The organism is Fictibacillus nanhaiensis (assembly GCF_023715445.1).
GTDB lineage: Bacteria > Bacillota > Bacilli > Bacillales > Fictibacillaceae > Fictibacillus > Fictibacillus nanhaiensis_D.
In genome coordinates this window covers 691,200-748,870 of the sequence record NZ_JAMBOD010000001.1, presented here as the reverse complement: position 1 = coordinate 748,870, position 57,671 = coordinate 691,200, and the positions used below count along the sequence as shown (strand labels likewise).

At 37.4% G+C, this 57,671-nt stretch carries 60 protein-coding genes, 1 pseudogene and 1 riboswitch (1 of these 62 only partly in view); of the genes and pseudogenes, 46 read left to right on the top strand and 15 right to left on the bottom strand.

What is annotated here, in order from left to right; all coding sequences use genetic code 11:
- Positions 1 to 317: 317 nt before the first annotated feature.
- The 3 genes from M3196_RS03965 to M3196_RS03955 all read left to right on the top strand — a co-directional run bounded on the left by M3196_RS03965 (position 318) and on the right by M3196_RS03955 (position 2,113).
- Positions 318 to 473, top strand: coding sequence for a hypothetical protein (locus M3196_RS03965; protein ID WP_251320936.1), 156 nt, complete (start codon positions 318 to 320; stop codon positions 471 to 473).
- A gap of 589 nt (positions 474 to 1,062) precedes the next feature.
- On the top strand, positions 1,063 to 1,404 hold the full coding sequence (locus tag M3196_RS03960; protein ID WP_338082925.1) for a DUF1761 domain-containing protein: 342 nt from the start codon (positions 1,063 to 1,065) through the stop codon (positions 1,402 to 1,404).
- Positions 1,405 to 1,771: 367 nt separating this feature from the next.
- Entirely contained in the window at positions 1,772 to 2,113 is a 342-nt protein-coding gene (locus M3196_RS03955) for an ArdC-like ssDNA-binding domain-containing protein (protein WP_251320934.1), read from the top strand.
- A 95-nt stretch (positions 2,114 to 2,208) separates the two neighbouring features.
- On the opposite strand, the gene M3196_RS03950 is transcribed toward M3196_RS03955, so the two are convergent.
- Genes M3196_RS03950 through M3196_RS03935 form a run of 4 tightly spaced genes read right to left on the bottom strand, consistent with a single transcriptional unit; the run spans position 2,209 to position 5,990 of the window.
- Positions 2,209 to 2,748, bottom strand: coding sequence for an RNA polymerase sigma factor (locus M3196_RS03950; RefSeq protein WP_251320933.1), 540 nt, complete (start codon positions 2,746 to 2,748; stop codon positions 2,209 to 2,211).
- Positions 2,749 to 2,766: 18 nt separating this feature from the next.
- Complete coding sequence (locus tag M3196_RS03945) at positions 2,767 to 4,734, bottom strand: DUF6449 domain-containing protein (protein ID WP_251320932.1); 1,968 nt, start codon at positions 4,732 to 4,734, stop codon at positions 2,767 to 2,769.
- Entirely contained in the window at positions 4,709 to 5,608 is a 900-nt protein-coding gene (locus tag M3196_RS03940) for an ABC transporter ATP-binding protein (protein ID WP_251320931.1), read from the bottom strand. Before M3196_RS03940 ends, M3196_RS03945 begins: the two co-directional genes overlap by 26 nt.
- Complete coding sequence (locus tag M3196_RS03935) at positions 5,601 to 5,990, bottom strand: GntR family transcriptional regulator (RefSeq protein ID WP_251320930.1); 390 nt, start codon at positions 5,988 to 5,990, stop codon at positions 5,601 to 5,603. Before M3196_RS03935 ends, M3196_RS03940 begins: the two co-directional genes overlap by 8 nt.
- Positions 5,991 to 6,893: 903 nt before the next feature.
- Between M3196_RS03935 and M3196_RS03930 the strand changes: the two genes are divergently transcribed.
- The 17 genes and pseudogenes from M3196_RS03930 (at position 6,894) to M3196_RS03850 (ending at position 22,167) form a co-directional block, all read left to right on the top strand.
- A complete protein-coding gene (locus M3196_RS03930; protein ID WP_251320929.1) occupies positions 6,894 to 8,402 on the top strand; it encodes a recombinase family protein in 1,509 nt (502 codons plus the stop codon).
- A gap of 740 nt (positions 8,403 to 9,142) precedes the next feature.
- Complete coding sequence (locus M3196_RS03925) at positions 9,143 to 10,477, top strand: spore germination protein (protein WP_251320928.1); 1,335 nt, start codon at positions 9,143 to 9,145, stop codon at positions 10,475 to 10,477.
- On the top strand, positions 10,470 to 11,546 hold the full coding sequence (locus M3196_RS03920; RefSeq protein WP_251320927.1) for a GerAB/ArcD/ProY family transporter: 1,077 nt from the start codon (positions 10,470 to 10,472) through the stop codon (positions 11,544 to 11,546). The genes M3196_RS03925 and M3196_RS03920 overlap by 8 nt, the downstream gene beginning before the upstream one ends.
- A complete protein-coding gene (locus tag M3196_RS03915) occupies positions 11,533 to 12,609 on the top strand; it encodes a Ger(x)C family spore germination protein (protein WP_251320926.1) in 1,077 nt (358 codons plus the stop codon). The genes M3196_RS03920 and M3196_RS03915 overlap by 14 nt, the downstream gene beginning before the upstream one ends.
- 498 nt (positions 12,610 to 13,107) lie before the next feature.
- A complete protein-coding gene (locus M3196_RS03910; RefSeq protein ID WP_276531233.1) occupies positions 13,108 to 13,350 on the top strand; it encodes a WGxxGxxG family protein in 243 nt (80 codons plus the stop codon).
- Between the two features lie 271 nt (positions 13,351 to 13,621).
- Positions 13,622 to 13,837, top strand: coding sequence for an alpha/beta-type small acid-soluble spore protein (locus tag M3196_RS03905; RefSeq protein WP_251320925.1), 216 nt, complete (start codon positions 13,622 to 13,624; stop codon positions 13,835 to 13,837).
- A gap of 273 nt (positions 13,838 to 14,110) precedes the next feature.
- Positions 14,111 to 14,320 (top strand): alpha/beta-type small acid-soluble spore protein, encoded by a 210-nt coding sequence (locus M3196_RS03900; RefSeq protein WP_251320924.1) that lies wholly within the window; start codon positions 14,111 to 14,113, stop codon positions 14,318 to 14,320.
- Positions 14,321 to 14,601: 281 nt separating this feature from the next.
- Entirely contained in the window at positions 14,602 to 14,820 is a 219-nt protein-coding gene (locus M3196_RS03895) for an alpha/beta-type small acid-soluble spore protein (protein ID WP_251320923.1), read from the top strand.
- A gap of 459 nt (positions 14,821 to 15,279) precedes the next feature.
- Positions 15,280 to 15,495, top strand: a complete 216-nt coding sequence (locus M3196_RS03890) for an alpha/beta-type small acid-soluble spore protein (protein WP_251320922.1) — start codon at positions 15,280 to 15,282, stop codon at positions 15,493 to 15,495.
- Positions 15,496 to 15,753: 258 nt separating this feature from the next.
- Positions 15,754 to 15,966, top strand: a complete 213-nt coding sequence (locus tag M3196_RS03885; protein WP_251320921.1) for an alpha/beta-type small acid-soluble spore protein — start codon at positions 15,754 to 15,756, stop codon at positions 15,964 to 15,966.
- Positions 15,967 to 16,383: 417 nt separating this feature from the next.
- Complete coding sequence (locus M3196_RS03880) at positions 16,384 to 16,527, top strand: hypothetical protein (protein ID WP_251320920.1); 144 nt, start codon at positions 16,384 to 16,386, stop codon at positions 16,525 to 16,527.
- A gap of 414 nt (positions 16,528 to 16,941) precedes the next feature.
- A complete protein-coding gene (locus M3196_RS03875; RefSeq protein WP_251320919.1) occupies positions 16,942 to 17,802 on the top strand; it encodes a manganese catalase family protein in 861 nt (286 codons plus the stop codon).
- Positions 17,803 to 18,324: 522 nt separating this feature from the next.
- The gene (locus M3196_RS03870) at positions 18,325 to 18,477 is read left to right on the top strand and encodes a hypothetical protein (protein ID WP_251320918.1); all 153 of its coding nucleotides are present in this window, start codon (positions 18,325 to 18,327) and stop codon (positions 18,475 to 18,477) included.
- A 47-nt stretch (positions 18,478 to 18,524) separates the two neighbouring features.
- Positions 18,525 to 18,908: pseudogene (locus M3196_RS03865) on the top strand (sigma-70 family RNA polymerase sigma factor); the annotation flags it as partial.
- A 558-nt stretch (positions 18,909 to 19,466) separates the two neighbouring features.
- The gene (locus M3196_RS03860; protein ID WP_251320917.1) at positions 19,467 to 19,733 is read left to right on the top strand and encodes a hypothetical protein; all 267 of its coding nucleotides are present in this window, start codon (positions 19,467 to 19,469) and stop codon (positions 19,731 to 19,733) included.
- 79 nt (positions 19,734 to 19,812) lie between these two features.
- The gene (locus M3196_RS03855) at positions 19,813 to 20,094 is read left to right on the top strand and encodes an alpha/beta-type small acid-soluble spore protein (RefSeq protein WP_251320916.1); all 282 of its coding nucleotides are present in this window, start codon (positions 19,813 to 19,815) and stop codon (positions 20,092 to 20,094) included.
- Positions 20,095 to 20,385: 291 nt separating this feature from the next.
- Positions 20,386 to 22,167, top strand: a complete 1,782-nt coding sequence (locus tag M3196_RS03850; protein WP_251320915.1) for a M3 family oligoendopeptidase — start codon at positions 20,386 to 20,388, stop codon at positions 22,165 to 22,167.
- A gap of 267 nt (positions 22,168 to 22,434) precedes the next feature.
- Here M3196_RS03850 and pssA read toward each other — a convergent pair whose 3' ends face one another.
- From pssA to M3196_RS03815, 7 genes are all read right to left on the bottom strand, one after another.
- Positions 22,435 to 22,980 carry a CDP-diacylglycerol--serine O-phosphatidyltransferase gene (gene pssA, locus M3196_RS03845; protein WP_251320914.1) on the bottom strand — a complete coding sequence of 182 codons (546 nt, stop codon included), beginning with the start codon at positions 22,978 to 22,980 and terminating at the stop codon, positions 22,435 to 22,437.
- 128 nt (positions 22,981 to 23,108) lie between these two features.
- Positions 23,109 to 23,462, bottom strand: coding sequence for a monovalent cation/H(+) antiporter subunit G (mnhG, locus tag M3196_RS03840; protein WP_338082924.1), 354 nt, complete (start codon positions 23,460 to 23,462; stop codon positions 23,109 to 23,111).
- On the bottom strand, positions 23,434 to 23,724 hold the full coding sequence (locus M3196_RS03835) for a Na(+)/H(+) antiporter subunit F1 (RefSeq protein ID WP_066291186.1): 291 nt from the start codon (positions 23,722 to 23,724) through the stop codon (positions 23,434 to 23,436). Before M3196_RS03835 ends, mnhG begins: the two co-directional genes overlap by 29 nt.
- Entirely contained in the window at positions 23,721 to 24,197 is a 477-nt protein-coding gene (locus M3196_RS03830) for a Na+/H+ antiporter subunit E (RefSeq protein WP_251320912.1), read from the bottom strand. The genes M3196_RS03835 and M3196_RS03830 overlap by 4 nt, the downstream gene beginning before the upstream one ends.
- A gap of 4 nt (positions 24,198 to 24,201) precedes the next feature.
- Positions 24,202 to 25,677 (bottom strand): Na+/H+ antiporter subunit D, encoded by a 1,476-nt coding sequence (locus M3196_RS03825; RefSeq protein ID WP_251320911.1) that lies wholly within the window; start codon positions 25,675 to 25,677, stop codon positions 24,202 to 24,204.
- A complete protein-coding gene (locus tag M3196_RS03820) occupies positions 25,670 to 26,008 on the bottom strand; it encodes a Na(+)/H(+) antiporter subunit C (protein ID WP_188401780.1) in 339 nt (112 codons plus the stop codon). Before M3196_RS03820 ends, M3196_RS03825 begins: the two co-directional genes overlap by 8 nt.
- Entirely contained in the window at positions 26,008 to 28,350 is a 2,343-nt protein-coding gene (locus tag M3196_RS03815; protein ID WP_251320910.1) for a Na+/H+ antiporter subunit A, read from the bottom strand. Before M3196_RS03815 ends, M3196_RS03820 begins: the two co-directional genes overlap by 1 nt.
- Positions 28,351 to 28,530: 180 nt before the next feature.
- On the opposite strand from M3196_RS03815, the gene M3196_RS03810 reads away from it, so the two are divergent.
- Positions 28,531 to 28,950, top strand: coding sequence for a hypothetical protein (locus tag M3196_RS03810; RefSeq protein WP_251320909.1), 420 nt, complete (start codon positions 28,531 to 28,533; stop codon positions 28,948 to 28,950).
- A gap of 22 nt (positions 28,951 to 28,972) precedes the next feature.
- Here the strand turns inward: M3196_RS03810 and M3196_RS03805 are convergent, their stop codons facing one another.
- Positions 28,973 to 29,116 carry a sporulation histidine kinase inhibitor Sda gene (locus M3196_RS03805; protein ID WP_066291173.1) on the bottom strand — a complete coding sequence of 48 codons (144 nt, stop codon included), beginning with the start codon at positions 29,114 to 29,116 and terminating at the stop codon, positions 28,973 to 28,975.
- Between the two features lie 408 nt (positions 29,117 to 29,524).
- Here M3196_RS03805 and M3196_RS03800 point away from each other — a divergent pair, with 408 nt between their 5' ends.
- From M3196_RS03800 to M3196_RS03740, 13 genes are all read left to right on the top strand, one after another.
- The gene (locus M3196_RS03800; RefSeq protein WP_251320908.1) at positions 29,525 to 30,040 is read left to right on the top strand and encodes a YqeG family HAD IIIA-type phosphatase; all 516 of its coding nucleotides are present in this window, start codon (positions 29,525 to 29,527) and stop codon (positions 30,038 to 30,040) included.
- Positions 30,037 to 31,140 (top strand): ribosome biogenesis GTPase YqeH, encoded by a 1,104-nt coding sequence (yqeH, locus tag M3196_RS03795; protein ID WP_251321720.1) that lies wholly within the window; start codon positions 30,037 to 30,039, stop codon positions 31,138 to 31,140. The genes M3196_RS03800 and yqeH overlap by 4 nt, the downstream gene beginning before the upstream one ends.
- A gap of 14 nt (positions 31,141 to 31,154) precedes the next feature.
- The gene (gene aroE, locus M3196_RS03790; protein WP_251320907.1) at positions 31,155 to 31,991 is read left to right on the top strand and encodes a shikimate dehydrogenase; all 837 of its coding nucleotides are present in this window, start codon (positions 31,155 to 31,157) and stop codon (positions 31,989 to 31,991) included.
- Positions 31,992 to 31,993: 2 nt separating this feature from the next.
- Positions 31,994 to 32,284 (top strand): ribosome assembly RNA-binding protein YhbY, encoded by a 291-nt coding sequence (yhbY, locus tag M3196_RS03785; protein WP_251320906.1) that lies wholly within the window; start codon positions 31,994 to 31,996, stop codon positions 32,282 to 32,284.
- A 12-nt stretch (positions 32,285 to 32,296) separates the two neighbouring features.
- Positions 32,297 to 32,890 carry a nicotinate-nucleotide adenylyltransferase gene (locus M3196_RS03780; protein ID WP_251320905.1) on the top strand — a complete coding sequence of 198 codons (594 nt, stop codon included), beginning with the start codon at positions 32,297 to 32,299 and terminating at the stop codon, positions 32,888 to 32,890.
- The gene (gene yqeK / locus M3196_RS03775; RefSeq protein ID WP_251320904.1) at positions 32,868 to 33,440 is read left to right on the top strand and encodes a bis(5'-nucleosyl)-tetraphosphatase (symmetrical) YqeK; all 573 of its coding nucleotides are present in this window, start codon (positions 32,868 to 32,870) and stop codon (positions 33,438 to 33,440) included. Before M3196_RS03780 ends, yqeK begins: the two co-directional genes overlap by 23 nt.
- Before the next feature lie 14 nt (positions 33,441 to 33,454).
- Positions 33,455 to 33,823, top strand: a complete 369-nt coding sequence (rsfS, locus tag M3196_RS03770) for a ribosome silencing factor (protein ID WP_251320903.1) — start codon at positions 33,455 to 33,457, stop codon at positions 33,821 to 33,823.
- Complete coding sequence (locus M3196_RS03765) at positions 33,823 to 34,563, top strand: class I SAM-dependent DNA methyltransferase (RefSeq protein ID WP_251320902.1); 741 nt, start codon at positions 33,823 to 33,825, stop codon at positions 34,561 to 34,563. The genes rsfS and M3196_RS03765 overlap by 1 nt, the downstream gene beginning before the upstream one ends.
- 110 nt (positions 34,564 to 34,673) lie before the next feature.
- Positions 34,674 to 36,041 carry a sigma-54 interaction domain-containing protein gene (locus tag M3196_RS03760; protein WP_251320901.1) on the top strand — a complete coding sequence of 456 codons (1,368 nt, stop codon included), beginning with the start codon at positions 34,674 to 34,676 and terminating at the stop codon, positions 36,039 to 36,041.
- A gap of 340 nt (positions 36,042 to 36,381) precedes the next feature.
- The gene (locus tag M3196_RS03755; RefSeq protein ID WP_251320900.1) at positions 36,382 to 37,776 is read left to right on the top strand and encodes a GntP family permease; all 1,395 of its coding nucleotides are present in this window, start codon (positions 36,382 to 36,384) and stop codon (positions 37,774 to 37,776) included.
- A gap of 28 nt (positions 37,777 to 37,804) precedes the next feature.
- Positions 37,805 to 38,590, top strand: a complete 786-nt coding sequence (locus M3196_RS03750; RefSeq protein ID WP_251320899.1) for a 3-hydroxybutyrate dehydrogenase — start codon at positions 37,805 to 37,807, stop codon at positions 38,588 to 38,590.
- A 69-nt stretch (positions 38,591 to 38,659) separates the two neighbouring features.
- A riboswitch (cobalamin riboswitch) is annotated at positions 38,660 to 38,862 on the top strand.
- Between the two features lie 124 nt (positions 38,863 to 38,986).
- Positions 38,987 to 41,212, top strand: a complete 2,226-nt coding sequence (locus tag M3196_RS03745; RefSeq protein WP_425310973.1) for a ribonucleoside-diphosphate reductase subunit alpha — start codon at positions 38,987 to 38,989, stop codon at positions 41,210 to 41,212.
- Entirely contained in the window at positions 41,202 to 42,251 is a 1,050-nt protein-coding gene (locus M3196_RS03740; RefSeq protein WP_251320898.1) for a ribonucleotide-diphosphate reductase subunit beta, read from the top strand. The genes M3196_RS03745 and M3196_RS03740 overlap by 11 nt, the downstream gene beginning before the upstream one ends.
- A 59-nt stretch (positions 42,252 to 42,310) precedes the next feature.
- On the opposite strand, the gene comER is transcribed toward M3196_RS03740, so the two are convergent.
- On the bottom strand, positions 42,311 to 43,147 hold the full coding sequence (comER, locus tag M3196_RS03735) for a late competence protein ComER (protein ID WP_251320897.1): 837 nt from the start codon (positions 43,145 to 43,147) through the stop codon (positions 42,311 to 42,313).
- Between the two features lie 99 nt (positions 43,148 to 43,246).
- Between comER and M3196_RS03730 the strand changes: the two genes are divergently transcribed.
- The 3 genes from M3196_RS03730 to M3196_RS03720 all read left to right on the top strand — a co-directional run bounded on the left by M3196_RS03730 (position 43,247) and on the right by M3196_RS03720 (position 46,678).
- Positions 43,247 to 43,864, top strand: coding sequence for a ComEA family DNA-binding protein (locus M3196_RS03730; protein ID WP_251320896.1), 618 nt, complete (start codon positions 43,247 to 43,249; stop codon positions 43,862 to 43,864).
- A gap of 67 nt (positions 43,865 to 43,931) precedes the next feature.
- Positions 43,932 to 44,387, top strand: a complete 456-nt coding sequence (locus M3196_RS03725; RefSeq protein WP_251320895.1) for a ComE operon protein 2 — start codon at positions 43,932 to 43,934, stop codon at positions 44,385 to 44,387.
- Between the two features lie 2 nt (positions 44,388 to 44,389).
- Positions 44,390 to 46,678, top strand: a complete 2,289-nt coding sequence (locus M3196_RS03720) for a DNA internalization-related competence protein ComEC/Rec2 (protein ID WP_251320894.1) — start codon at positions 44,390 to 44,392, stop codon at positions 46,676 to 46,678.
- Between the two features lie 39 nt (positions 46,679 to 46,717).
- Here M3196_RS03720 and M3196_RS03715 read toward each other — a convergent pair whose 3' ends face one another.
- A complete protein-coding gene (locus M3196_RS03715; RefSeq protein ID WP_077359116.1) occupies positions 46,718 to 46,849 on the bottom strand; it encodes a YqzM family protein in 132 nt (43 codons plus the stop codon).
- Positions 46,850 to 47,128: 279 nt separating this feature from the next.
- Here M3196_RS03715 and holA point away from each other — a divergent pair, with 279 nt between their 5' ends.
- Positions 47,129 to 48,169 carry a DNA polymerase III subunit delta gene (gene holA / locus M3196_RS03710; RefSeq protein WP_251320893.1) on the top strand — a complete coding sequence of 347 codons (1,041 nt, stop codon included), beginning with the start codon at positions 47,129 to 47,131 and terminating at the stop codon, positions 48,167 to 48,169.
- A gap of 159 nt (positions 48,170 to 48,328) precedes the next feature.
- Here the strand turns inward: holA and rpsT are convergent, their stop codons facing one another.
- Positions 48,329 to 48,595 (bottom strand): 30S ribosomal protein S20, encoded by a 267-nt coding sequence (gene rpsT, locus M3196_RS03705; RefSeq protein WP_066237684.1) that lies wholly within the window; start codon positions 48,593 to 48,595, stop codon positions 48,329 to 48,331.
- Between the two features lie 171 nt (positions 48,596 to 48,766).
- On the opposite strand from rpsT, the gene gpr reads away from it, so the two are divergent.
- From gpr to dnaJ, 8 genes are all read left to right on the top strand, one after another.
- Complete coding sequence (gene gpr / locus M3196_RS03700) at positions 48,767 to 49,876, top strand: GPR endopeptidase (RefSeq protein WP_251320892.1); 1,110 nt, start codon at positions 48,767 to 48,769, stop codon at positions 49,874 to 49,876.
- 73 nt (positions 49,877 to 49,949) lie between these two features.
- Positions 49,950 to 50,288, top strand: a complete 339-nt coding sequence (locus M3196_RS03695; protein WP_251320891.1) for a DUF3679 domain-containing protein — start codon at positions 49,950 to 49,952, stop codon at positions 50,286 to 50,288.
- Positions 50,289 to 50,452: 164 nt separating this feature from the next.
- Positions 50,453 to 52,288: a translation elongation factor 4 gene (lepA, locus tag M3196_RS03690; RefSeq protein WP_251320890.1), complete on the top strand. Its 1,836-nt coding sequence runs from the start codon at positions 50,453 to 50,455 to the stop codon at positions 52,286 to 52,288.
- A 72-nt stretch (positions 52,289 to 52,360) separates the two neighbouring features.
- The gene (hemW, locus tag M3196_RS03685; protein ID WP_251320889.1) at positions 52,361 to 53,506 is read left to right on the top strand and encodes a radical SAM family heme chaperone HemW; all 1,146 of its coding nucleotides are present in this window, start codon (positions 52,361 to 52,363) and stop codon (positions 53,504 to 53,506) included.
- An 80-nt stretch (positions 53,507 to 53,586) separates the two neighbouring features.
- Positions 53,587 to 54,612 carry a heat-inducible transcriptional repressor HrcA gene (hrcA, locus tag M3196_RS03680; protein ID WP_251320888.1) on the top strand — a complete coding sequence of 342 codons (1,026 nt, stop codon included), beginning with the start codon at positions 53,587 to 53,589 and terminating at the stop codon, positions 54,610 to 54,612.
- A 22-nt stretch (positions 54,613 to 54,634) separates the two neighbouring features.
- Positions 54,635 to 55,234 (top strand): nucleotide exchange factor GrpE, encoded by a 600-nt coding sequence (gene grpE / locus M3196_RS03675; protein ID WP_251320887.1) that lies wholly within the window; start codon positions 54,635 to 54,637, stop codon positions 55,232 to 55,234.
- Positions 55,235 to 55,264: 30 nt separating this feature from the next.
- The gene (gene dnaK, locus M3196_RS03670) at positions 55,265 to 57,094 is read left to right on the top strand and encodes a molecular chaperone DnaK (RefSeq protein WP_251320886.1); all 1,830 of its coding nucleotides are present in this window, start codon (positions 55,265 to 55,267) and stop codon (positions 57,092 to 57,094) included.
- 177 nt (positions 57,095 to 57,271) lie between these two features.
- Positions 57,272 to 57,671, top strand: partial view of a molecular chaperone DnaJ gene (gene dnaJ / locus M3196_RS03665; protein WP_251320885.1) — the 5' portion only. Its footprint extends 713 nt past the window's final position; only the first 400 of its 1,113 coding nucleotides appear in the window; it begins with the start codon at positions 57,272 to 57,274; its stop codon lies off the right edge, out of view.

The following is a 57,671-nucleotide window of genomic DNA, read 5'->3' as shown; positions in this document are numbered from 1 at the left end:
GTTCTTGCTTATCACACCAGAAAAGCTAAGCAATCTTCTAATTAAGACTGTTCAACGGGTATATTTCTTCAGAAAGAAGAAGTGCATTTTAAATTACTAAAGTACAGAGGAAACGAATGATTTCAACATTTATATTCAGTATTGCAACAGCACTCAGCATTATCAGGGTGCTGGTATTCAATATGTACAAGCACTTTCTAATTTATCTCATAAAATATTATAATCGAAGGTTTACCTTCGAGAACTAAAGGGGGTTTTAGTTATGAGTTGGAAGGAAAGTTCTTCGAGCAACCATTCTTGTGGTTGCCATAAGAAAGATGATTGTAAACATCATGATTGTGGCTGTCACAAAAAAGACGATCATAAACATCACAAGTGTGACTGCCATGAAAAAAGAAATAAGTGTGACAAATGTAGTTGGAATAAACATCGAAATGATAACGAATGGCGAAGACGTTGTAGAAACAGGTTAGAAAGAGTTCAAGTGGTTTCAGGAGCTAGAAACAGTGCTTCAGACAATAGTTCAGACAATGGGTCTGGCCATGGATTTGGAGATTGCAGTCATAAAAAGAGAAAGAAAAGATGATATATAAACGAACAAACACCTGTGAAATTTGAAAACAAAAAGGTGCCTAATTGGGTACCTTTTTTTATTTCAAATTAAAATTTGGAATTATCTGCTAATTTTGATTAGATAGTCCTACATCTTCTTATACAGCAAACGGGTGCTATTGCTGTATAAGGCGACGGCCATTACTCAAGAAAGAAAAGTGCAGGATATAGAAAGTAAAACTTTATTTGGTAAATTCATGAATATTCTTTTTCGCGGAATTATTAAACGGACATTGAAGAAACAAATGACTATATTAAAAGATAATGCGGAAAGATCATCCCGTTAAGATCGTCCATTCTTTACAATACACTTTCTTTTTCTTCACAATTCATAGTGTTGCAGTTATCAAAATTATTAGAACGGGTGGAAACGAATGGATTTAAATCAATCAATAGAATCTATTAATTACTTAGCAGTAATAGTCTCAGCACTCTCGGCATTTTTTATAGGTGGTCTATCTATGGTATTCTGTTATATGCGGAAAAGTCTGGATGGCGGAAAACGGCTTTGATGATAAAACTCTAAAAAATAACAATATGACGAAAATTTTTGGTGTTGCCTTTATATTATCCTTAATCATATCTTTTGTTTTGGTTTTGTTTTTAGGACCAGAGAGAGATGCTATGACGGGTGCTTCAGCAGGGTTCATGGCTGGACTTTTTTGGGTAGCGGCCGCAATGGGAATCACCTATTTGTTTGAACGAAAAACAATAAGACTGTTTATGATTAATGCCGGCTATCATGTCATCACATTTACAATAATGGGGTTAATCTTAGGCGGTTGGAGATAAAGAATAACTACAGAACATTGAATGCTTCTACTGTTAAAAGGAGTAATTTATAGAGGAGGGCAGCCCGTGCGGCTGCCTTTTTGTATTTCGCCCTTTGTCTTCCGAATCGTAAAACGGAAAAACCGGACTAACCTTGCAGCAGGAAGGACACCCGAACCTTACCTGCAGCAAGATAAGCCGTTTCGCCATACGTTCAAGGGGCAAAAAACTTTTCATTCGCTTTTGCTCACACCTAAAATTTTTTTTGCTGGGACCCTTGACCTCTGTCTATTCTCGTTTTCATCTCCATGTCAAAGGGGCGAAAATCCTTCCCTTAGGGAATAGGAATCCGCTTCGGAAGACAAAAATTGATGAGGAGGAGAAAGACATGAAAAAAAGTGTTTACGAGATGGTGACACAGAGGATCATCGAAGAGCTTGAAAAAGGCGTAGTACCATGGCAAAGGCATTGGATGAACGGTGGAGGCGTGAATTGGAAGACACAAAGACCATACCGGGGCATCAATGCCTTCTTACTTCCAGGTGGAGAGTATGCGACGTTCAAGCAGATCACCGAGGCAGGCGGAAAGGTGAAAAAAGGAGCAAAGTCCCATATCATTGTGTTTTGGACATGGCTGGAAAAAGAAAATGCTGAGAATGGAAAGAAAGAGAAGATACCTTATCTTCGGTCTACCGGGTGTTTGATATCGTGGGGCAAGTTGAGGGATTAGAGAGTAAGCGGAAAGACATCATCCTCGAACATGAACCGATCGATAAAGCAGCATCACTATGCTTTATTCTTAACAGCTTAAAATAAAACCCACTTCTATTTGAAGTGGGAATTCATCAATCCAGTTTTTATATTTTGTCTTGCTCTATACAACCTTGATTTTACAGCTGCACGTGATATGTTGAGCTTATGAGCAATCTCTTCTTCTTTTAGGCCATCCTGATACTTCAGGTTAAATATACTGCGTTCTTTTGGGTTTAAGTTCATTATCTCTTCAGAAATTTCCTGCTCATCGAACTGTGTTATCTCTTTTGCTCGATAGACTGCTTTTAGCCATTCATTCTCTATCTTGTTGAAGTCGTTGTAATCTGTAAGTGTTTCGTTCGTCTTCTTGTCTCTTCTCATAAAATCAATGGCTGTGTTTGAAGCAATCTTTGAAAGCCAAGGTCCAATCTTTGAAGAATCCATTATCGTATCCATCTTTTTAAAGGCTTTCATGAATGTCTCTTGAATGATATCTTCTGCCAAAAACACGTCTCTGCTGATCTTGATCGCGATCGCATAAACTCTCTTATAAAATTTTTGATAGATCGCCGTAAAATCCAACGGATCTAAATGATTGCTGATGGTCGACACGAATGATCTCCTCTCTGTTTACTCAAAGTGTTCCTTGATAAAACTTGGAACCAACTGTTCTGCGAACGTGTGTACCTCTGTATATGGATGATCTTTATAATAAAAGGCGATCAGGTATTCTCCTCTTTCTCCGTAGCTGAAATTACGCAATGCCTCTTCGAGGTTATCCTTTTCGGTGACCTTTATGGCTTTTCCCTCTTGGATCATCTCCTTGACCCATCCTTCATCAACCTCTTGCATCTGAGGATCTCTTTTGACCTCTACATCCTTAAACACAACGGCATATTCAATGTCATCTGGCGTAACTACCACATCCTTAAGCTTCTTTTTAGATTCCAGGAGGTCACTCAGCTCGTCGTACCCTGACTTAAAATCCAAGTTTATCCTCTTGTTATTATCTAGTGCCAATTCTACATAAGAGAGAGATGCGCGGTCTGTCGTCACTTCCTCGAAGGTCTCGTTTTGAATATCCTCTTTTAGAGCTTCTAAGATTTGTGAAATTTCCGTTGGATCAGAAACAGAGAGGTTCTTGGAAACAGGTCCAGATGCACTAAAGCGAATACGGTCCACTTTTGTTGGATCTACGGTTAAGAGGGGATAATTCGCTTCTTTATATTCGAGTGATTCATATACCGGCTTCAAGTAAGAAGCATATTGCTTCTTTGATGGTATTTTATATTCGCGGGTGAGCCTGCTTCCATCTTTAAGTTCATAGAGAATAAAGATCTGATCCTTTGCGCCGTTCGTCTCACTTTCTTGGATCAGCTGTTTATGAAGGGCATTCACCGCCCCTATGTTCTCGGGATCTGAATAAAGTTTCTTTTGATCGTTGATGAATACAGGGTCCTCTATTTCCTTGAAATCATAGTAGCCGTCACCAACATAAACACCCTTGATGTCCTGAACTTCTGGAACTCTTTTTTCGTAACCCGTAACATCGAACTGAAACAGGAAGAACAGGGCAGCAATTATCACAACATATACGGTATAGCCTTTTATCTTTGTAAACACCCTCCATGTTTTCTCTACGATCATCTGAGCGATCAAATATCCGATCAAGGATCCTACGATATAGCCAAAGACGATCCAGAATGAGCTCTTTTGTGTCTCACCAAAATATAGTCCTCCGAAAAGCATCATGCAGAAGGTGACACCATAGATAAACACTGGTTTTAACTGCGGAAACCCTACAGCTTGCGAAACCATCTCTGTCTTTCGAATCTTATAGATCTGTAGAGCTAGTACATAAAGAACCGCACTTAGGATCAGATAGATTACGAGTTCTGTAGATCCCATCTTGTCGTTGATCAATCGGTCCACTATCGTAATGGGTGAGTATTTCTGAAACTGACTATCTATATAATAATTATGCGGGAATCCTTTTAATAAAAAAGATAAGTTAAATGCCGTTAGAATACTTATTGCTAAAGGGAAGATCAATAATACGAATGAAAAGATACCTTGCATCGCTGAGATCCCAGTTAACATTCCTGCAAACACCGTCGTGAAGAATATGAAAACTGCTACGATAACTGTCGTCAACAACCATTCACGTAACTCTACCGAAGTAAAATAGTATTCTATGTTCATCGTACTGTGCATGATGAAGAGAATAAGACCAACTATTAAGATAGGGAGTACTAACAATATGATCCCCATGCTCACATAGTGGTTATAGATGCTAGAACGCTTAATCGGTAAGCTGTGCATAAAGTCTGAAGCGTTTTTCACATGCATATAACGGAATAAAAATATGGCGAGCAGGATAGGGATACCGAACATGAGAAAAACCTGAATCTCCAGCTGGATTGAGAATAGATTTAAATAAGTCTGATTGTAGCTTCCATCCGGTCTCGTGTAGTCCATCAGAATTCTTAAAGGTATGGCAAATACTAAGCCAAATAAGTAAACGATACCTACCCAGCCTGTGTTTCTTAAACTCTGAGCGACAATCTCTTTATTAAACCAAGATGTTCTTGATGGCATATCCCGCATCCCCCATTTCATAGATAAAGATCTCTTCAAGTGTTAATGGCAGCATGTCGAAAATATCAGGTTCAAACGTCTTAAAATGAGACATAATATCAGTATTGTTGCCTCTTACGATGCAAAGCAGAACACTGCCTCGTTCTTCTTTATATAAAACGTTAAGGTCCTCAAAAAGGTTGGATGGCACATCCTTTTTAAACGCTACCTGTACTTTGTGAACGTCTGATTTCAGGTCGTCCAATTCTTTTTCAAGAATAATGGTCCCTTTATGCAAGATGCCGATATGGTCGCATATGTCTTCAACTTCACGCAAGTTGTGAGAGGAGATCAGCACCGTCATCTCTCGTTCTGCTACATCTTGAACAATCAAGTTTTTCACTTTCTTTCTCATTACGGGGTCTAGTCCATCCAACGGTTCATCCAAGACGAGGATTTTCGGCATGGCAGACATAGCAAGCCAAAATGCCACTTGCCTTTGCATTCCTTTTGAGAACTTATGAATCTTTTTATCTATATCGATCTCAAACACTTCGTTTAGTTTTAGAAATCGACTCTCATCCCAACAAGAATAAATATTCTTATAGAATTGAGCCGTCTGTCTGATCGTGTACTGAGGAAAAAAGTAAAGCGTGTCTGGAATAAAAACAACTCTATCTTTGATCTGTACTTGTTCAAACAGCGGACTATCATCAATGAACACATGCCCCTTATCCTGAGTAAGGATACCGCTTACCGTTTTAAGAAGTGTCGTTTTTCCTGCCCCATTCGACCCGAGCAGCCCGTAGATGGAACCTTTTTGAACCGTGAAGTTGACCCCTTTTAATACAAGTTGGTTTTCATAACTCTTTTCCATGTTAACTACTTTAATCATTTGATCGACCTCCCCCTAAAGACGATTCAATGTCAGCGATTAACCTCTCTAGTTCTTGAGAAGACACCCCAAGATACATCGCTTCCGTTAATAGCCGTACCAGTTCCTTTTTTACCTTTTCGAGTTTTTCTATATTTACCGATTTTACCGTCGCATTTACAAAGCTTCCTTTTCCTTTTAGGGAATAGATATAACCTTGTGTCTCAAGTTCTCTATAGGCTTTTTGTATGGTATTCGGATTGATAGTCAACTGCTGTGCTAATGTTCTGACCGAAGGCAGCTGATCGTCCACTTTCAATACATCGTTCATAATAAGCTCCTTTAGCTTTTCAACAAGCTGTTCATATATTGGCTTTCTGCTACGAACATCTAAATCAAACATCCACACACTCCCTTCTTAGCATGCTGATCCACTGTATCTACTGTATTATTATTATTAGTACAGATTTGATTATATACCAAACTTGTATAAAATTGGTAGTGTTTTTTGGTAAAAATATTTTTCGGGAATCTAGGAGGATGATTAGACTAACCTGCGACCAGTTGAGGTTTCTATTCTGAAGTGGAAGTGTCGTGACATGTAGCTCTTAACCTATAGTTTCGAGCATCTGCAGATTTTACTGTAAAATAACTATAAACATTGCCGCCTTTATGTAAGCAGTAACATTAGGATAACTTGGCGATTATTAAAGCATAATAATTGATAAGATAAGTTAAATAGACTCTTAAATAAAAAAAGGCGGTTGCACTTATAATAGTAGGTGCAACTTTTTCTTATATCACATTCTCATATTGTATAAAATACATCATGAAATAATATTTGTATCACCTTACAAGGAGGGGACGAAAGGCTCTGCATGTGTATGTAGGCGTTTTTGTTTCTTTGGAATTGACATTTAACCCTTGGGAAACTTAACAAAACCTTTGATATATTTGTGTTGGAATTTCGTATATTTAAAAAGCAGCCGTACCTTTTCGGCTGCTCATTTTTATGTGTGATAATTGCTTAATTTGTTTTTGTTGTTTTGGATAACAACACTTTTCGAAGTATTGTTATCAAAGCTGTTCTAGAAAAACAACCTGTGCAAAACAAACAATATTTGCAAAAAAAGGTTAAAGATGCGTTTTACGATGCGAAAAATAGAAAGTGGTCAAGCTCTATCTGCATACCTTCTAAAGAGGTGATGCGGGATGCATATCAAAATCAATGAAGGTAATTCTACTGACAAGATTCGGTATTCTTGCTACTCTTATCTTAAGGAAAAATATAGAAGGGAGAAGCTTAATGATTGCGATCTATGCAAGGGTGAGTACAGAGGAACAAGCGAAGAAGGGATTCAGCCTAGAAGATCAAATCAAGGAATGTCGGAAGAAAGCGCAGAGTGATGAAGTGATTGAATATGTAGACCGAGGAGTTTCTGGTGAAATCCTTGATCGTCTTGCATTGACTAAATTACGAAACGATGTACGTAATGGACTGGTTACGAAAGTAATATGTTTAGATCCTGATCGGCTTTCGAGAAAGCTGATGAATCAGCTCATTATAACTGATGAAATTGAAAAACGCGGTGTGCAGCTTGTTTTTGTAAATGGTGAATATACAAAGACACCTGAAGGAAATCTTTTTTACAGCATGCGCGGCGCGATTGCAGAATTTGAAAAGGCAAAGATTAATGAACGCATGAGTCGTGGAAGAAAAGAAAAAGCAAGACAAGGAAAAGTGCTTCGAAATTTTCAAATCTATGGATATGATTATGATAAAGAGTTGGGAAAAATTATCATAAATGAAGATGAAGCTAAAATTGTCAGGCTAATTTATGAGTTGTTCACAAAACCCAATCATTTGGTTGAAGGGGTTAATGGAATTGCGAAGTACTTAACAAGAAAAGGAGTTCCTACTAAACGAGGAGCTAAAGTTTGGCACCGACAAGTAGTTCGGCAGTTGTTACTCAATCGAGTCTATATGGGTGAATTTTTTCAGAATCGTTGGAACACAGAAGGTATGCTCGGTAATAAATATAAGCCGAAAGAAGACAGAGTGCCTATGACTGAGCGACCAAAAGAGGAATGGATTAAAATTGAATGCCCTCCCATTATTGATGAAGAGATGTTTAACCATGCTCAAAAACTTTTAAGTGAATCAAGACGCAGATGGGCTAAAAAAGGGAAAAGAGAATACTTATTAAGTGGTTTAGTTCGATGTGCAAATTGCAATAATACTATGGTTGGTGTAACAGGAACAGATTGGGGAAAAACAGTCTATAACTATTCGGATAAGAAAAATTATTCAGGAGCAAAACACCCAGGATGCGGGTGTAGAATTTCTGTTGAAAAATTAGATGAAGAAGTATGGAGCACAATCCTTGAATGGTTAAATGCGCCAGATGAAATAGCGGCAGCTACTGAAAAAGATCAGGAAGATATATCAATGAATTTTGAAAATATCGAGATAGACAGGCTAAAGAGCGAGATAAATAAAGTTAAATCTGGAAGAAAGAAATTACTTAGCTTATTTTCGCAAGGGATTGATCTATCAGAAGAAGAAATTAAACAATCATTGAGAGAATTAAAAGAAAAAGAAGAACGATTACAAAAGAATTTAGACGAACTAGAAGCAAAAAAGAAAAACAGTGAGCAGCATATTTACGGAAAAAAGTTAATTGAAGAAGCAGCTTTATTCTATTTCTCAAAAGGAAAAGAAGAGCTGACCTTTGAAGATAAAAAGTCTTTAATACGTCATGTAGTAAGAGAAATTAAGGTATATGATGAACATATACAGATTTACACCTTCTAGTAAATTGAGTTATGCGATCAATAAGGATAATTTTAGATGAAAATAAAAATGAAACAAAAAAAGAAAAAGCACACTACCGGTAACAGGTTCTCTTTTGGAGTACAATACAGAAAAAAGTAATGCAAATAGCCGCCTAATTCGCATATGAATTAGATGGCTTATTTTTATTGGTATATCAAATAAATCATTTTTGGACTAAATCATAATTTTGTATAAAAAATGTGTATGAATGAAAGAATAATCCTGAGATTCTAATGTCATTAGTACTGCTGTTAATTTTGGAAAATAATTACCTACTGTTCTACATCTATAAGATAGATTTAGCATGAGTTTTTAATATTCGTTAATATTCAACGGACTTTAGAGGCTTAAAAAACCGATATCCAGCAAGCGTCGCATCTAAAGAATCTTGGTGGTTTAAACACCTTATTAGAATTCTTAGTAGAGATTACGAGAGTCAGAAGGTTATTTTAGGCTATTAATGAAAAATGTTGACAAACTATTAGCTGGTTTTGTTTAAGTATCACTCACAATCTTTTATCGAGAAAAATGACACTGTAAATAGTGTATTTCTCTAAAAGGGAGCATTGCACCCTTTTTTCGTAAAAGTAATAAAGCCTTTAGAGTTCTATGAAAAGTATAGAAAGTCTTCCTTTTGTCTCCTATTTAAAAAGGTATAAATGTTTAATAACAGGATAAAATTGTAATGGAATAACTTTTAAGTCGAAAGGACGCAGAATATGAACTCGTCTTTACAAGAAATAAAAGACAAGATTGGGAACAATGATGATTTTTTTTTTCAACGGGATTATCTCGGAGAATTTCCAGTTGTCTTAATGGCTTTTAAGACATTAATTGATTTACCCAAAACAAAAAAAATGCTACAAACTAACATAAATAATCCGTTTACAATAAATAAAACATTGGATGAGTTCCTGACAGGGATTGGCGAGGTGAAAGAACAAGATTCAAAAGAAGCGATCTCCTCAATTATGGAGGGGAAGTTAATCGTATATTTGGAGAATATCCCTAAATTTGTCATTGTGGAACCTGTTTCGAAAATACTAAACCGCGCCATTGAACAGCCGGTTAATGAGAATGTTCTACAAGGTCCATTGAACTCCTTTACTGAAGATAAAGATACCAATATTGGAATTGTACGTCGGCAAATGAACTCGGATAATATCCAAGTCATATCCCTAGCAGTAGGCAATGATCAAAAAAAATCACTATCACTCCTTTATTTAAAAGACCTTACTAATATAGATTTCGTCCACAAACTCATTGATCAAATTAAAAAGAATCAGGATAAGGAATTGAATCATTTACAAGATCTATCAAAAATCTTGGGCTTTTCCCCCTGGGTAGCCATTTCGAAATATCATACAACAGAGCTCCCTTTAGAAGCGGTTCAATTTTTAAAAAAAGGGAGGGTCATTCTATTTCAAGATCGACTGCCATTTGCACTCGTTCTTCCTAGTCTGTTATGGGATATATTCACTCTTGAAAATGATCGGAATTATCCTCTTCCTTTAACGATCGCTATACGTGGAGTACGTATCATAGGATTATTAATGACGTTACTCATCCCAGGTTTATACGTGGCTCTTGTTGCGGTTAATCCTGAGGTTTTACGAATTGAGCTAGCCTTATCCATAGCCCAAAGCCGGGAAGGAGTTCCCTATCCGGCACTTGTCGAGATTCTCATGATGCTCGTAATTCTTGAATTAATCTTAGAAGCTAGTATAAGGCTGCCCAGAAGCATTGGCCCGACAATTACAATGGTTGGCGGTATAATTCTTGGACAAGCTGTTGTAGAGGCAAAATTAGTAAGTAATCTGCTGATTATTATCCTTGCCGCTACAACGATTGCAAATTCAACGGTTGTTGGCTTTCAGAATTCACTTACTATCAGGTTATTTAAATATATTATAGTAATCTTAGCATCGATATACGGCATATTGGGAATTGTAGCAGGTATGGTATTAGTTAGTGCATATCTTGCTAAGATAAAGTCCTTTGGCATCCCTTATTTGAACTTAAAATTTGCTAAGGATGGGATCAAGAGTGGATAAAAGTTTGCATGTTGTTTTGATATATGTTTTAAGTCATTTGGGACTCATCTTTTTTATGTATCCCGAAAACATAATTGCCAGTACGTCTGAAGGTCATTGGCTTGCGATCTTGTTGGGGGTAATCATACATTTTGTCGTAATATCGGTCTATATGAAAGGTTTGAGCTTTTTCCCCAATAGGAATATTATTGGAATTTACTCATCGGTTGGAAAAGGGACTGCCCTTTTTTTTCTGATTCCCGTATTGCTGTATTTTTTGATGGTAATTATTATTACAGTTAGAGCCTATTCAGAAATCATTACCATTGTTTTTTTATCAAATACACCTTTATGGGCGATCATGGCGTTATTATTGTTTATCTCTACTTATATTGCTTCATGTGGGCTAGAGACAATATTTCGTACTGGAATTCTATTGGCTATTCTTTTTCTCCCACTAATATTATTTATATTTTTCGTTTCTTTTCAAAACGTAGACTGGCGTTATGCTATTCCTATTGATGGCAATTTTCAGTTTATCAAGAAACGTGATTATTTAGAAAGCTTCTTTGCTTTCTCGGGAGGTTATTTGTTTCTTGGTTTCGTGCAGCCTTTTTTCTCATACAATAGAAAAAATGTTCTCATTGCAGCAGCAGTTTTGATTCCCTTTTTTTTCTTTTCCGTCTACATTCCGATCCTTACTTTTGGACAGGCAACGGCTTCTACTTTTTTCCTTCCTTTTGTGGTAGCAGTGGATGCAATAAACATTAACTGGCTCATGTTTGATAGGGTTACGATGTTTTTTATAATAAGTCTTATTGCATTTGTTATGCTTTTTCTATCATTGGTATCTTGGAAAACGATTCGCATCATTGAACAATTTATCCCATCTATTAAACCTGTGTACATGCTGATCTCACTATCAGTGATCATCTTTTTGTTTTGTCTTAGTGTCCCCGACTGGAAAGATGTTGAAAAATTATTCTGGTGGAATACAATCTTACGCTTCTATGTATTAATTGCCATACCAATATCCATTTATTTGATTGGAATTCATTCAAAGAGGAAAAATCAGCATGAAAACATATAAGCTTGCAGCTATAGCATTACTTCATTTTTGTTTGTTATTTATATTAAGCGGCTGCTGGAACAACAAAGATATAAATCACCGTGTATTGCCGGTTGCAATGGGAATTTCCAAACAAGACAAAGAATATAAAGTGATTCTTAAGATACCTGAACCTCATCAAGGCACTACCCAAATCAAAATAGTATCAGCAACAGGCACAACAATAACCCAAGTTGTAGATAAAATCAGTATGAATATGGAGAGCAGCGTCGACTTGCTTCATGTGAAAGTCATTATCATTGAAAGAGAAACGGCTGAGCAAGGAGTAAAAGATATTATTTCTGGGTTTATGCGTGCCCGAGATGTTTCTGCAAAAGCATTAGTTGTCATATGCGATGAAGACCTTGATGAGTTTTTCTCTAAAATAAAAAAAACAACTGGACCAGAAGGAACGACCTTATTCGATTTTTTTGAAAAAAATGCTGGGTGGAATCCGCAAATCGCATTAACAAGGATCTGGATGGTTTACCGCAGCATCCATTCCTATACGCATGACGTGGCTATCCCTCTTGTGAAGTCAGGAAAGAGTACGATGGTAGAACAAATCGGATCAGCGGTTATTAAGAATGGGAAAATGGTCGGGGAAATCAATTCTGACGAGACCTTATTAGTTAATGCTTTTAATGGAGAAGGTATTCAGGGGAGAATTGAAGTGATGGATCATGCGAGTGTTTTGATCATCAGCGATAGAATGGAGCATAAAAGTAAGCTTATCGAGCAAAAGCCGTACCTGCAAAGTCAGATTAATATAAAGGTGGTGCTTTTGGAAACAAGGGGAGACCCGTCAACCAAGGTAATAAAAAAAGAACTAGAACACCTTCTTACCAATCGATTTAATCTAATGTTTACGAAATTTCAAACGAGCAAAGCGGACATTTTAGGATTGGGACAGTTTTATCGGACCCAAATTTCCAGATCACAGTTGAAATTTTGGAGATCAAAGTACTATCCTCATTTAAAAATGGATATTAAATTTCATATCAACATCCAAAATGAAGGATATCTAAAAACATCGTCCGATTAATATAAAAAGTGAACGAATAAAAAAGACATGGTGGATTTTCTGGGCATCTATCCCCAAATCTTCTAGGTTTAGGTCCGGCTATTGCAGGTTTAATTGTGGAATATGTGCATTTTCAGCCGCTTCGATTGCCTTTTTGGGTTAAACTTGGTAGCCAGCAATTAAGCCGTTGTTTGTTAAAAGGTTTGTCCATGTTCCAATATTCACCATAATACATTGGTTCATCTTACGGATTACCACTTAAATTCCCATAACTACACTCCTTATTTTGTTCGGGATATTCATGATTTACTCCTTTAAAAGGATATAGAACACAGAGAATATTATTAGTTCAAAATTGAACTTATTCATTGCTAATTGTCCAAAAATAAAAGGTCAGACATCATTTCTTAATGGATGAAATCAATAAATCATTTTTGGACTAAATCATAATTATGTATAAAAAATGTGTATGAATGAAAGAATAATCCTGAAGTGTAAAAACAATAAAGGAGAATTCTAATGATAAGAAAACAATTATTGGTTATTACATCCATTGTTCTATCAATTGGTCTTTTGTTCGGTTGTAATAACAACGGGAATAATGCAGCAGATAATAATGACAATTTGACTGATACAAATATGACAAGAGATGTTGCCGCCACGAATGACGATGACGATAATGATATGGATTGGGGATGGCTAGGTTTAATTGGTCTGGCTGGTTTGTTAGGTAGAAGAAGAAGAGATGATCGAAAAGACTAATCTTAGCTTATATTGAATGGTTATGTACCCATTTTTCAAATGGGTATTTTTTGATTAATAAAATAAAATTTTTGTGTGAGCAGGTTGCAGTTCAAAACAATTAACTAAAAGTAATTCTTCTGTACTTTTCCGTTTTTTTGCTCTTTGAGATATCAAAACACTAAAATTTAAAGTAGGGAACCCACGTTTACTTCTTACTTAAAAAACAATTTACAAATAATGCATAATTGTGAAATGGTTAGGGGATTTTATTGAAAAGGGGGTGAGTAATATGGCTAACCGTAGTGGTGGAAATCGTAACGAGATTTTAGTTCAAGGTGCTGAACAAGCCTTACAACAAATGAAATATGAAATCGCTTCTGAATTTGGTGTTCAATTAGGAGCTGATACTACTTCTCGTGCAAACGGGTCTGTAGGTGGTGAGATTACAAAACGTCTTGTAGCTCAGGCTCAGTCACAACTTTCAGGTGGAGCGTTCCCGCGATAATACTTAGAACAATAAATATTCAGAGGCTATCCTTTTTGGATGGCCTCTGAACGTTTTTCAAGATATTCAAACAACATTTAAATAGTTCAACTATTTAATATCGTGGATAAATTTGATCCTCCAATTCCGTTATCTTTAATACAAAATGAAAAAATAACGTTTAGACACCTGAGTAAACATAATGTCCCAGTGTTTATTCAAATGTACCCATTTTTTTCATGACATACTTTAATTTGAATGCGGGATTCTATACTTATAAGGGAGGTGAACCACATGCCAAACAACAACTCAAACAGAAACCAATTACTAGTGCCAGGTGCACAACAAGCAGTTGATCAAATGAAGTACGAAATCGCTACTGAATTTGGTGTACAACTTGGAGCTGACTCTACATCTCGTGCAAACGGGTCTGTAGGTGGTGAAATTACAAAACGTCTTGTAGCGCAAGCTCAATCACAAGTATCAGGATTTCAATCTAAATAACTAAATAACATGGCTATGGCTGCCTTAATTGGCAGCCTTTTTTGTTTTTTAATTTATATCTACATGTTACGAAAAATTCATTAGGTTCTGTTTGAGATCATAAGCTTCAGGATATATCAGGCTTTGGTTTCGAAGTAACAAAAAATTAAAAACGAAGTAACCCTTTAGAACCTAACTTTCAATGAGATTTCCTTTTTAAGAACAAACTTATAAAAAAAATTTTGAAACAATGCATAATAAATTAAAGTGAGTGAGATATTAAAAAAAAGGAGGTGAATACAATGGCAAATCGTAGTGGTGGTGGAAACCGTAACCAAATCCTTGTTCAAGGTGCTGAACAAGCTTTACAACAAATGAAGTATGAGATCGCAACTGAGTTTGGTGTTCAACTAGGAGCTGATACTACATCTCGTGCAAACGGGTCAGTAGGTGGCGAGATTACTAAACGTCTTGTAGCCCAAGCTCAATCACAACTTTCAGGTGGAGCATTCTCTCGTTAATACTTAGAACACTCGAGGCTATCTCTTTGTAGGTAGTCTCTTTTTTATGCCAAAAATAACCTGACCACTTAAATAGAAAATATGATCAATGACGTTTTATAAAATGAGCAGTTCCAGCTTTATAAACTTGCAGTAATAATGGATTTCATCTCTTGCCGCGACCGACCTTTTTGATCAAATCATCTGATGTACAATCTTTGTGAGTGTTTATTTTTTGGATAAAAAAAGATCGGTCCGATCACAATAATGTTATTAAAAAAACCTTTTGTGGAAACAGTTGAATACCTTTTAAAAAATCTAATTGGTTGCTAGCCAATATGTTTCACTGGACTAAAACATTCATGTTTTTAGTCCTCTCTTTTTTTGCAAGTACAATTCCTTATCACACCCATTTTTTACATAACATACTTTGTTTTATTTGCGGGATTCTAATACCAATAAGGGAGGAGGTGAAACATAATGCCGAACAACAACAGCGGAAACAGAAACCAATTATTAGTACCTGGTGCTCAACAAGCAGTTGAACAAATGAAGTACGAGATCGCTACTGAATTTGGTGTACAACTTGGAGCTGACTCTACATCTCGTGCAAACGGGTCTGTAGGTGGTGAAATCACTAAACGTCTTGTGGCTCAAGCTCAAGGACAATTATCTGGATTTGGTCAATCTAAATAACTAAATAACATGGCTATGGCTACCTACTTCTTGTAGGTAGCCTTTTATATTATATATGTAAGTTCCAGTTCTTATTTTGGGGAGGGATAACCCAAAAGGAGGTGTATACAAGCATGGCACTGTTGTATACACAATGTGTTATCCCGACCACATTTAATATGATAAACAGATTATGGAAGAATATACCCTGAAATTTATTAATTTTTTTGCATAAAATTTGTTTTGCGAGAGATGTTATATTTAAAGGAGGTGACAAATATGGCAAATCGTAGTGGTGGAAATCGTAATCAGATTCTTGTTGCAGGTGCAGAACAAGCTCTACAACAAATGAAGTATGAAATCGCAACTGAATTTGGTGTTCAACTAGGAGCTGACACAGTTTCACGTGCAAACGGATCAGTAGGTGGCGAAATCACAAAACGTCTTGTAGCTCAAGCTCAAGCACAACTTGGTGGTGGACAAGCTCGCTAACCTGAGTACTTAGATTAAATTTGCTACTTCGTTCTTGAAGTAGCTTTTTTTATTCAGTATGGGGAAGCCAAATTAACATTTTTTAATTGAAATAACTTTTCGAATTAGGTTGATAGGTTATTTTTTTATCTGTATTTTACATAAATGTTTTTACATATTAATAAGGTTGAAATTAGCCTATCCAGTCTTTGTTAATTTATTCAAAAGGCATAATCATCTAATGTGAATAATGCTTCATCAGGAAGTACAAAGAAGTCGCAAACTTTCATAATAATTATTAAATAAAAATACATAATAAATGCTGAGGCTTAGAGGAGAGACTTAATTATGAGTAAAAAAATAGTCAAAACTATTTGGACCAATAAAACCAAGCTATTGTTTTAAATATAAAATTAAACTAACAGGAGAATTTTGAATATGGAAGAGCTTTGTTTTTATTGTAATTATCAAATTGAAGAAGGAAAACAATATTTAGTAACCTTTTTTAGAGATGGTAGCGAAAAAGATGAACTTTTATGTACAGATTGTTACTTGGAGTGGTTAGAAGGGATTAAAGAATAATAGGAAAGGACGAATAGAGGAATAAGTTAGTTTTTAAAAATAAGTAAGCTTTGTTTTTTAAAATAACAAGGTGATCTAACAGACCAGTTGCCAATTTTGGCAGTTTTTTTTCAGAACTAAAATTGTCCGTATAAAATGTCTTACGGGACTTTTAATCTACTGCTCCATCATGATCAATACCATCCCATACGGAGGACGCCATTTTCTCAAGCATAAACTATTTAAGCATCACCAGTGGAAACTTACATATATTCACCCCTGCTGGAAAAGCAATTCTAAGGATAAAGGTTCATTACGTGAGAGGATAAAACCCCATGCCGGACATCAATTCATTTAATAACTTGAATATTATTTATATCCCGCGCTAAACCTATCCATGGTTATATAATTAATTGAATGAAAAGAGGTTATCCTGTGTATTTTTACAAAGAAGATTTAATAAACGTCATTACACCTGATAAGCCAGATCCTGCAGCAGCCAGAGTGTTGCAGGAAATATTAGGCGGGCATTTTGGAGAAATGCGTACCATGATGCAATATTTCTTCCAAAGCAACAATTTTAGAGGTAAGGAAAGAAAATATCGTGATTTACTCCGTGGTGTTTTTCTCGAAGAAATTAGTCATGTCGAACTCGTTCAGCATACGATTAATCAACTGTTAGATGGCTCGGGTGAACCTGGTGTTGGAAATTCCAGTATAGATGGTGCGCCATTAGATGACCCAGTTAAAAATACTAATTCAAACCCCCATCATTTTATTATTGGTGCACAATCTTCTCTTCCCGTTGACGCTGCCGGTCTTCCATGGAATGGATCTTGGGTGTACAGCCATGGCAACCTAATTGGTGATTTACTTGATAATCTTGTACTTGAGTCAACTGGAGTTCTTCAGAAATCAAGAATTTATGAGATGAGTACCAATAAAGCGTTTCGAGAAACGCTAGCATTCTTAATTGTTAGGGATAATGCACACCAAAACGCATTTGCTAAAGCACTAGAAACATTAGGTGTTGAATGGGGTAAAGTTTTCCCTGTTCCAAATTATGATATTAATAAATATCCTGAGTGTAAAAAATATGTAGATATGGGTTTCCATAATGCACAGTTTAATTTTAGATTGGACGATACTACGATCAGTGAGATATTCCAGGGACAATCTCCAAGCAGAAATGAAGGTACGCTGCAAGTTGTAGAACCACCACAAGGTTATCCCGTGCCTGAACGTCCTGAAAGACCTAATGAACATGCTCCAGGTTTAAGGGATATGAACGCATAATAATAGAAGAAATCGGCTCTTGTAATCAAGAGCCTTTTTATTGTTTTTAGGGGATCGGTAAATTTTTATGAAGATGAATATCAGAAGAGAAATAAAACATTCATTGAGGGAATTAAAAAATATAGAAGAACGTAATAAAGAATCTGGACGAGTTCGAGGCAAGAAAGAATTACAGTGAACAACATATATATGGAAAGGGATTACTCGAAGAGGCAGCCAAATTTTCACTTTTTAAAAGGTAAAGAGGAAAAATCGCTTATTAGTCATGTTATAAGAGAGATAAAAGTATTTGAAGAACATATTCAAATATATTAGGGGGAATCGGATTATGACGACTTTTCTTAATTGATACGGAACGTTCCTATTGAGTGAAGCGGTTTTCATCATATTGCGTTTTTATCGTAATAAAATATCCACAACTGATTTACAACTATTGTACACATTTGATTTATGGCGATATTTTTTTCTTCGAATACAAATTTCTTTTGAGGAAAAAGTATGCAAGAAAGGAGATGGATAAAAATGAACGAAAAGAAAAAGAAAGATGAACCCACGATCGCTCCAGGTATGGATGATAAGGAAGAACTTATGCAGGATGCTACGGAACATGAAATTAAAGAAGGGGAATACACATCAGTCACTACGCTTTCGTGGGATGAGGTTGACCCCAGCTAAGTAATCCTTAGATTTCATTTCCTTACTATACTAATGACTTTAGAATCGAAATTCTGATGCATTTGCGTGCGTTGAAGAAAACAAAAAAAGATGTCTCCCTTCATGATCCGATCGGGACGGACAAAGAAGGGAATGAAATTACACTGATCGATGTCTTAAAAGCTGAAACTGAAGATGTTGTTGATGCGATACAGTTAAAAATGCAGAAGAAGAAGATTTACGATTATATTCATGTGTTGGATGACAGGGAAAAAGAAGTGATAGTAGGACGATTTGGCCTGGATCTTCAAAAAGAAAAAACACAAAGAGAAATCGCAAAGCAGCTTGGCATCTCAAGGAGTTATGTCTCTCGTATTGAAAAAAGAGCGCTTATGAAGCTTTTTCATGAGTTCTATAGAAGCCGTCAGCAAGGTCAAAAGGATATATACTGAACGAAAAGGCTGGTAACCACTTACAGCCTTTTTATTTTATTTAGCAGTAAATGAATTGCTCCGGAAATGCGATGCCGAAAATTTGAATTAGGAAGAGAAAAAATAAAAAAGGGAGACTCTACATCTGTTACTACGCTTTCTTTAGATGAAGTAGAGAGGTAATTTGAGCGAAAAAAGGATATTTTGAGCGAAACGAGAGGTAGTTTGAGCGTAGCTAGAGAATTCTGAGCGTAACTCGGCGTTTTTGAGCGAAACCTCCATAAGTTTGAGCGAACGTGTAATAAATATAAGAACACGTACCGTAAAACATCGTTTTTCATCTGTTCTGCTGCTCCTAACTGTGGATGCTCACTTTTCCGCGGGGCATGCGGTGGTCTTTTTACAAGGAAATCCTGTGGAATCCCAGCTAAGCAAATCATTACGGTCATATCAGAACCGGCGGAGTGCCTTATTTTGCTATTGCCCTTAATATGGCAGCATATCTAAACCCCTTAAAGCAAAAAGTACTAACGAAAGTGAGAATATTGCTTTCTAATTTCTAAAAGGGGAGTGCTTACGTTGAACAACTGGAAAACTGCACTTTTTAACATGAATAGAGGACGAAGAAGAAACGGCAGAGGGTGGATGTGGGGAACTTTATTAAGTTTGGCTGTTAGCTTAGCTGCGTATGGTGTCAGAAGAAATCAAAACGGTAACATGATGCGTCCGATGGAAAATATAATGAACAATTTCCGATTGGGTAGGGCGCAGAAACCCAATATGGCAGGTTTTACTGAGTTTGCAGATGAATTAGCTCCAGATAAAAATTCAAATACGAACAAATAGCATTTTTAAAAGGCTGGTAACATTTACAGCCTTTTTATTTTTATGTTCGGGCAAACTAAAGAAAAAAGGAGTTTTTAAAATGGCAAGAAGAAAAAGACAGCCAATCGTTCCAGAAGCACGTGAAGGATTAGATAAATTAAAAGCTAAAGTAATGAGGGAAGCAGGTTACAATGTTTCTGAAAAGTCTCCGGACGATGTAAAGTATGAGGTAGCGAAAGATATGGGTGTATCTTTAGAAAAGGGCTACAATGGAAAGATTACTTCAAAAGATGCGGGACGTGTAGGGGGGCAAATTGGCGGCAGGATGGTTAAGGAACTAATTCAGCAGGCTAAAGCCAACCTTGGGAAACAGGCCCGTTAAAAGAAAAAAATAAATGTGTTTAAAATATATAAACAGGGAATAGAATAGGTAAAAAACCAGGAGGCGTTTGTATTGCAAGAAGCCGTATTATATGGATCGTTCGTAGTAATGCTAGCCTATTTTATTTATGCAGCAATAGCTGAATAATAAGAAGAACTCTCCGAAATAAGGAGAGTTTTTTTGAGTGTAAAAAATAAAAATGATTAAAAATAAACTTCTTAGTCGATTTTTGTTTGAATATTTTTTATAATAAGAAAAGAGTATAAATACGTACATAATAGGGGGAAGATTATGCTATTACAAGACTTAAGGCAAACATGGGAACTTGATTCTGTTTTTCCTGGCGGCAGTGATTCAAAAGAGCTATTGGCAGAAATAAAATGGACGGAAGAGGAAGTAAAGGTCCTTGCAAAAAAAACAGATGAATTTACATTTTCAAGTGAAAGTTTTTTAAACCTAATTTCAGAAATGCAAAGTTTTTCTGAAAGATTATCCACTACTGGATCATTTGTAGGGTGTTTAATCGCGCAGGATGTTAAAGATAAAAAGGCGATGGCGCTTCGCGGAAGATTGGAATCGGTATATGCTTCGTTTTCTAACGTGGGTTCTGCACTTGATGAACAATTGATGGAGATCTCTGAAGACGCTTGGAAAGGTCTTATCAGCTTGCCTGAATATAAGGATATCGCGTTTACCCTTAATGAAAGAAGAATGCAAGCGAAAGAGAAATTGGGTATTTCCGAAGAATCTTTAATTAATGACCTTGCTGTTGATGGATATCATGCATGGTCCACCTTATATGATATGGTTGTTGGAAGAATTAACATTCAAGTTGAGATTGATGGAAAAGAAGAAGAATTATCAGTTGGTCAAGCAGAAAATAAATTTTCAAATCCAGATCGTAAAGTAAGAAAAGATACTTTTGAAAAGTTCGTTGATGCATGGGATAAAGAAGGAGAATTTTGCGCAGCTTCTCTTAATCACATTGCTGGTTTTAGAAATGAGATATATAAGCATAGAGGATGGAATGAAACTTTAAAAGAACCTCTTGCGATCAACCGTATGAAGGAAGAAACACTTACAGCAATGTGGGGCGCTATTTCTTCTCAAAAAGATATTTTCGTAAAGTATCTAGATCGTAAAGCTGAACTTCTAGGGTTGGATAGGCTGAGCTGGTATGATGTTGATGCTCCGCTTTCATCTGCAAACAGCAAAATGAGTTATGATGAGGCTGCACAATTTATAGTGGAACATTTCCGTTCACTGGCTCCAAAAATGGCTGATTTCTCAGAGAAAGCTTTCCTTAACGGATGGATTGAAGCGGAAGACCGTTCTGGAAAAAGACCAGGCGGCTTTTGTACAGGGTTCCCGACTAAGAATGAAACTCGTATTTTTATGACGTTCTCTGGTACCCCAAGCAATGTTTCTACCCTTGCCCATGAGCTGGGCCACGCATTCCATTCAGATGTGTTGAAAGAATTGCCTTATTATGCAACAAATTATGCGATGAATGTGGCTGAAACAGCATCTACTTTTGCAGAGATGATCGTAGCAGATGCTGCTGTAACAAACGCGAAATCAAAGGAAGAAAAGATTGCTTTATTAGAAGACAAAGCACAGCGTTCTGTAGCTTTCTTTATGAATATTCATGCCCGTTTCTTATTTGAAACAAGAATGTATGAAGAAAGAAAGAACGGTCAATTGTCTGTAGAACGTTTATGTGAATTAATGGAGGAAGCACAAAAAGAAGCATTTAACGGGGCTCTTGCTGAGTATCATCCTTATTTCTGGGCATCTAAACTTCACTTCTACATTACAGATGTTCCATTCTATAACTTCCCGTATACATTTGGGTACTTATTCTCGGCAGGTATTTATGCAAAAGCGAAAGAAGAGGGACCTTCATTCGAAGAGAAATACATTGCACTTTTACAAGATACTGGAAAGATGGAAGTAGAAGAATTGGCACAAAAACATTTAGGAATCGATATTACGAAACAAGATTTTTGGTTAAAAGGAATCGAATTGGCAGCTGCAGATGTAGAAGAATTCCTTGAATTGACTCAAAAATAATAATAAGAGGCTATTTTCGTAAACATTGGTGTTTATGAATGTGGTTAATTTCCGCTGCAGTGGCTCGCTTTCCGCAGGGCGTGCGGTGAGCCCCCTCCGTACTTCGTACATTGAGTGGTCTCACCTGCCCCGCTCGTCCTGCAGGAGTCTCGCCCTTCCGCTCCAATTAACTATTCAAGGAAGAACTTTTGAAAATCTTTCAGTAGCAACAATCTTTTAGAAATAAGCCTAATAAAAAAACCGCAGATTCAGATTCTGCGGTTTTTTTTATCTTTTTTCAATTGATATCGTACTGATCATTAATATGGCCAAACCAATCGTAAGAAACATGTAGAAGAATCCCGGGAAAATGTTAATTGCCAGATACCCGGCAGCCATTAAACACCCGGCAACTGTAATGGGCACTCCTACAAAAGATCCTGTAAATTCTGTGATATTAAAGCGTGCAAGACGGATTGCTCCGCATACGATAAAGATGATCGTAAATATAATGCCGGGAACACCAAACTGATGAAGTACAGCTTGATAGATCAAAAATGCAGGTGCAATACCAAAAGAAATTAAATCACATAGTGAATCCAATTGTTTACCAAACTCTGATTCAATATTTAGCATTCTGGCAACCATTCCGTCAAAACGATCAAACAATCCAGCCAAAAAGATTAAAATAAATCCGATTTTCAAATCACCATTCATCATAAATAACAAAGCTAAGGCGCCAAGTGACAAGTTGATCAGCGTTAAGAAGTTTGCAGTTTGTCCCTTCACTTTCTTAACAGTCGAATCAATGCGCTCTCTTTCGATCATAAACATTCGATCACTCCTCAAATGGTACACAAGCAGGAGACTGAACTCATCCTGCTAAGGTTGGTTGCTTAAAAGTATATAACCATTTTATTCATTATATGCCAATTAGGCACTCTTTGAAAGTAGCAAAATGTTTATGATTCATTGATTTTGTGATTTTCTTCCAAATGATTATAAACCGTTTTTTCGGATAGTGGCACTCCTGTCCGGTAGGCAGCTCTAGATATCATATGACCTGCTACGGGTGCTGTCAGCAGGACAAACAGAATTCCTAAAATAAGTTTTCCGCTGAAAACATTCATATCTGAATATACATAAATAGCAGAGCCGATAAGGACTCCAGACACACCTAATGTAGAACTTTTGGTTGCCGCATGAAGCCTCGAATATACATCAGGAAAACGAAGTACACCTAACGTGCCGGATAAGATAAAAAAGGTGCCGATGATAAGGAAAAAGCTAATCACGATCTTGATCAATAATAACACCCTTTTCCAAGAATTTTGCAACAGCGACGGTTGCAATAAAAGTCAATATTCCGATCAGCAGTATAATATCGTTCAATTGAACCGTATCTAATAGGATAGCCATTAATCCAGTGATAGCAATCAGATTAATCCCAATCGTATCAAGTGCAACAACACGGTCAGGGTTCGAAGGGCCGACAACTGCTCTGTATAAAAGAAGAAGTATTGAGATGGTTATCACGAATAAACAAATATAGACAACCATAGAGAACCAATCTGTCATCGTGTTACCTCCCTTATTGCCTTTTCAAAAGTATCTTTAATCCCAACGATCGTTTGATTCACATCAGGCAGATCTATGGCATGAATGTAAATATATCGCTGGTCTCTTGAAACATCTACAGAAAGTGTTCCAGGAGTAAGTGTAATTAAATTTGCGAGCAGGGTAATTTCCCAATTCTTTTTAACATCAATCGGCAATGCAATTATTCCGGGCTGAAAATCCAGTTTGGGCTTGTATACCCATTTTAAAACTTCTAGATTTGCCATAATTAATTCTTTTATAAAAAGAAAGATCAAGTACCCGATAGCTTTAACTTGTTTAAAGTAGTACGAATCAGGTATAAAGCGGTTAAGCAAAAACAGCAGTGCTGCCCCAATCACAAATCCTACCAAAAAACTTGCGAATGAGTAGCTCTCAGATAAGAACATCCAAATGACGCCGATCAGCAAATTTAAGATAAGTTGAAATGTCATCGAACTACTCCTTTAATACAAAATCAATATAGATTTGAGGATCGATAAGACTGTCAGCTGCAGATTGGATATATGGATAGAACCATTCAGCTCCAACACCAAGCAGGATTGAGATGGCGATCAATAATCCAGAAGCGGCTAACCCAGAGCTTCGGACTTTTTCCTTAGGTTCCTCTTTTACCTCGCCCCAGAAGGCACCGATAAAGATTCGGAGTACTGAGAACAAAATTAATAGACTGGATAAGAGTCCGATACCAGCAGCTATATAATGTTCTTCATCAAAAGCACCTCTTAAAAGTAGGTACTTCCCTATAAAGCCGCTAAAAGGAGGTATTCCTGCAAGTACAAGAGCAGCAATGAAAAACATCCATCCTAAAAGCGGAGAAGTTTTAATAAATCCGCCCATCTTATTCAGGTTGGAAGTACCTGCATGCCATACAAGCAAACCTGCAAGAAAGAAAAGGGCAGCTTTAATTGCCATATCATGGACAAGATAATAAATTGTCCCCGCAAGTGATTCAGCTGAGAAAGTACCGATCCCAAGCAGCATGAAACCAATAGCAGGCATAATGTTGTAGGCGATAATCAGCTTTACATTTGAGGTGGATAAGGCTCCTATAACCCCAATCAGCATTGTAATAGTCGCTACCCATATGAAGAAGGTATGCGTCAGCTCAAGTTTGTGAGAAAAAATAAGCGTATAAACTCTAAGCATAGAATAAACGCCAACTTTGGTCAGCAGTGCTCCAAACAAAGCCGAGACAACAGGGGATGGAACAATGTATGACTTCGGCAGCCAAAAGTACAGCGGGAACAAAGCCCCTTTAGTTGCAAATACGACAAATAACAATATGGCTATCCCTGTTAATATACCTTGCTGCTCAACCTCTGCTACTCGTTCACCAAGCTGTGCCATGTTAACAGTACCAGTTACTGAATAAAGAAAAGCAACAGTTGTAACAAATAGTATGGAAGAAAATAAGTTTAACAATATATACTTTACAGATTCGCGAAATTGAACCTTAGAACCTCCAATTATGATTAACCCATAGGAGGCCATCAATAGAACTTCGAAAAATACAAACAGGTTAAATAAGTCACCTGTTAAAAAGGCTCCGCTCACCCCAGCGATTAATAGAAAGAAAAGGGGATAAAAATAATGCTGTACCATCTTACTGTTAACTGAAGAGGCTGCAAAGATCACTGCTGCTAATGCGATCACATTAACAGACAGGATCATAATAACAGAAAGCTTATCTGCTACAAGGATGATGCCATAGGGAGCTTTCCATGCCCCTGTTTCAAGAATCAGCGGATTATTTTTAAACACATAATAACTTAAGTAGATGGATACACCTAAACTTAGAAATACTGTTAAATAAGAAATTTTCATTGTCAGCTGATGCTTTTTATTTAAGAAAACAAGAATCGCACCAACAAACAATGGAATAAAGATTGGTAAAAATACGAAATTACTCATCATCCGTTCCCCTTAGTTGATCCATCATGTCAGTCTTATTGCTCTGGTATGTCCGGTATGCAAGCACCAGCAAGAAGCTGGTAACACCGAAACTGATTACGATTGAAGTCAAAATAAGCGCTTGAGGAAGAGGGTCCGTGTAAATTTTGATTCCTTTTTCCAAAATAGGCGGAGCACCTCGGTTTAATTTCCCCATTGTTAATATAAATAGATGTGCACCATGAGAAAGAAGCGCTGTTCCCAGAACAATTTTCAAAAGCTGTTTTTGAAGCAAAAGATAGACGCCGGCCGCAAATAAAGTTCCGGCAAGTATAGACATAACAATTTCCATTACTGATTCATGTCTCCTTTATCCCGGTATTTTATCATGGCAAAAATGCCAAGTGCAGCTAGTCCAAGTACTGCAATTTCAAAAAGTGTATCCAATCCGCGGAAGTCAACAAGGATAACGTTTACGATGTTATCTCCGCCGCCAAGCTTATAAGAATTATCTACAAAATACTTTGCGATGCTCTCAAACGATTTTGAGCTATGTGAAGCTATAGCTACAATCGTAAGCAATGCACCTGTTGAAACTGCAATGATGAAATCTATTAGTTTTTCAGAAATAGCTTTATCTGATGTCTTTAGTTTAGGCAAATGAGCAAAGCATAATAAGAATAAGGCTACAGTTATCGTTTCAACGATAAGCTGAGTTAATGCAAGATCAGGCGCTCTGAAGAAAACAAATAACAGGGAAAGTCCGTAACCTACCACTCCAATAACAATAATCGCCGCAATTCTCTGATTCATCCAAATGGTAGCAATTGCAGCTACAGCCATCACAAAGCCTACAAGTACTTCTGGCCATGTAATTGGTGCAAGATCATCGACCGAAATTGTAAATCCTTCTGTAAAATACATAAAAATTGAAGTCGAAACGACCAAAAAAACTAAAATGATAGAGAAATACAGACGTAATGAACCTGTCATATAAAACTCAGTAATGGATTTGGAAGATCTTAATAACCCATTAACGATTGTCTGATACCAATGATCAGATGAAAATTTACCTGGTATTCTATTATAGAGCGGCTGCCATTTCTTTAATGTAAATGCGAGTAATGTACCAATTCCTACTACTGTTAATGACATATAGAACGGTGTATTCAGACTATGCCAAAAAGCCAGGTGTATATGTGGCAGATCTCCAGTTACTGCAGCAGTTGCCGGAGCGAGTAATGGTTCATTAATAAGGTTTGGAAGTAGACCAACAACAACAACAAAAACAATTAGAACGATTGGTGATAATAACATACCAATTGGTGCCTCATGAGGTTTTTTCTCTAACTGATCTGTGTTTTGTTTGCCCAGGAACGTTCCAAATACTAAATACATGGAATAAACAAACGTAAAAATGCTGCCTACGACTGCTAGAATTGGGATCCATTCTGCAAATGTTCCGGCCAGTCCAGCAGTTTGCTCTAACTTCAATGATGAGTCAAAGAACATTTCTTTACTTAAGAAACCATTAAAGATTGGCAGCGGAACACCCGCCATAGAAAAGGCTCCGATGAATGCCAGTGTTGCAGAAATCGGCATAAAGGTATACAGTCCGCCTAATCTTCGAATATCTCTCGTACCTGTTTCATGATCCACAATACCTGCAATCATAAAGAGACTGCCTTTAAAGGTTGCGTGGTTAAAAATATGAAAAATGGCAGCAAGAATAGCTGTGCCTGTTCCAAAGCCAAGCATCGCCATAATCATTCCAAGCTGACTGATCGTGGAGTATGCCAATATACCCTTTAAGTCGGTTTGTCTTGAAGCCAGAAATGAACCCAAACAAAGCGTTATAAGACCAATTCCTGAAACAATAATGAAGAACGTATCCGTTCCGCTGAATATTAATGAAAATCGGGCTACTAAATATAACCCTGCTTTAACCATTGTTGCCGAATGTAGATAAGCACTTACAGGTGTTGGCGCTTCCATAGCATCCGGAAGCCAGCTGTGAAAGGGAAATTGTGCTGATTTAGTAAAGGCTCCGAGCAATAACAGAATTAGAATGGGGATAAATAGATCACTTTCTAATATGTCTGATCGATTAGCTATCATCATTCGAATGCTGTTAGTCTCCGCTGTAATAGATAAAAGAATTAGAGCCCCAAGCATGGACAATCCGCCGAAAACTGTAACAAGCATTGATTTCTGTGCGCCGTAAGTTGAACGGTCGCGGTAAAACCAAAAACCGATTAACAGAAAAGATGATATACTCGTAAATTCCCAAAAGGTATACAGTACAAAAACGTTGTCAGAAAGTACTACTCCCAGCATGGACCCCATGAACAGAAGAAGATAAACATAAAAATGGGTCAGCTGTTCTTTACGAGACAAATAAAAAATGGAATAAAGAACTACCAAAGAGCCGATTCCTGTGATTAAAAGGGAAAATAGCATGCTAAGCCCGTCCAGATAAAAACTTAGCTGAATATCTAATGATGGAATCCAATCAGCAGTGCTTTGAACGATTTTCCCTTCAGCCAATACAGGTAACTTCAAACAAAAAATAATAAATAGAACCACTGGGATGGGAAGTACAAGCCAGCCCGTATGTATCCGGTTCACTTTTTTTGCAAACATGCCTATAAGCAATGCCGCTAAAAAAGGAAGCAGTATGTAAAAATGCAGCATAAAAACCGGGAAACCTCCTTAAAACCTAGAAATATTCGTAATTGTCCTTTACATTGTAAGCAAAACCTTTCCGATTTAGCAAATCATTTACTGTAAATAAAATCTCTCAAAATGCTGTTTTATTGAACTCTTGAATATCCTTCCCAAAAAATACCTAACCTATTTGAGAGGTGATTGTAAATGAGGCTACTAAAAATATACGGATTACTTTTCATTATGTTTCAATTAACAGGCTGTTTTAATGACTCAGTTTATAAAAAAGGAGAAAACAGTCCCGTTTTTCAGCCGAGAGAATATTACAGAAAGCATCTTAGCTATTCTGAAGCAGGGGTATTTTCAGCTTCTTCACTTGCTGAGGAAATGAAAAATGAAATTACAAATGAAGATATAGTCAAACGTGCTATTGTAATCAAACAAGAAAATAAATATCTTGTTGCTATCAATATAAAAGCCTATCATCTGAAAAAGGCGGAAGCACTAAGCAAACAATACAAAGAATACTGGGAAATGAAATGGAAGATCCCGGTCGAAGTAACATTTACACCAAGGGATTATAGAAAAGCGGAGAAAATACACTTAAAGACAAAAAAAAGAGCGTAATAACGCTCTCTGGTTATACGCTCTACATGAGGACCTGCTGCAATCGTACATGCAGTGATCTTCTGTCAATTTCCTTTTTTATAAGTAAAATAAAATCCTTGCTAAGTTTAAGTTCTCTTGCTTTCAGGTAAGATTCAATTAACAGGTCGTCCGAAAGTTTTTCCATAATAGAGCCGTTTTTTAAAGCGGCTTGGTCACCTCCTGTTTTTTTATTCATCATTCAAATTAAGTATTCTAAAATGCTATGGAAGTCATAAAATGATATGTTAATGTTTTATGTACTTTGAAGCTTACCATGTATTGTAAAATAGAACAATCGTTCGTTTATCCACAGTGTTTGGTGGATAAGTTGTGGGTAAAATGTTAACATCTTTTTAAAAGGTAGCTAGACTCTAGGTGGATAATGTGTATAATTTTATCCACATTGTTGAGTAGGGGAACAATTTGTCGAAAACTTTTTTAACAATGGAGAAAAACATATTCTTTTGTCTAATTAAGTTGAAAAACCGTTTGTTCTTCCTTACATTACTGGTAAAATAGAAACGTTCATTAGGAAATGTGAAGAGGTGCTAGAATGTTAAAACATTTTTTACCGGATCAGCATGTTCAAAATATATTGGACATTACACCGGAAATGTTAGTTGAACGCGGAGTAAAAGGAATTATTACAGATCTGGATAATACGCTAGTGGAATGGGATAGACCAGAAGCAACTCCGGAATTAATTAAATGGTTTACTTCTATTAAAGAAAAAGGCATTTTAATAACGATTGTTTCAAATAATACTCAATACAGAGTGAAAAGTTTTTCAGATCCTGTTGGGATACCATTTATTTATAGTGCAAGAAAGCCTATGACTAAGGCGTTCAGAAGAGCATTAAAGGATATGAAGCTGAAAAACGAAGAGGTAGTTGTTATCGGCGATCAATTGCTGACAGATGTGCTTGGCGGAAACAGAATAGGTTTACATACAATTCTTGTAGTTCCTGTAGCTAGCAGTGACGGATTTTGGACAAGATTTAATCGGAAAATTGAACGTATAATATTGTCTTGGATGAAAAGAAAAGGCATGATTCATTGGGAGGAATAAGTTTGGAACAAATCAGATGTGTGGGCTGTGGTATCTCCATACAAACAGAGGAAAAAGAAGCGCTCGGATATGCACCTCCTTCGGCATTAACGAAGGAGCTGCCTATTTGCCAGCGCTGTTTTCGTTTAAAACACTATAATGAAATACATGATGTGAGTCTGTCAGATGACGATTATCGTAAAATTGTCTCCAGCATTGGGGATCAGGATGCCCTTGTGGTGAAAATAGTAGACATTTTCGATTTTAACGGAAGCTGGCTGCCCGGCCTGCACCGATATGCCGGGAATAATCCTATTTTACTTGTCGGTAATAAGCTTGATCTGCTGCCGAAGTCAGTAAATCCTAACAAAGTTATTCATTGGATGAAGAAAGAAGCAAAAGAGTTAGGGCTAAAACCGGTCGATGTTCAGCTTATCTCTGCCGAAAAAGGGTATGGGATTGAAGAGCTCGCTGAAAGCATTGACCATTACCGTCAAGGAAAAGATGTTTATGTGGTAGGCTGTACAAATACAGGGAAATCTACGTTTATAAACAGACTGATAAAGCAGTTTGGAGAGGAAACTTCAGATTTTATTACAACTTCGCAGTTTCCCGGAACAACGCTGGATTTAATCGATATTCCACTAGATGGAAGAAGTCATTTGTATGACACACCGGGAATCATTAATCATCACCAAATGGCGCATTATGTATCCAAAAAAGAGTTGAATATAATAATGCCAAAAAAAGAGATTAAGCCAATGGTATTTCAGTTAAATGAAATGCAAACTTTATTTTTTGGCGGCCTGGCAAGGATGGATTATTTAAAAGGCGGCAAACAATCCTTTGTCTGTCATTTTTCGAACCATTTAAATATCCACCGGACAAAGACTGAAAAAGCAGATGAACTATATAATAAACATCTTGGAGAGATGCTTGCTCCTCCCGAAGACACTGCAAACTTTCCTAAGATGAAACGATATGAATGGATGATAAAAGAAAGTAAAACAGATATCGTTATCTCAGGTCTTGGATGGGTTACATTCCCTGAAGCAGGAGCGAAAGTTGCATTTTACGCCCCAGAGGGTGTGGCTGTAACAATTCGAAAATCCTTAATTTAAGGAGGGTTTTTTAGATGATAAAATCACTTGTTATTGGTGACCCAATCGAACATTCATTGTCCCCGGCCATGCATAATGAGGCTTTTAAACAAACTGGCATACCGGGATCTTATGGTAAAAAGAGAGTGGCGCCTGATCAGTTGCAATCTTTTATACATGCCCTTAGAGAAAGCGATTATACAGGATGCAACGTTACGATTCCGCATAAGGTTGCTGTCATACCCTTATTAGATGAAATTGATCAGGAAGCAAAACGTATCGGAGCGGTTAACACGATTGTTAATAAAAATGGGAAATTAACTGGGTATAACACAGATGGGATAGGTTTTTTATTAGGCTTAAAGGAAAAAATCAGCAAACCGCTTAACGAGCTGAATGTACTTTTGATTGGAGCTGGAGGAGCTGCAAGGTCTATCGCTTATGCATTATTAAAAGAACATCCCAAACATCTTGCTTTAGCCAATCGTTCAGAAGAGCGGCTGGCTCACTTAGCAGAGGATTTAAACAATATAAACAATCATCATGTTGAGAAGATGTCATTAAGGGAGGCAGAAGAGAATCTGCACAGGTTTGATGTAGTAATAAATACTACAAATGCAGGAATGCACCCGTATATAGATACAATGCCATTACAATTAGATCAGTTAAAAAATAATGCTGTTGTTTGTGATATTGTCTATAACCCCCTTCAAACGAAGTGGCTTGAAACTGCTAAAAATAAAGGCGCTGTAATTGATAATGGCGTAACAATGCTCGTTATGCAGGGCGCAATGGCTTTTGAAAAATGGACGGGCGTTTTTCCGGATACAAACAGAATGAAGAAAACAGTAACTGAGCAACTCAGGAGGTAATTATGTTAACAGGAAAACAAAAACGCTTTTTGCGTTCTAAAGCACATCATATTCAGCCTATTTTTCAAGTAGGAAAAGGCGGGGTGAATTCAAATTTAGTGAAACAAGTAGAAGAAGCACTTGAGGCAAGAGAATTAATTAAAGTAAGTGTTCTGCAAAACTGTGATGAGGATAAAGAAACTGTAGCAGCAGAATTATCAAAAGGTTCTAAAGCTGAGCTGGTGCAAGTTATCGGAAGTACAATCGTACTTTATAAAGAATCCATCAATCAAAAACGCATTGAACTCCCTTAAGGAGTGGATACCTTGGACAAACACATCGGGCTTTTTGGAGGTACTTTTAACCCTCCGCATATCGGACATTTAATTATTGCCCAGGAAGCATTAAAACAGCTGAACTTAGATGAAGTATGGTGGATGCCCGCGTCCCAGCCCCCTCATAAGAAAAAGGTTGAAGATGTATTGGATGAACACCGAATTGAGATGGTTAAAAATACGATTGGCAACAATAATCAGTTTTCCCTTTCTTTACTTGAGTTTGAGAGAAGCGGTCCTTCATATACTATTGATACAATCCGTCTTTTAAAACAAAGATATCCCGGAACCAATTTTACTTTTATTATGGGCGGAGATATGGTTCATTCTTTAAGCAGCTGGCACGAGATTGATCAGCTTAATAAACTGGTCCAATTTGCAGGTGTAGGACGTGAAGGATTCCCTGTAGATCATCATTGGGAAAGGTATAAGGTAAAACATGTAGAAGTACCCTATATCGCTATATCTTCTACCTTTATCCGTTCCAGGTATGAGGCAGGAGAAAACATTCGTTATTTTGTAGCGGATGATGTATGGAAATACATTGAGGAGCATCAGCTTTATGGAAAAAAAAGAAGCTCTTAGCATCGTAAAAAAACAGTTAACGGAACATCGTTATATTCACACGTTAGGGGTGCTGGAAACCAGTTTGATTTTAGCAAATCAATATGGTGCTGATCCTGTAAAAGCTGAGATCGCTGCGATATTTCATGATTATGCAAAATTCCGTCCAAAAGATGAGATGAGACAAATTGTTATCAGAGAAGGATTGCCAGGAGATCTTTTACTTTATAGTAATGAAGTACTGCATGCGCCTGTAGGGGCCTATTTAGTGAAAGAAGAATGTGGTATACAGGATAAAGAAGTTTTAAATGCGATTTATTATCATACGACGGGTAATGGTAATATGACCATTTTAGAAAAGGTCATTTTTTTAGCCGACTATATTGAACCGAACCGTCAATTCCCAGGGGTTGATGACGTAAGGAATACAGCTGAAAAGGATATAAACGAAGCTTGTTTAATGGCTGTCCGAAATACAATACAGTTTTTAATGAAGCAAAATCAAAAAATTTATCCGCTTACGCTAGAGACCTATAATGGTTTGATCGAGGAAGTAAAAAAGAATAAATAGGAGGAGTGCATTGGATGAATGTAAAAAATCTTATGGAATTAGTTGTAAAAACAGCAGATGATAAAAGAGCTGAGAACATTGCTGTTTTAGACATGGAAGGAATTTCTCTTGTAGCAGATTATTTTGTCATTTGCCATGGTAACTCTGAAAAACAGGTCCAAGCAATTGCAAAAGAATTAAAGGATGTTGCATTAGAAAACGACATACAGCTTCGCAGAATGGAAGGGTTCGATCACGCACGCTGGGTTTTGATCGATTTAGGAAATGTTGTCGTTCATGTGTTTCACCGCGATGAACGAAGCTATTATAATTTAGAAAAATTATGGGGTGATGCAAATTCTGTAGATGTTGATGCGATTTTGGCAGCCCAAGAAAATTTATAATGAGTTACAAGCAATTCGCTTATCTTTATGATCATTTAATGGAAGACGCCCCATATACAAAATGGCTTTCTTTCATAAAATCTTCAATTGCTGCTCATAAACCTGATACAGCACGCTTATTGGATATTGGCTGTGGTACAGGCTCAATGCCAATTCTTCTTGCCAAAGAAGGCTTCGATGTTACTGGTGTAGACCTGTCTTCAGATATGCTTATGGTTGCAAAAGAAAAAGCGGACACTGAAAAGGTATCACTATCACTTTTTCAGCAGGACATGAGGGAATTAGAAGGTCTAGGCATCTATGATTGTGTAACAATACTTTGTGATTCGCTGAATTATATATTAACGGAAGAAGATGTGAAAAAGACGTTTCTTTCGGCATGGAATCACCTCGAACGAGGCGGGTTAATTTTGTTCGATGTTCATTCCTTACATAAAATTAATCATATTTTTATTGGAAGTACGTTTGGAAGTAATGATGAAGAGCTTTCATATATTTGGCATTGCTATCAAGGTGAACAGGAAAACAGCGTCGAGCATGATTTATCCTTTTTTATTCTGAACAAAGATATTTACGAACGTTATGATGAATTGCATATTCAGAGGACTTTTGCTATAGAAGAATATTCAAGATGGCTTGGAGAATCCGGGTTCGAAATTATAAGTATTACAGCAGATTTTGAAAATAAAGAACCAGAAGAAACAAACGAAAGAATCTTATTTACAGCTAAAAAGAAATAAAGAACATTTTAGACAGCCTAGTGCTGTCTTTTTTCATATGAAGATTTATTCATTGTACGATACAATAACAATATGAATCTAATGCACTTTTAGGGATAGAGGCTGATTATATGTTAAGTAATGACCCATTGCTCAAACACAATATATTAGAAACGATTATTGACAGCGCTTACGAATGGATTGTTGTAGTAGATCATCAGGGGATCGTCCAATATATGAACAAGACTTATTGCGAGTTTTTAGGTGAAAACCCTAAAGAAGTGATTGGAAAACATGTAACTGACGTTATTGAAAACACAAGAATGCATAAAGAGGTCCTTCAAGGTAAAGTTGAGATTGCAGACCTTCAATTTATAAGAGGTAATTATATGATCGCAAACCGAATCCCGATTCTTCATGAAGGCAAAGTGATCGGGGCAGTAGGAACGGTCATATTTCGAGATACAGAACAGTGGAAAAAAATGAATTCGCACATAAAGGCTCTTTTGCATGAACTTAGTTTTTATAAAAAAGAATGGCATGAAATCAACGGAGCAACTTATACACTTAATGATTTTGTAGGAACATCAGTTGAAGTTCAAAAAATTAAAGAACGAGTAAAAAACATTGCCAGCGGTGATTTATCAGTACTAATCAGGGGTGAGAGCGGTACGGGCAAAGAATTGCTAGCGCACAGCATACATCAGTTAAGTGAGAGAAGTGCAAAACCCTTTATAAAAATTAATTGCGGAGCCGTTCCCGAGCATTTATTTGAATCTGAGCTGTTTGGCTATTCAGAAGGTGCTTTTACGGGTGCCAAAAAAGGAGGTAAACCAGGCAAATTTCAGCTAGCGGATGGAGGCACACTTTTTTTAGATGAGATTGGAGATCTTCCGCAAAACATGCAGATTAAACTTCTGCGTGTTCTTCAAGAAAAAGAAATAGAGCCGGTCGGTGCAGTTAAATCTCAAAAAGTGAACGTTAGAGTAATTGCAGCGACAAATCGTCCATTAGAGCAGCTGATCAATGAGAATAAGTTTAGAGAAGATTTATTTTACCGGATCAATGTATTACAGATACGGATTCCTCCTTTAAGAGAGCGAAAAGAGGATATATGGACATTAGCTGAAGGTTTTATTGCTTCTATTTGTGCAGAAACAGGCAAGAGGATCATTAAGATTGATAAGGATGTTAAAGAAGCTTTCTTACAATATACCTGGCCAGGCAATACGAGAGAACTTAAAAATTTTGTGGAAGCTGCTATTCAGCTTACACAAAGTGATGAGATTTCACTAGATGCGTTCCCTGATTTTTTAAAAGAAAAGCTTGGAATTCAACAAACTCAAAAATCTTTAAAGGACTATGTGCAGGAAACAGAAAGAAAAGTAATATCTGCTTATCTTGAAAAGATGAACGGAGATATTAAAGCCGTTGCGAATGCACTTGGGATTGGAAAAACAAATCTGTACGATAAAATTAAAAAATATCAAATACGATAATTATTCAGTATTCCGAAAAAGCGGAAAGCGGTTCCGTTTTTTCGGAATTCTTTATTTGGTTAAATAAAAGTAAGCATATGAATACTTAAAAAAACTGTCACGGTATGAAAAATATAATATCCCCTCCCTGGCTGTTTAGTTTTTCCGGAATTGCGGAAAGTATAAAAAGAAAACTCAATAATACTGTTTATTCTGAATTTGGCACAAAACTTGCATTAATTATAGTTGGGAGTAACTCAGTAGAAAGGAGATGCCACGAAAAAAATGTAAGCGCTTTACCTAGTAGATATTGATAATATGAATTTAAATCTTAGCGGATTTAAAGGAATGGGGGATTAAATTGGACATTATTATTATTTTATTGGCTTTATTTTTCCTGATGTTTGTTGCATACAAAGGGTTCAGTGTCATTTTGTTTGCGCCAATCGCAGCATTGTTTGCAGTATTATTAACTGAACCTGGACATGTACTTCCTTTTTTCTCTGGTGTATTTATGGAGAAAATGGTTGGTTTTATTAAGCTGTATTTCCCGGTTTTCTTATTAGGTGCGATCTTTGGTAAAGTAGTCGAGATGTCTGGATTTGCAAAATCGATTACACACTTTGTTATTAAGCTGATCGGCCCATCCAGAGCAATGCTCGCAATTGTGCTAGTTGGAGCTATCCTTACTTACGGTGGGGTATCGCTATTTGTAGTTGCCTTTGCGCTTTATCCGTTTGCTGCTGAACTGTTTAAGCTGGCTGATATCCCTAAACGGCTTATTCCGGGGACCATCGCACTTGGTGCTTTCACGTTTACGATGGACGCTTTTCCTGGCAGCCCGCAAATACAAAATATTATTCCGACCTCTTTTTTCGGAACAACAACTTGGGCAGCCCCTTGGTTAGGGTTTATCGGCGGTTTGTTTGTATTTATCCTTGGAATGGTGTATCTGGAATGGAGACGCAGACAGGCGGCAGCTAAAGGAGAAGGCTATGGAACAGGGCATAGCAACGAGCCTGAAAAATTGGAATCAGAGAAGCTTCCAAATGCTTTTATTGCAATATTGCCTCTTATCTTAGTCGGAGTTTTTAATAAGTGGTTTACTGTGCTGATCCCTAAATATTATGGGAAAACATTTGACTTTTCAGCAATTGGGATGAAGAATGTACCGGAGATTCAGATTCCAGCACTTGCAGCTGTCTGGGCAGTTGAAGGTGCATTGATTATTGGAATTATTACCGTATTGCTGTTTTCATTTAAAAGAATTAAAAACAATTTTAATAAAGGGATTAATTTATCCATTGGAGGAGCATTGCTGGCTACATTAAATACAGCTTCAGAATATGGCTTTGGGGGAGTTATCGCTGCATTGCCTGGGTTTGCAGCTGTTAATAACGCCATGTCCAATACGATTAAAGATCCATTGGTAAACGAAGCCGTTACAACAACTACTTTAGCGGGTATTACGGGTTCAGCCTCCGGTGGGATGAGTATTGCACTTGCGACTATGAGTGAGACATACATCGAACAAGCAAACAAGCTTGGCATTGATACCGAAGTTCTACATCGTGTTGCCTCAATGGCCAGTGGAGGTATGGATACACTTCCCCATAACGGTGCGGTTATAACACTATTAGCAGTGACGGGCTTAACGCATAAGCAAGCTTACATCGATATTTTTGCTATGACTCTTATTAAAACAACAGCTGTATTTGTCATTATCGGATTGTACTATATGTTTGGAATAATATAGAATTCATTGAATTAAGGAGTGGTTTTCTGTGGACTCATTCGTTCAAGATAAAGTGGTTTTTATTACAGGAGCAGCGAGTGGTATCGGTCTTGAAATAGCGAGAAACTTTGCTGAAAACGGAGCAAAAGTTGTAATCAGCGACCTCAACGGTGAAAAAGCAAAACAATCTGCTAAGGAACTGAAGGACAAAGGATTCGAAGTTCTTGGTTTAGGCTGCAATGTAACAAATGAGGACGATCTGAAGAAATCTCTTTATGAAACAATTCAACAATTTGATAGAATAGATGTGCTTATTAATAACGCAGGTTTACAATATGTATCACCTCTTGAGGAATTCCCGACTGAAAAATTTCAGCAGCTGATAAGTGTAATGCTTACAGCTCCATTTATGGCAATTAAGCATGTATTTCCGATTATGAAAAAGCAAGGATTTGGACGTATCATAAATATGGCTTCCATAAATGGTCTTGTCGGATTCGCAGGAAAAGCAGCTTATAACAGTGCCAAACATGGTGTAATAGGCTTAACGAAGGTAGCGGCATTAGAAGGGGCAGAACATGGCATAACTGTAAATGCGGTCTGCCCAGGTTATGTGGATACACCGCTTGTCAGAGGACAGTTGGAAGACCTAGCAAAGACACGCAGTGTAGAGCTTGAAAAGGTGCTGGAGGAAGTAATCTATCCGCTGGTTCCGCAAAAAAGATTATTAGATGTACAGGAAATTGCTGATTATACAATATTTCTTTCAAGTGAAAAAGCGAAAGGCGTTACGGGTCAAGCTATTGTCATTGATGGAGGATATGTGGCACAATAAGAGGAGTCTTTATCTCATACTTTTTTATTGACAATCACTATATTTAGTGTCAAAGTTAATGATACAAACCTATATATGGAGATTTCAGGTGCCGGTTTTGTTCCGGCTTAAAAGGGAATTCGGTGAAAAACCGAAGCTGTCCCCGCAACTGTAATTGTGGACGAAATGGAATTGCCACTGTACAGACAGGCTATGAAAATGGCTGCTGTATGGGAAGGCCCAAAGTAGGATGATGCAAGAGCCAGTAGACCTGCCTGAACCTCCTGTTTTCTTTTCCTCGGGGATTGGGAGAAAGAACGGTAAATAACTCAAGCAGAAGTCTTGTTGTTTTCTATACGTTCATTCCCTTTTCCTGATGGAAGAGGGTTTTTATTTTTATGAAGGAGTGGAACAGTTATGGAAAATGTTTTAACAAGCTCTTCTCTCGGGGAATGGCTGAGAGGTTGTTTAATGTCTTTTCCTGAAATTCAGGGAGAAACATTTTTAAAGAAAGCTGAAGAATTAGAAGCGAAAAACAACGATCATTCTGTACTATACAAGCTATTAGCCATGGAATCTTTAAATTGTTTAAGCGCTGAGGAACCTCAATGGACTTTTATTGCCGCACGTATTTATTTAAGAGAGCTTTATGAAACTGTACAAAGAAACAGGGGAAATATCGATGCCCCCCCATATAGCAACCTGTATGGGCTGATTGAACAGTTAGTAAATTTAAAAATTTATAATCCTGCAATCTTATCTTCTTACAGCAAAAGTGAACTAAAAGAAGCTGAGAAATGCATTGAACCTGAAAAGGATAAACTTTTTACATATATCGGCTTAAAAACACTTGCGGACCGCTATTTAGCGAAAGGATTTAATGGAGAGCTCTATGAATTGCCGCAGGAACGATGGATGCTTATCGCTTTGTTCTTGATGAAAGATGAGGATCGTTCACAGCGAATGGGGCTGGTAAAAGAGGCATATTGGGCACTTTCAAATCAATACATGACCGTTGCTACTCCTACCCTGGCGAATGCTGGAAAAAGCTATGGACAGCTAAGTTCTTGTTTTATAGATACGATTGACGACAGCCTTCGGGGTATATTTGACTCAAATACGGATGCGGCAACTGTTTCTAAAGGCGGAGGTGGACTCGGCATATACCTGGGAAAGATTCGTTCCAGAGGTTCTGATATAAAAGGGTTTAAAGGAAATTCTTCAGGTGTCATCCCATGGATGAAGCAATTGAACAATACTGCAGTGTCAGTAGATCAGCTTGGTCAGAGACAAGGAGCAATTGCAGTTTATCTGGATGTATGGCATAAAGACATACTTGAATTTTTAGATGCCAAATTAAATAATGGCGACGAACGTATGAGGACACATGATCTCTTTACAGGAATCTGTATCCCGGATGTATTTATGGAAATGGTTGAGAATCGGGATGATTGGTATTTATTTGATCCCCATGAGGTGCGTCAAGTTAAAGGTTACTCGCTGGAAGACTTCTATGATGAAACTAGAGGAAAAGGAAGTTTCAGAGAAAAATATGCAGACTGCTTAAATGATGAGAGGCTATCAAAAAAATGTGTACCAGCTATCGAAATCATGAAAAGGATCATGAGGTCTCAGCTTGAAACAGGCACTCCTTTTATGTTCTATCGAGATACTGTTAATCGTTTGAACCCAAACAATCATAAAGGCATGATATATGCCTCAAATCTTTGTACAGAAATTATGCAGAATATGTCCGCGACGACGGTCCACTCTGAAGAGACGGAAGATGGAGAAATCATTATCCGCAAAACACCAGGAGACTTTGTAGTATGTAACCTATCTTCCCTTTCACTAGCAAAAGTAGTAGGAGATAACGTTTTAAAAAGGGTTATTGACATACAGGTAAGAATGCTAGATAACGTGATAGACCTTAATTCTATAGATGTTCCTCAGGCTGTTATTACGAATAAAAAATATAGAGCGATTGGCGTAGGGACGTTTGGCTGGCATCACCTGCTTGCCAAAGAGGGAATCAAATGGGAAAGTGAACAAGCGGTCAGCTATGCGGATAAACTCTATGAAATCATTAATTATTACGTAATAAGTGCCAGCAGTGATTTAGCGAAGGAAAAAGGAGAGTACCCTGTTTTCTCAGGCTCAGAATGGCATTCTGGGGAATATTTTTCAAAAAGGGGGTATGATGCTGAAGAATGGCAGCATTTAAGACAAAGGGTACGAAGACATGGTATGCGGAACGGCTATCTGATAGCTGTTGCTCCGAATTCGTCAACGTCTATCATCGCTAACTCTACACCTAGTGTAGATCCGATATTTAAGAAATTTTATTCAGAAGAAAAGAAAAATTATAAGATTCCAGTCACTGCTCCAGATTTGAATGCAGAAACAGCATGGTATTACAAATCTGCATTTTACATCGATCAAAGCTGGAGTATTCTCCAGAATGCAGCAAGACAGCGTCATGTGGATCAATCAATCTCGTTCAATTTATATGTCACTCATAATATTAAAGCGAAGGAACTGCTGGACCTTCACTTGCTTAGTTTTAAAAAAGGATTAAAAACAACCTATTATACGAGATCTACATCGATTGAACTTGAAGGATGTGATAGCTGTGAAAGTTAAAGACCCTATTTTAAGGGAAAGAAAAATTTACGACGCAAGTGCACCGAATGCTTCTACAGGCATTATTAATGGACGCAGTTCAAATGTTTTGAATTGGGATGATGTAAGGTTTTCATGGGCGTATCCATTATATAAAAATATGCTGGCGAACTTTTGGACTCCCTTTGAAATCAACATGTCCAGCGATAGTAAACAATATGTCCATTTAACTGAAAAGGAACAGGATACGTTTAATAAAATTATTGGACTTCTCGCTTTCCTGGATAGTATTCAAACCGATTATTCCAGCAGGGTCTCTGCGTATTTAACAGATTCCAGCCTGTCAGCGCTTATGGCCACATTATCGTTTCAGGAAGTGGTTCATAATCAATCATATTCATATGTATTATCATCCCTTGTCCCAAAACAGAAACAAGATGAAATATTTGAATACTGGAAAACGGATGAAGTGCTGCGGGAACGAAATGATTTTATTGTTAAAGGGTATGATGAGTTTATAGATAACCCTGTTCCTGAGACTTTCTTAAAATCCATTATTTATGATGTGATTTTAGAAGGGTTAAATTTTTATTCTGGATTCAGTTTCTTTTACAACTTGGCGAGAAATCAAAAGATGGTTTCCACTTCTACGATGATAAATTATATAAACAGGGATGAGCAGCTGCACGTTTATTTATTCTGTCAGATATTTAAGGCGGTTCTTCAGGATAACCCAGAGCTGAATAACGAAGATCTTCATAGATTTGCAAAGGAAACGTTTAAAAAAGCTGCTGAACTAGAAGTCAAATGGAGCAAATATATAATCGGGGATTCATTTGAAGGTATTAATGAAACGGATTTGGAAGCCTATATCAAGTTTATGGCGAATAAAAGGTTGAACGAACTTGGATTCGAAAAATTGTATCCAGAATATAAGAAAAATCCGCTTCCATGGATAAAAGCATATTCGGATGTGAATTCAGGAAAAAGTGACTTTTTCGAACAAAAATCGAGACAATATACTAAGGTATCTGATGAAAATGGGTTTGATGAATTATAAAAAGCCGGGAAATCATTCCGGCTTTTTTCTTTTATATCTTTTATAATGACACGTATAAGCTACTTCAGTTCTTCTCTCACTTCAAATTGCTTATTTACCTTTTCGCACTCTTCGTGGTATTTCTCATGGGTACGCTGTATGACATGATCAAATACCTCATCGATTTCGCTGCTTAAAATTTTTATACCTTCTCCTGTGATACCGCCTTTCACACATACTTTTTGTATAAGTGTTGGCAAAGTATATACTTCTTTCTCAAGCAACTTAGCCATCCCAATAATCATGTCACTTGCAAGCTGAGTTGCTTGTGCTTTTGAAATATCTGTCTGGTCAACAGCACTGTTTATAAAACATTGCAAAACATACCCGATAAATGCAGGCCCACAACTTGCAATATCTGAAGAGATCCGTGTGATGTTCTCATCGATAATAAGTGGGGTTGAGATGAATGACATCAGAGTAAGCAGTTTTTCTCTGTAGTCAGGATGACAACGGCTGCCGAATGATATTAACGAAGACCCGGACAAAGCCCGGTTGTTAATACTCGGTATAGCTCTTGCAATATTGCAATCGAGCAAGTCTTCCAGCTGTTTACACGAAATAGGACTAGTAATCGATACAATTAATTGGTGTTTAGAAATATTGTGTTTATTAGTTGTCAACAACGAATAAAATTCATGGGGTTTTACGCAGATAAAAACAATATCAGCGAACCGAAATACCTCTTCTGGTGTGTTCCCTATCTTTATTTTTGGATAGGCATGCTGCAGCCTTTCCGCTTTGGACAGGGTACGGTTAGTTACCATTAACCGTGATGGGGAAATGGCTGAAGATTCGATGAAAGAAGCTACTAGAACGCTTCCCATATTTCCGGTCCCGATAATTCCGATCTTCATACCTTAACCTCCTTCCTCTACCTTAAAATCTATGCACCAGATATATTGTTTATGATTTAGGATAGAATTCACCTTTTTAAAATAAGGAGCGAGCATTAAATGGAGCTATTAAAACGCCATATTCATTGGCTGTTAGGAGCAGGTTTACTTGTGTTGATTACTGCCGGAGTGATTCTTTACATGAGTTTAAAAAATGATTCCAATACATCCGTAATGCCTCCAAAAATGCCATTAGTCAAAGAACAGGTAACCCCAGATTCCGAAGAAAAGCAGAAAGATTTGAGTCCTGCAGAGCTCATTATGATTGATGTTCAAGGCAGCGTGAAAAATCCTGGAGTTTATAAAATGAAGAGCGGTGACCGGGTTATTCATGCGATACAAAGAGCTGGTGGTTTCTTAGATTCGGCTGAAGTAAGATCTGTAAACCAGGCTCAGAAAATTGAGGATGAAATGATCATATACGTTGCAGCCAAAGGCGAACAAATTAATCCTCTCGTTCAAAGCGTAGAGAATGAAAATGATAATAAATTAAATATTAATTCTGCAGATGTATCTGAACTGCAGACGTTAAGCGGTGTTGGACCGTCTAAAGCCCAAAGTATCATACTATATCGTGAAGAAAATGGTCCATTTACCTCTATCGAACAGCTTTTGGAAGTACGTGGAATTGGCGAAAAAACAATTGAGGATTGGAAGGATAAAATAGAATTTCGTTAGCAGTTTTTATTGACCCTCTTTTTTAGTGAGTCTACACTATAAAATATAGAATAAGGAGGCGATAGATTTGAAACGCATTTCCTGGAATGAATATTTTATGGCACAAAGCCAGCTGCTTGCCTTGCGCAGCACATGTACCCGTTTAGCAGTTGGCGCAACAATTGTAAGAGATAAACGGATAATTGCAGGAGGCTACAACGGTTCAATTTCTGGGGGAGTACATTGTATAGATGAGGGATGTTACGTAATAGAAGGACATTGTGTCAGAACTATTCATGCCGAAATGAATGCTCTCCTACAATGTGCTAAGTTTGGTGTGCCGACAGACGGTGCAGAAATGTATGTGACACATTTTCCATGTCTGCATTGCTGCAGATCCATCATACAAAGTGGTATTAAGAAAATTTATTACGGTGAGGATTATAAAAATCACCCTTATAGTATTGAGCAATTTAAAGAAGCCGGAGTAACCGTAGAGAAGGTAGAGATGAAATTACCGCCTTCAGCTTTTGTTCCTAGCTAGATATGAACCCGAGGCTGGCTGTTCTTTGTGCTCTTTCAGCGATAACAGGTATATGGCTTTCTGAGAAATTTTCGGTAACTGGGACGGTATTCATAGCTTTCCTGGTTATCGTCATCATTTTTCAATTAAATAGTAAAGCATTCCTCGTACTCATAATGTTGCCTCTCTTCTTTTTTTATTCCCATTGGTACGAATTGAACAATAAATCTTTAATACCTCTCCAAAAAACTTCCTTTCACGGCACTGTTGAAACCATTCCAAAGATTAATGGCAAAATGATAAATTTTCAGTATAAGACTTTCGAAGAAACGATCGTTGTTCGTTATAAAATGAAATCAGAAGCTGAAAAACACGCACTCGAAAAAATTGATATCAGTATGAAGTGCCAACTGAATGGGATACTGAAAAAGCCTGAACCACACTCTCATTTTTACGGAATGAACTATCTTGAATATTTACATAACAAAAAAATTTACTGGGTTCTTGAACCTTTTAAATTCGATGAAAGCAGCTGTATCAGTTCAACTCGAACTACCCCGTCTTCATACATCAAATTATGGAGAAGTAAAAGGATTAAACAAATTGAAAATCATTTTTCAGCCAATACAGCAGGCCTGATGAATGCTCTGATATTTGGGTATAGAGAGAAAATCGAACCTCAGACACTCGAAGCTTATCAAAAATTGGGTTTGACACATCTGTTGGCTGTTTCTGGATTTAATGTGGGTATCGTTTCCTATTTTTTATATTTATTTTTTGTAAGGGCAGGGATTATAAAGGAACTGTCATATGTATTAATCGTTATTTTTCTGCCTCTGTACATCGTAATTACGGGGGGAGAAAGCTCTATAGTCCGTGCTGGAATAATGGGGATGCTTGTCCTGTGTTTTATTGTTTTTCAAAAAAAATTAAATCCTGCTATTCTGCTGTCGGCTGTATGTATTTTAATGCTTATTTGGAATCCTCTATCAATATTTGACCTGGGCTTTCAGCTTTCATTCTTAATGACCTTCGTTCTCATAACATCTATTTCATTACTTGGATCCAGATCAAATCTGGAATTACTTATTATTACCGCTTCAATCTGCTCTCTATTTTCGTTTCCTATTATCATTTATCATTTTTATGAGTTTTCTCTTTGGTCGGTTCCATTAAATATAATCTATATTCCATTTGTGTCTCTCGTTCTATTTCCCGTTTCTTTTTTAATGTTCTTTTGTGTTCTTCTATTTCCAAAGGCTGTTTTTTTATTTAAGTTACCTGTCCAATTTCTGTTTGAAGGATCTGCGTCTCTGTTGGAATTTACCCAGACCTTTAATGGTACATTACTTCTAGGCCGTCCAGCATGGTGGCTGTTGTTCCTCTATTTTTTTGCAATCCTATACTGGTTTTTTAGATGGGAAAATAAAAGACGTTTCCATCCCAAGTATACTTTGCCATTTTTTGTTATTATGGCGATGCATTCGGTTATGCCATTTATGAATCAAAAGGCGTCTGTTTCGTTTATTAATGTGGGGCAAGGAGACAGCATTTTAATTGAACTGCCAAATCGTGAAGCAGTTTATCTAATAGATACTGGAGGATCTGTAGCTTTTGAAAAAGAAGAATGGGAAAAACCTGATGAAGAATACGATGTAACGAAAAAAGTTGTACTTCCGTATTTAAAAGGGAGAGGTATCAGAAAAATCGATGGGCTGATCTTAACCCATGGTGATATGGACCATGCCGGTGGAGCAGATTATTTAATGAATCACATTCCTGTAAAAAATGTTTACTTGCCAAAAAGCATTAATCACAATCAGCTGGAAAAAGAAATAATAAAATCTGCAAAGCATTTAGGAATAAATATAAACCTCCTGAGTAAAGGAATGCAGTGGGGATCTGAACATACACATTTTTTAATCATGCATCCAGGACAAAAGAATTCCACTTCTAATAATGGGTCTATCGTACTTTGGGCGAAGCTCTATCAGACTTCTTTTTTGTTTACAGGAGACATCGAAAAAGAGACGGAAACCGAGATCATGAACAATTATTCCCGGCTAGAAGCAGATGTGTTAAAAGTGGCTCATCATGGTAGTAAAACCTCTACAACAGAAAAGTTTTTAAAAGAGAGTGCACTAGAATATGCTGTTATCTCATCCGGGAAAAATAATAGATATGGTCATCCTGATATGGATGTAATCAATAGGTTGAAAAGTAAGGGAATCATCATATACCGTACGGATAAAAATGGTGACATACGCTTTGTGGTAAGTAAACGTAGCATTCATGCAGATACTGTTCAATAAAAAAGAACCGGATATGAATATCCGGCACTTTTTTATGTATTATGCAATAGCTTTAAGAATGACTCCGATGGCAAAAATAACGGTAAAGAATCCAAATGATACAACAAAGCCAACTCCGGAATCAATAAGGTCGTTACGCTTGCTCTGTACATCTTTTTCGAAATGGTTCATGTGACAACCCTCCTAATCCATCCTTAGTATACGTTATCATTTTCAAAAAATCCATACTGAAAATGCTTTCTCTCACCCCTTTTAGCAAAAACTTACCAGAGTTGCTATACGTTGTCACCAATAAAAATTTTTAGCATAGGATATCCTAATTAAAGCTAACTCGTGAACAATATGGTTCATGTGTTAGTGTTTATCATAAATGAAGGAACAGACATTGCTCTGTTCCTTCTTTTGCTTGCAAAAGACTTCTGTTCACCATAGGATTAAAGAGGGGTGAAAATGGTGCTTACAGTTGATGCTTTAAAGAAACATATAAAAAATAAACAGACTTCGCCTATCTATTTAATATGGGGGACTGAACTTTATTTAGCTGAAAAAGCCGTTCGAACGATTTCTTCTCTACTGGCTCCTGATGAAAGAGACTTTAATCTAAGTATACATAACCTGGATGAGATTTCCGTACAGGAAGTTATGGAAGATGCAGAAACCATGCCATTCTTAGGCGATCGGCGGATTGTTGTAATGAAGAACGCCGTTTTTCTTACTGCTGCTAAAGATAAGGCGAAAATAGAACACGATCTAAAGGTTTTTGAAAATTACATACAGAATCCAGCTGAATATACAACACTTGTAATTGTTGTGCCGTATGAAAAGCTTGATGAACGCAAAAAGATTGTTAAACAAATAAAATCACAGGCAGAGATTATTCAGGTTTCCCAGTTAAGCAATGAAACAGCTGAAAAGTGGCTTGTGAAGGAAGCTGAAACTTTAAATGTTTCTCTTGAAAAGGAGGCAATAGAGCTCCTGCTTTCCAGATTAGGGACAAAAATGGCTGTTCTGGCAAAAGAGATCGAAAAGATGGCGTTGTTTGTCGGGAAAAATGGAACGATAACAAAAGAAACGGTAGATGAATTAGTAGCGAGGACGCTGGAGGACGATGTTTTCGGTCTCGTAGATCATGTCGTTCATAAGCGGACTGAACAAGCTTTAAGAAGTTTTTATGATCTGATGAAACAAAATCAGGAACCTATTCAAATTCATGCTCTTATCACTCGGCAGTTCCGAATGATTAACGGAGTAAAGGAGCTGCATAAGAAGGGATATGGAGAAAAGCAAATTTCTTCTATCCTTAAACTTCATCCATATGCAGTAAAGCTTGCAGCAAAACACGCCAGCCAATTTGACGAAACGTTTTTAAGGCACTGTCTTAACGAATTTGCAGAAACAGATTATAAGATGAAAACAGGCCAAATGGAGAAAACATTACTGGTAGAAATGGAAATCATAAAGCTGTCGCAGACGCAAAAAACCAGCTCATAGAGCTGGTTTTTTGTTGACAGTTAGAATAAGGAGGAAAAGTCAAAAATCAATCCTAAATTCAGAAAATATGTAAAAATAAGGAATTGCTGCAGCTGAATAGGTGAAAATAAAAAAACGACCTATTGGTGTAAGGCCGTTTTTCAGGTTTCATCCTTTTATTTATGCGTTAACACCGTTTAAAGCCTTCGCTAGACGAGACTTTTGGCGAGAAGCTGCATTTTTGTGGATAAGTCCTTTGTTTGCTGCTTTGTCAATCTTCTTAGAAGCAGTAACAAATGCCGCTTGAGCACCTTCTGCATTGTTTGAAGCTGCTAGTACTTCAAAGTTTTTGATCGCAGTACGCATGCCAGACTTTAGTGAAGCGTTGTGAGCACGACGCTTTTCGTTTGTTTTTACACGTTTAATCGCTGATTTAATATTAGCCAATCCATTCACCTCCCTAAATGAACCATGATGCAACAAAATTGCTTACATAATTGCTATCCGTTGCAAAAAATAGGACACAAAGTATTCTATCAAAATCGTGATTTAAATGCAATACAAGAATGAAAAGGAACAGTTGCGGCAAAAATACTTGATAAAGGACGGTGGCAGATTATGGGTAAAAATTTAGACCTTCAGGCTTATTCAGTTCGTACTGATTTGGCTATTGAAGCACACGATATGCTCTTAAAGGAAGATGAAGTTGTTAACAAAAGCACGCTTGAAGGTGTCATTATAAATGAAACAGACAAGGATGGGATTAAGTGTGTTAGGGTAGAAATCGATGAAAAAGGTGCCGAAACTACCGGTAAAAAAGCAGGTTTATACTTAACGTTTGAAGTGCAGGGAATTCGAGAAAAAGACTCAAAGCTGCAAGAGAGGGTTCAAGAAGTTTTTGCAAGAGACTTTCATCAATTTTTAACAGAACAAGGTGTTAAACAGGATGATACATGTTTAGTAGTTGGTCTGGGAAACTGGAATGTTACACCGGATTCACTTGGCCCGCTTGTAGTAGAAAATTTAACGATTACAAAGCATCTATTTGAATTAGCGCCGGAGAATGTAGAGGAAGGGTTTCGGCCTGTATGCGCTATTTCACCGGGAGTAATGGGGATTACCGGCATTGAAACAAGTGATATTATCGATGGAATTGTAAAGAGGGTAAATCCCGACTTTGTAATCGCAATCGATGCTTTAGCTTCACGCTCCATTGAAAGAGTCAATGCAACCATTCAAGTTTCCAATACAGGAATTCATCCAGGTTCAGGGGTTGGGAATAAACGCAAAGAGCTAAGTAAGGAAACACTGGGTATTCCCGTAATCTCAATTGGTATTCCAACAGTTGTTGATGCGGCTACGATCACCAGCGATACAATCGATTTTATCTTAAAACACTTTGGGCGCGAGATGCTCGAAAAAGATAAGCCGTCAAAATCACTCCTTCCAGCTGGAATGACATTTGGAGAAAAGAAAGTCTTAACGGATGAAGATATGCCGAAAGAAGAACATCGAAAATCTTTTTTAGGTATTGTAGGGGTGTTGGAGGAAGACGAAAAGCTGCGGTTGATCCGTGAAGTTTTGGCCCCTATCGGACATAATCTTATGGTTACACCAAAAGAAGTGGATGTATTTATTGAAGATATGGCTAATGTTTTGGCAAATGGATTAAACACCGCTTTGCACGGACAAATAAATCAAGACAATACATCTTCTTATACTCACTAAAGAAATAGTCATGTTTGGACAAGCTGCTGCATAAATTTAAATCGTACATCCTCGTAAATAAGGAGGAAAATGAATGGCGAAATTTATGTTAAAGTGTTTAGGACTTATAGCCTTGCTGTTGTTTGGCGTTTTATTTGGAATACAAAAAGCACATTTTGAAATGAATGAACTTAAAGGAACATCCAATAAAGAGGCTGTAGAAACTATAAACAGTCTAAATAATAATGGTGAAAATAAAGTGTCAAGTCATGATATAAATGCAAAACAAGAAACATTAAAGAAGATTGATTCGTTCAACGTGTTTTCTGCACTTGGCCAAAAGCTTACTTCTTGGATATCAGCAGCGTTCAGTGTCATGATCTCTGTGCTAGGTATCATCATACAAGAGATGCTCGATGTATTTTCTCCATAAGAACCTTAAAGGGGCAGGTCCTTTAAGGTTCTTTTTTTGTTAACCGGACAAATGAAATTATATCTGCAAATTCCTATTTTTACAGGTTGTGATTGAAAGAGGTTTCTTGTATTGCTATAATCAAAGCTAGTGACTTTTCCTAAAATTGTAGGAGTGAACGTAAAATGAACAGAGAAGAAAAATTAAAAAGACGATCCAGAATACGGAACTTTTCCATTATTGCGCATATCGATCATGGAAAATCAACTTTAGCAGACCGTATTTTAGAAGAGACGAGTGCGCTAACTCAGCGTGAAATGAAAGAACAGCTGCTTGATTCAATGGATCTGGAACGTGAACGTGGAATCACGATTAAATTAAATGCTGTACAGCTTCAATATAAAGCAAAAGATGGAGAGACTTATATCTTCCACCTTATTGATACACCTGGACATGTAGATTTTACATATGAAGTTTCCAGAAGCTTGGCTGCTTGTGAGGGAGCTTTATTAATTGTAGATGCTGCTCAGGGTATTGAAGCCCAAACATTAGCTAACGTTTACTTAGCTTTAGAGAATGACCTTGAGATCTTACCGGTTATCAATAAAATCGATTTGCCTAGTGCAGAGCCTGAACGTGTACGGCAGGAAATTGAGGATGTAATCGGTCTTGATGCCTCTGAAGCAGTCCTTGCTTCAGCAAAAGCCGGGATCGGCATTCAAGATATTCTGGAACAAATTGTTGAAAAGGTTCCCGCTCCAAAAGGCGATCCAGAGGGACCTCTTAAAGCGTTGATTTTTGATTCCTTATATGATCCTTACAGAGGGGTAGTAACTTATATCCGTATTGCTGAAGGAACAGTGAAAATCGGTGATAAAATAAAAATGATGGCAACTGGAAAAGAATTTGAAGTACTTGAACTTGGAGTATTCACTCCTAAAGCAGTACAGAAAGACTTTTTAACAGTTGGAGACGTTGGATATTTAACTGCTTCGATCAAAAACGTCGGAGACACTCAAGTAGGTGATACGATCACTAATGCCGTAAAAGGAGCATCACAACCGCTTCCTGGCTATAGAAAAATGAATCCGATGGTATATTGCGGTCTTTACCCGGTAGATACCGCTAAATACAATGATTTACGAGAAGCATTAGAGAGACTTGTCTTAAATGATTCAGCTCTTCAATATGAGCCTGAAACGTCTCAGGCCTTAGGATTTGGTTTCCGCTGCGGATTCCTTGGACTTCTTCATATGGAGATTATCCAGGAACGTATCGAGCGTGAGTTTAACATCGATCTTATCGCCACAGCACCAAGTGTTATCTATAATGTTACAATGACTGACGGAGAAAAGATTGTTGTTGATAATCCAGCTAACATGCCCGAAGCACAAAAGATCAGTGTTGTAGAAGAGCCGTATGTAAAAGCTTCGATTATGACACCGAACGATTATGTAGGCGCGATTATGGAAATCTGCCAAAAGAAGCGCGGGATTTTCCTTACAATGGATTACCTTGAGAATAACCGTGTTAACGTACTATATGAGATCCCACTTTCAGAAATCGTTTATGATTTCTTCGATCAGTTAAAGTCAAGCACAAAAGGGTATGCATCACTTGACTATGAATTGATTGGTTATAAGCCTTCAAAACTGGTTAAGATGGAAATACTTCTAAATGCTGAGAAGATCGATGCTTTATCTGTAATTGTTCATAAAGACTTTGCTTATGAACGTGGAAAAGTAGTTGTAGAAAAATTAAAAGAACTGATTCCGCGCCAGCAGTTTGAAGTACCTATTCAAGCAGCGATCGGTCAAAAGATCGTTGCCCGTTCAAACATTAAAGCGTTAAGGAAAAACGTTCTGGCAAAATGTTATGGCGGAGATATTTCGCGAAAACGTAAGTTGTTAGATAAGCAAAAAGAAGGTAAGAAACGTATGAAGACGATCGGCCGTGTAGATGTTCCGCAAGAAGCGTTCATGGCAGTTCTTCGTATGGATGATACGAATAATAACAAATAGAAATGCAGTAAAAAGACCGCAAAGGCAATTATGCGGTCTTTCCTTATTTTTTGGTAGAAGGCGGTGAACATTATGCTGAAAGCTTTATATTTGCACATACCATTTTGCGTTCAAATTTGCCACTATTGTGACTTCAATAAAATCTTTATTCATCAGCAGCCGGTTGATGAGTATTTGAATTCTATGAAAAAAGAAATGCTTCATACAGCAGAACGTTTCCCTAATTATAAAATGGAAACAATATTCGTTGGGGGAGGAACACCGACTTCATTAAGTGAAAGCCAGCTCGATACTTTTTTACAAGATGTGAACGGAATCTTTTTTAATAATTCTCTGCAAGAGTTTACAGTTGAGGCAAATCCTGAACAAACGACCAAAGAAAAGATCGCTGTTTTGAAAAACAATGGAGTCAACAGATTAAGTATCGGTGTACAGGCATTTCAATCCTCACTGTTAAAAAAACTTGGCCGTTCGCATAATAGGGAAGATGTTTATAGAACTGTTTCTGAGGCTAAAAAAGCAGGTATTCCTAACATGTCTATCGATCTTATGTTTGGATTACCAGGTCAGACGATGAAAATGTTTAAGGAATCTGTTGATGAGGCTTTAGCTCTTGATGTTCCTCATATTTCGTCTTATTCCTTGCAGATTGAAAAGAAAACCGTGTTTTATAACCTGGCACAAAAAGGAAAACTCGTACTTCCTGAACATGAGCTTGAAGCGGCCATGTATGATTATCTGATAGAGGCTTTAGACAAAAAAGGGTACAGGCAATATGAGATCAGCAATTTTGCAGTTCCGGGTTATGAAAGCAAGCATAATCTCCAATACTGGAACAATAACGAATACTTCGGAATTGGAGCTGGCGCACACAGTTATATAGAGGGTACAAGAAGAAGAAACGCAGGACCTTTAAAACAGTATATGAATTTGATAGAGGAAAACAGATTCCCTTATGTTGAAGAGCATCCAGTGCCACTTGCGGAAAAGATGGAAGAAGAGATGTTTATGGGCCTTCGTAAGCAGGAGGGAGTATCGGATCAAGAATTCTTCAGCCGTTATGGCAGATCTATGTTTGATATTTATAAAGAACCGATTGAAAGAATGATTCATAAAGGCTGGCTTGCGAAACGAGATGGCAGGCTTTTTCTCACAAAAGATGGCAGACCGTTAGGGAATGAAGTGTTCCAAGAATTTATAGGTGTAGTTTTAGATTGACAACAAAGACTACCTTTTGGTAACTTATATTATAGATTTAGCACTCGCTCTCAATGAGTGCTAACAAATGGGGTGATGGGATGTTAACGGAACGCCAACTCTATATCTTACGTGTTTTGATAGATGATTATATTAAGCATGTTGAGCCTGTAGGTTCCCGAACAATCTCTAAAAGAGAAGACATCACTTACAGTCCTGCCACGATTCGAAACGAACTGGCAGACCTTGAGGATCTCGGTTTTTTAGAGAAAACCCATACTTCTTCCGGAAGAATTCCTTCTGAAAAAGGATATCGATTCTATGTCGATCATCTGCTTCCTTCATTATCTGTCCAACCAAGTGTAACAGATAGAACTGAACTTTTATCGACAGAAAAAGTTCAAGAAGCAGAAGCACTGTTTGACCAGTCTGCAAAAATTTTATCAGATATAACGAACTACACATCTGTTGTGCTAGGCCCTAATGCATTGGACATGAAACTCCGGCACATGCAGATCATTCCTCTGTCGTCACAGATGGCAGTAGCAATCTTTGTTACGAATACCGGCCACGTTGAGAACAGGCAGATTGTTTTGCCAAACTCGATTGAACCGTCTGATTTAGAAAAGCTCGTTAATATTCTGAATGAAAGACTGGCAGGTGTAAGACTAGTCGACTTAAACAGCAGGATTCAAAAGGAATTATCGTCTGTATTTAAAAAACATGTACGAGATTATCAAAATATGGGCGTTTTTCTAGATCAGCTTCTATTATGGAGTAAAAAGGAAAAGCTGTTTTACGGCGGGAAAACGAATATGCTTTCTCAGCCTGAGTTCCGTGATCTGGATAAGGTTAGACCTCTTTTAGACTTTTTGGAAACGAGCGACTTGATGGAAAAGCTAGTTTCATCTACTGAAAAGGGAGTTACTGTGAAAATTGGCACAGAGAACGAACATGAAGCTATGAAAAACTGCAGCGTAATCAATGCGTCTTATACGATGCATGGTAAACATATTGGAACCATTTCTTTGATCGGTCCTACCAGAATGGAATACAAAAAAGTAATTTCATTGCTGGACTCCTTATCTAAGGAAATGACTAACCGGTTAAACGATTTTTCTAAGTAAAAGATTTTAGGGAGGTGAAAGCATGAACAAAGAAGAAATGACACAGAATCAAGCACAGACTGATGTAAATGATGAAACAGTAAGCTCAACAGCACTGGAAGAAGTTCAAGAAGAAATTATTTCTGAAGAAAATACTTCCCAAGAATCTGTAGGAGAAGAACTTACTGAAGAACAGCAGCGAATTGAGGAACTAGAATTAAAGCTGGAGGAAATGAGTCAAAAAAATCTTCGCCTGCAGGCAGATTATGATAATTTCCGCCGCCGAACGCGCGAAGAACAGGCAGCCAGCCTTAAATATAAATCTCAGAGTCTGCTAGAACAATTATTACCTGCTCTAGATAACTTTGAGCGTGCTTTGAAGACAGAAGCTGTAAATGAACAGGCTAAAACGCTTATTCAAGGTATGGAAATGGTATATCGTCAGTTATCTGATGCTTTAAAACAAGAAGGTTTAACAGAAATTCCTGCAGTTGGCGAAAAGTTTGATCCAAATCTTCACCAGGCCGTTATGCAGGTGGAAGATTCAGAATATGAGTCAAACACTGTCATTGAAGAACTGCAAAAAGGATATATGTTGAAGGATCGGGTAATACGCCCTGCAATGGTAAAAGTAAACGCATAAAAAACTACATATGATTATGGAGGGAAAATCATGAGTAAAATCATTGGTATTGACTTAGGTACAACAAACTCTTGTATTGCTGTTATGGAAGGTGGAGAAGCGGTTGTTATTCCTAACCCGGAAGGAAACCGTACCACACCATCTGTTGTAGCATTTAAAGACGGAGACCGTTCAGTAGGTGAAGTAGCGAAGCGTCAAGCAGTTACTAACCCTAACACAATTATGTCTATCAAGCGTTATATGGGTACTGACCATAAAGAAACGGTTGAAGGAAAAGACTATACTCCTCAAGAGATCTCAGCGATTATCTTGCAAAAATTAAAATCTCATGCTGAAGATTACCTTGGAGAAAAAGTTGAAAAAGCTGTAATTACAGTACCTGCTTATTTTAACGATGCACAGCGCCAAGCTACTAAAGATGCTGGACAGATCGCTGGGCTTCAAGTTGAGCGTATTGTCAACGAGCCAACTGCAGCAGCATTAGCTTATGGATTAGAAAAGGATGAAGATCAAACGATCCTTGTATTTGACCTTGGCGGTGGTACATTTGACGTATCCATCCTGGAATTAGGCGATGGATTCTTCGAAGTAAAAGCGACATCTGGAGACAACAAACTTGGTGGAGACGACTTTGACCAAGTGATTATCAACCATTTAGTAAGTGAGTTTAAGAAAGAGAACGGAATCGACCTTTCTCAAGACAAGATGGCTCTTCAGCGTCTAAAAGATGCTGCTGAAAAAGCAAAGAAAGATCTTTCTGGTGTAACTTCTACACAGATTTCATTACCATTTATTACAGCAGACGCTTCAGGACCAAAACACTTAGAGTTAACTTTATCTCGTGCGAAATTTGAAGAGTTATCTTCTGATTTAGTTGAGCGTACTATGGGACCTACTCGCCAGGCGCTGAACGATGCTGGCATGTCTCCGTCTGATATTGATAAAGTTATTCTTGTTGGTGGTTCAACTCGTATTCCAGCTGTACAAGAAGCAATTAAGAAATTTACAGGCAAAGAGCCTCATAAAGGGGTAAACCCGGATGAAGTTGTTGCACTTGGGGCAGCAATTCAAGGCGGCGTACTTGCTGGAGATGTAAAAGACGTTGTTCTTCTTGACGTAACACCACTTTCATTAGGTATTGAAACAATGGGTGGCGTATTTACAAGATTAATTGACAGAAACACTACGATCCCAACATCAAAATCTCAAGTGTTCTCAACAGCAGCTGATAATCAGACTTCTGTAGATATCCATGTTCTTCAAGGTGAGCGTGAGATGGCTGCACACAATAAGACACTAGGAAGATTCCAGTTGTCTGAAATTCCGCCAGCACCACGCGGTGTACCTCAAATCGAAGTTAGCTTTGACATCGATGCAAATGGTATTGTAAACGTACGTGCAAAAGATCTAGGTACGAACAAAGAGCAATCCATCACGATCAAATCTTCTACTGGACTATCTGATGAAGAGATCGAACGCATGGTAAAAGATGCTGAGGAAAATGCTGAAGCGGATAAGAAAAAGCGCGAAGAAGTAGATACACGAAATGAAGCTGACCAGCTTGTATTTACGGTTGATAAAACGTTGAAAGACCTTGAAGGCAAAGTAGACGAAGCAGAAGTGAAAAAAGCACAAGAAGCTAAAGAAAGCTTGAAAAAAGCACTTGAAGGAAATGATATTGAAGCGATCAAGAAAGAAAAAGACGCTTTAAGTGAAATCGTGCAGCAGCTTTCCGTAAAGCTTTATGAGCAAGCTGCTCAGCAAGCACAAGCTCAGCAAGGTGGAGCTGAAGGACAATCCGGCAAAAACGATGACAACATTGTAGATGCTGATTACGAGGAAGTAAAAGACGATAAGTAAATGATGTTTAGCAGTAAAAAAGTCAAAGTCAGGCTATCTTGACTTTGACTTTTTTTCTGACCAAGACAGAATGCTGACAACAACTTTTGACAAAGAAGAGAGTTGCAGTTACGTCTTGAGTCAGGTGGTATTCAATGGTAAGATAACTTTTATGTGAGAATTCGGGAGTGTCCTATTATGAGTAAAAGAGATTATTACGAAGTACTTGGATTAAATAAGAACGCCTCCAATGACGAGGTTAAAAAAGCATACCGTAAGCTTGCCAGACAGTATCACCCAGATGTAAATAAAGAGGCAGATGCGGAGTCGAAATTTAAAGAAGTTAAAGAAGCATATGAAACGTTAAGTGATCCACAGAAAAAAGCACACTACGACCAGTTTGGACACACAGACCCTAATCAGGGATTCGGTGGAGCAGGTGCCGACTTTGGCGGGTTCGGTGATATATTTGATATGTTCTTTGGAGGCGGCGGCGGAAGACGTAATCCAAACGCACCGCGACAAGGAAACGACCTTCAATATGGACTTCGCCTATCATTTGAAGAAGCGGTATTCGGTAAGGAAACTGAGATTCAGA

Excerpts from the sequence above, each read along its gene's own strand:
- M3196_RS03900 (WP_251320924.1), top strand. The coding sequence starts at position 14,111 with ATGCCAAACAACAACTCAAACAGAAACCAATTACTAGTGCCAGGTGCA.
- pssA (WP_251320914.1), bottom strand. The coding sequence starts at position 22,980 with ATGTTTATGATCGAAAGAGAGCGCATTGATTCGACTGTTAAGAAAGTG.
- M3196_RS03940 (WP_251320931.1), bottom strand. The coding sequence starts at position 5,608 with ATGATTAAAGTAGTTAACATGGAAAAGAGTTATGAAAACCAACTTGTA.
- M3196_RS03955 (WP_251320934.1), top strand. The coding sequence starts at position 1,772 with ATGAAAAAAAGTGTTTACGAGATGGTGACACAGAGGATCATCGAAGAG.
- M3196_RS03745 (WP_425310973.1), top strand. The coding sequence starts at position 38,987 with ATGGAAAATGTTTTAACAAGCTCTTCTCTCGGGGAATGGCTGAGAGGT.
- M3196_RS03850 (WP_251320915.1), top strand. The coding sequence starts at position 20,386 with ATGCTATTACAAGACTTAAGGCAAACATGGGAACTTGATTCTGTTTTT.
- yhbY (WP_251320906.1), top strand. The coding sequence starts at position 31,994 with ATGTTAACAGGAAAACAAAAACGCTTTTTGCGTTCTAAAGCACATCAT.
- M3196_RS03805 (WP_066291173.1), bottom strand. The coding sequence starts at position 29,116 with ATGGAAAAACTTTCGGACGACCTGTTAATTGAATCTTACCTGAAAGCA.
- M3196_RS03905 (WP_251320925.1), top strand. The coding sequence starts at position 13,622 with ATGGCTAACCGTAGTGGTGGAAATCGTAACGAGATTTTAGTTCAAGGT.
- M3196_RS03890 (WP_251320922.1), top strand. The coding sequence starts at position 15,280 with ATGCCGAACAACAACAGCGGAAACAGAAACCAATTATTAGTACCTGGT.
- rsfS (WP_251320903.1), top strand. The coding sequence starts at position 33,455 with ATGAATGTAAAAAATCTTATGGAATTAGTTGTAAAAACAGCAGATGAT.
- M3196_RS03915 (WP_251320926.1), top strand. The coding sequence starts at position 11,533 with ATGAAAACATATAAGCTTGCAGCTATAGCATTACTTCATTTTTGTTTG.
- holA (WP_251320893.1), top strand. The coding sequence starts at position 47,129 with ATGGTGCTTACAGTTGATGCTTTAAAGAAACATATAAAAAATAAACAG.
- M3196_RS03765 (WP_251320902.1), top strand. The coding sequence starts at position 33,823 with ATGAGTTACAAGCAATTCGCTTATCTTTATGATCATTTAATGGAAGAC.
- M3196_RS03870 (WP_251320918.1), top strand. The coding sequence starts at position 18,325 with ATGAACGAAAAGAAAAAGAAAGATGAACCCACGATCGCTCCAGGTATG.
- lepA (WP_251320890.1), top strand. The coding sequence starts at position 50,453 with ATGAACAGAGAAGAAAAATTAAAAAGACGATCCAGAATACGGAACTTT.
- M3196_RS03835 (WP_066291186.1), bottom strand. The coding sequence starts at position 23,724 with ATGACAGATTGGTTCTCTATGGTTGTCTATATTTGTTTATTCGTGATA.
- M3196_RS03925 (WP_251320928.1), top strand. The coding sequence starts at position 9,143 with ATGAACTCGTCTTTACAAGAAATAAAAGACAAGATTGGGAACAATGAT.
- M3196_RS03880 (WP_251320920.1), top strand. The coding sequence starts at position 16,384 with ATGGAAGAGCTTTGTTTTTATTGTAATTATCAAATTGAAGAAGGAAAA.
- M3196_RS03810 (WP_251320909.1), top strand. The coding sequence starts at position 28,531 with ATGAGGCTACTAAAAATATACGGATTACTTTTCATTATGTTTCAATTA.
- M3196_RS03800 (WP_251320908.1), top strand. The coding sequence starts at position 29,525 with ATGTTAAAACATTTTTTACCGGATCAGCATGTTCAAAATATATTGGAC.
- M3196_RS03830 (WP_251320912.1), bottom strand. The coding sequence starts at position 24,197 with ATGACATTTCAACTTATCTTAAATTTGCTGATCGGCGTCATTTGGATG.
- M3196_RS03730 (WP_251320896.1), top strand. The coding sequence starts at position 43,247 with ATGGAGCTATTAAAACGCCATATTCATTGGCTGTTAGGAGCAGGTTTA.
- M3196_RS03945 (WP_251320932.1), bottom strand. The coding sequence starts at position 4,734 with ATGCCATCAAGAACATCTTGGTTTAATAAAGAGATTGTCGCTCAGAGT.
- M3196_RS03715 (WP_077359116.1), bottom strand. The coding sequence starts at position 46,849 with ATGAACCATTTCGAAAAAGATGTACAGAGCAAGCGTAACGACCTTATT.
- M3196_RS03760 (WP_251320901.1), top strand. The coding sequence starts at position 34,674 with ATGTTAAGTAATGACCCATTGCTCAAACACAATATATTAGAAACGATT.
- M3196_RS03885 (WP_251320921.1), top strand. The coding sequence starts at position 15,754 with ATGGCAAATCGTAGTGGTGGAAATCGTAATCAGATTCTTGTTGCAGGT.
- yqeK (WP_251320904.1), top strand. The coding sequence starts at position 32,868 with ATGGAAAAAAAAGAAGCTCTTAGCATCGTAAAAAAACAGTTAACGGAA.
- M3196_RS03855 (WP_251320916.1), top strand. The coding sequence starts at position 19,813 with ATGGCAAGAAGAAAAAGACAGCCAATCGTTCCAGAAGCACGTGAAGGA.
- M3196_RS03820 (WP_188401780.1), bottom strand. The coding sequence starts at position 26,008 with ATGGAAATTGTTATGTCTATACTTGCCGGAACTTTATTTGCGGCCGGC.
- M3196_RS03815 (WP_251320910.1), bottom strand. The coding sequence starts at position 28,350 with ATGCTGCATTTTTACATACTGCTTCCTTTTTTAGCGGCATTGCTTATA.
- M3196_RS03910 (WP_276531233.1), top strand. The coding sequence starts at position 13,108 with ATGATAAGAAAACAATTATTGGTTATTACATCCATTGTTCTATCAATT.
- M3196_RS03695 (WP_251320891.1), top strand. The coding sequence starts at position 49,950 with ATGGCGAAATTTATGTTAAAGTGTTTAGGACTTATAGCCTTGCTGTTG.
- M3196_RS03895 (WP_251320923.1), top strand. The coding sequence starts at position 14,602 with ATGGCAAATCGTAGTGGTGGTGGAAACCGTAACCAAATCCTTGTTCAA.
- dnaK (WP_251320886.1), top strand. The coding sequence starts at position 55,265 with ATGAGTAAAATCATTGGTATTGACTTAGGTACAACAAACTCTTGTATT.
- M3196_RS03825 (WP_251320911.1), bottom strand. The coding sequence starts at position 25,677 with ATGAGTAATTTCGTATTTTTACCAATCTTTATTCCATTGTTTGTTGGT.
- M3196_RS03930 (WP_251320929.1), top strand. The coding sequence starts at position 6,894 with ATGATTGCGATCTATGCAAGGGTGAGTACAGAGGAACAAGCGAAGAAG.
- hemW (WP_251320889.1), top strand. The coding sequence starts at position 52,361 with ATGCTGAAAGCTTTATATTTGCACATACCATTTTGCGTTCAAATTTGC.
- M3196_RS03935 (WP_251320930.1), bottom strand. The coding sequence starts at position 5,990 with ATGTTTGATTTAGATGTTCGTAGCAGAAAGCCAATATATGAACAGCTT.
- grpE (WP_251320887.1), top strand. The coding sequence starts at position 54,635 with ATGAACAAAGAAGAAATGACACAGAATCAAGCACAGACTGATGTAAAT.
- M3196_RS03965 (WP_251320936.1), top strand. The coding sequence starts at position 318 with ATGATTGTAAACATCATGATTGTGGCTGTCACAAAAAAGACGATCATA.
- hrcA (WP_251320888.1), top strand. The coding sequence starts at position 53,587 with ATGTTAACGGAACGCCAACTCTATATCTTACGTGTTTTGATAGATGAT.
- comER (WP_251320897.1), bottom strand. The coding sequence starts at position 43,147 with ATGAAGATCGGAATTATCGGGACCGGAAATATGGGAAGCGTTCTAGTA.
- M3196_RS03720 (WP_251320894.1), top strand. The coding sequence starts at position 44,390 with ATGAACCCGAGGCTGGCTGTTCTTTGTGCTCTTTCAGCGATAACAGGT.
- aroE (WP_251320907.1), top strand. The coding sequence starts at position 31,155 with ATGATAAAATCACTTGTTATTGGTGACCCAATCGAACATTCATTGTCC.
- gpr (WP_251320892.1), top strand. The coding sequence starts at position 48,767 with ATGGGTAAAAATTTAGACCTTCAGGCTTATTCAGTTCGTACTGATTTG.